The organism is Laspinema olomoucense D3b (assembly GCF_025370785.1).
Taxonomy (GTDB): domain Bacteria; phylum Cyanobacteriota; class Cyanobacteriia; order Cyanobacteriales; family Laspinemataceae; genus Laspinema; species Laspinema olomoucense.
This window is the reverse complement of record NZ_JAMXFA010000010.1, coordinates 1-57671: the sequence shown is the minus strand read 5'-3', so window position 1 is coordinate 57671 and position 57671 is coordinate 1. Positions and strand designations below refer to the sequence as shown.

The following is a 57671-nucleotide window of genomic DNA, read 5'->3' as shown; positions in this document are numbered from 1 at the left end:
GAATTGGGTTAATGACAACATCCGTTTGTAGCAGCCTCGCAATTTTGGTAACACAAGTTCTGCCTCGTCGCTGTAACATCCAAGGGCCAAATGTCCACCCACCTGGGCGTTTCCACCGTTGTTACCACCGGGGCTTGCATCCTAAACGCTAAAAACTTCCTATGGTTAAGTCAGGTCAATCCTCCTTTCGCCGTATCCTGCTGTCGCGGATTTTACTCCTAAGCGTCCCTGTTTTGCTGTTAGGAGAGTATGTGACCTATCGCAAGGCACGCTCTAGCCTGCTGGAAACCGCCCGTCAAAACCTCACCGAAAGCGCCGTTCGTAAAGGGGATAGCATTAATGCCTCCCTCGAATCCCTCCAGGCGAACCTACTCACCGCCAGCGAATCCGTCCTCCTCCACTCGGGTTCGGTGCAAGCTTCGCAAACTTATATCGAGCAACTCGCGCAACGATTCCCCAATAAGGTCCAATGCGTTCAACTGACGAATGTGCAAACCACAGAAATCGTCGCGAGTACCTGTGGGAATCAACCCCTGAGCGCTGAAATTTTGGAGATGTGGCAACAGCAAGGCAGTTTTGCTCCCGGAACTGGTTCCAAAGTGCATCTCAAAACCGTTTTATCAAAGACCCCATCCAGTTCGGCCCCACCCCTTTCCCCCGATGACCCCAGCTATTTCGATCAACTCCGATTGGTTTTGAGCGCCCCTGTGTATTTGGACGAGATCAACCCCTTGGCGGTGAACAATTCAGGGACTCCAGACTATGCCTTAACCATTCGCTCTACTTTAGGGCAACGGGCCAGCGATCGCCGCATTGAACCCGGTTCCCTCACCGGCTACACCGTCGTTATTGACCAAGATGGCACCATTCTGGAACATGGCAACGACCTGAGTCGCGTTGGACGGAACATTCAGGATGAAGTAGACGCCAAACGCCTACAAAGTATTGTTAGAAATGCCCTCCAAAACCGTCAGGACTTTTTCCATCTGTTTAATTTTGATCAAAAGGGAATGGAATTACTGTCGGGATATACCGCCATTCCCAGTCCCGTCTCCACGGGGGAAGAACGCAAGTGGGTAATCCTCGCCGTCACCCCCCTGGACAATGCCCTGGCTGGATTAAAGGATATTCAAAACGTTTTAGTCACCCTCATCTTAGGTTTATTAGCGGCTAACCTACTGGCGACCCTCTACTTAACTCGCGATTTGGCCCTACCGATCGAGAAATTGCAAGATTATGCGATGAACATTCAGTGCCGTGCTACTACGGAACGAGTTCCGCATAACTTGAGCATTCGTGAGTTTAACCGGCTGGCTGAAGCCCTCGACAGTATGGTTGAACGCTTGAAAGCTTGGGCCGAGGAGTTGGAAATGGCCTGGAAAGAAGCTAAAACGGCCAACCAACTGAAAAATGAGTTTTTGGCAACTATTTCTCATGAGTTGAGAACCCCTCTCAATGCGATTCTCGGCTGCATTCGCTTAGTTCGGGATGATTGTTGTGACAACCGGGATGAAGAAATTGAGTTTCTTCAACGGGCCGATGATGCGGCAATTCATTTACTGAATATTATTAATGATATTCTCGATATTTCTAAAATTGAAGCGGGTACTCTCTCTGTGGTCATGGAGCAGGTGGATGTGAAACGCCTGATTAAGGAGGCGATCGACTTGCAGCAATCCGCAATACAGCAGAAGGGTTTGCAGTTAGAATTCCCGGAAGAGTCTCAATCAATTATCGTCGAAGCCGACCCCGCTAAACTCAAACAAGCACTTCTCAATTTGATAGGGAATTCTATTAAATTTACGGACACCGGACGAATCATCATCTCAACTCGCATCGAAGGGTTAAACGAGGGTCAGTCGTTTAACAAAGCCGATAAGGGGAATGGTTCTATGCAGCCTCATTTGGTGATTTCTGTCCAAGATACGGGGATTGGTATTGCACCGGATCAGCAGCAGAAACTCTTTCAACCCTTTGTGATGGTGGATGGCTCAAGAACTCGCCCCAAAGGGGGTACAGGTTTAGGCTTGGCCATCTCCCGTAATTTAATCGAACTTATGGGTGGGATGATTCGCTTGAACAGTAAGGGCATCGGGCAGGGGACAACCGTTGAGGTTGTTTTGCCAGTCCTCAATTCCCGTCCCTCCATCCCCGTAGCGTTGGAGTCGAAAACCCCCAAAGAACAAAATTGCTAGATTGTTCTCACCCTCTTAAAGCTGAACAGGTAGTCCCCCTTGTTGGATCGAGTGACTTAAAGCGGTGAGAATCGTGATTAATTCCGTGGCGATCGCCCCGGAGGATGAGTCGATCGCCCCCGATTCCTGCGCTTGTCCATTGTGGCGGACCAATTCCAAAAAGCGATCGCAAACCCGCCCTAAAGGTTCAGCTTTTTCTAACCTCACCACTTCCCGGTTTTGATGGCTAGGAATCCAGCGATCGCCTTCTGGTTCTAAACAACCCTGTTGAATCACCAAAGGCGCATCCCCAGACATTTCATCAAAAATCAAGGTTCCTTGACTCCCCACCACCGCCAAGCGTCTCTGTTTATCTGGATTAAACCAGCACAAATGAATAAATGCCTGAAATCCACTCGGATAAGTCAGCGTTGCTGTTACTAAATCCGATAAACCTTTGGGAAACAGCTTCGAGTTACCTCCCTCACCGAGAGTCGGTTGCAACCACACTCGCCCAATCCCTTGGACTTGAATCGGATATTCTCCCAACCAAGTATTAAAAATAGCAATATCATGAATCGCCAAATCCCAGAGGGCATCCACATCTGGGCGGACCGGACCCAAATGGGTGCGTGTGGCATATCCGTACCGCAATTCCCCCAGTCGTCCCCCTTGCACCACTTCAGTTCCGGCAATCACTGCCGGATGAAACAAATAAGTATGATCCACCAGCATCTGAAGCTGGCGTTGTTGTGCCCGTTGATATAATTCCCGACACTCGGCGGGGTCAAGGGTGAGGGGTTTTTCCGCTAAGATGTGATAGTTCTGCTCCAGTGCATCACAGATTAAGGCATAATGAGTTGCCGCCGGAGTAGCGACAGCCACTGCTTCTAGTCCTGGTAACTGTTTGATATCCTGCCAATCCGTTGCCAGAATCACACTGTCATCTAAATTAAATTGCGATCGCGCCGAGTTCAATCGCTCTACATGAGGGTCCACCACTGCCAGCACTCGCGCCTGGGGATGGTTTAAAAAATTTCGGATCAAATGGACGCCCCAACGACCCGCCCCGAGAATTGCAATCCCAACTGGATTTGACATTTTTTGATATGAATAATTTAATTTGGACAACGAGAAATTACTGAGCTACATCCAATTCTCGCAGGGCCAAAAATGCCACCTTTGCTGCTGCTTGTTCCGCCGCTTTTTTACTGCGTCCGGTGCCATTGCCTTTGAGTTCTCCCAGTAGCCAGACTTCCGCCGTAAAGCGATCGGGATGGTAATGTTCCCGATGGGTTTCAAAGACCCGATATTCCGGTAAAATTTTATAGCGAACTTGGGTCAATTCTTGCAGTGCATCTTTATAGTTGTGACGGGCTGGATCTTTGCGAATTTCTTCCGATCGCTGTTTAAATTCCGGGTCTAACCAAGGACGAATTAAATCCAAATTGTGGGTACTTAAATACAGGGCGGCTAAAATGGCTTCAAAGGCATCAGCTAACCGAGATTCCTTGCCGGTGATGTCTCCAGCAGCACTCGCGGAAACCAGCAGGTAGCGCTCCAGTCCGTACCCTTCGGCGATTTCTGCTAAGGTGCGATCGCTCACCAACACTGACCGAATGGTTGCCAACTCCCCGACCTTTTCTTGGGGATAGAGTTCCATTAACAATTCAGCTGCAGCTAACCGCACGACCGCATCGCCGGTGAACTCTAACTGTTCATAGTTCGCTTCCCCGGAAACACTCGGATGAGTCAAGGCCAACTCTAACAACTCCCAACGGATGGAAATCCCGTCAGGAAGCCCTAATTTTTGTAGCAGTTTCTGTAACTCGCGTTGTCGTTGTGGATAAAGAAGAGTCATAAGAAAGTTTATTAATAAAAAATTAACCTTAAAATTGATGAAAATTGAGAATTTAACCCGAGGAATTTCAACTTTAAAATTTAAGCGGGTCAGGAAGCGAATTGAAAATTTACAATTAGCATAAAAATTGGAAAGGGAGAGAGTCAGACATAAGCCGGGTTCTGTTCCACTCATCACAATTGCCATGAATGGGGCAGTTATCTATCTGGGACCTCTGTTACCAGAAGCCTCTAGCGGTTCTTCCTAAGCGGAACGGGTAAAAGACCAACCCTTGTCCCTGTGACCTTGCTCCCAACCGGGGTTTACCGAGCCAGGGCCTCTCGACCCTGCTGGTGCGCTCTTACCACACCTTTGCACCCTTACCTGTGAGCGATCGCCCAAACGGACAATCCCTCCATCGGCGGTATCTTTCTGTGGCACTATCCTCACGGTCACCCGCACTGGGCGTTACCCAGCAAGTCTGGTCTTTCGGGAGTCCGGACTTTCCTCAGATTCGTGAGAATCCGCAACTGCCTGCGCCAACTCTCTACCCCTTCTGATTATAATCGATGGACTGCCACAATCTGACTCCGGTGAGCGGTCTGATTGATTTGGCTAACAGTGGCTTTACCCACCCTGGGGAATGGACAATGTAATGGGGGAGGCGATCGCCTCCGTTCCAGGGATTTCCTGCCTCAAAATTAGATTTTTCCCCGACGGAAACCGACCCCAAATCCACCGGAAAATGCTCCCTTAAAATTCCCGGCGTTGATTCCAAGGGATATTAACAACCCAGGGCAAAACTGAGGCTATAAAGCGACAATTGACCAGATAAAGGGGGAGATTTCCTAGATTATGTTCTCCCATGCCAAAGCGGAGAGCAAACTGAAGGGTGAACGTCAAAGAGGGAAGTTCCGCCTTGGGTGAAACTTGTTTTCTAGGGTCCGGTTTGAGGGAGGCGAGGTTCACCATGACGCGATCAGGTTTTAAGGGTCCGATTTCCCCCTCACGTTTTAAGGCCGATTCTGCCGTAAATTGTTCTTGGAGGGTTTTTCCCGGCGCAATCACGCTAAATACTTGAGGGGGTAACAAATCAAATGTCATACCCGGTGGGAGTCTAACCAGGCGTTGTTCGCGACCCTGAGCATCAATCAGCGCACTATAATCCCAATCGATATAAAGGGTTTGATTTGGAGATTGATTTTGCACACTCACTTCAATCACCCGAAACTGGTCTAAATCATATTGAGGTTCCAGAAAGAATTTGAATCGAACTCGGTTCTCTAAATTTTGGCTTTCTAGTTGATTTTGAAGAAAAGTTTCATCTAATTTAATGATAACTTTCTCCGCCAATAAAGAAGAAAAAGCACGTAATAAAACAGCACTCACGCAGATTAGATAAACTGCGATCACAATCCAATCCAGTCCAGTCATCAGGGGTTAGAGCAAAGGGAATGGGGCGTCGCCCATAGCATAGCCTATAGACCGCCTGCCGCCCCTAAAAAAGGGTTAAAAAGACTCTCGGGGTTCATAGTGGGGACAGGTTTCACAGGGGCCTTCGGGATTGAGGGCGCAACGCAGATAGGCCGATCGCGCATTGTAAAGACAAGTGACATCCCCAGTCACCTCCCCGACCCCTTCAACATAATGGCGATCGCCAGGAACCGGGGGGGGAGAGGGTATTCGCATAATAGGAATCTCTCGGGCCGCTTGCAAGCGAGTTCGCGCCCGATCTTCTGCTTTCCGCATCGCGAATACAGAGAGTAACGGAGGTGTTATCCCAACCAAAAAAATAATAAGTGTCTCTAACATGGCGGATGACTAAAACTGAACTCCTTAAAATCGGCAGGTTGAACTCAGGTAAACTGACCTCAACCCACCTCCACTGGGAAACCTGACTCAGGTTGCAGGAGAGTTGTTAGGCGGTGAGTTCCACAGCAGATTGAAAGAAATCCCGTTCGCATAACATCGCATAACGATAGGTGGAATGGGTTAGGGGAGTGGAGGCAGCATAGCGATCGAGCAGATGTTCTAACTGTCCCGACAATTGCTCAAACTCTTGAACAGTATAGGTCCGAATCCAGTCGGCATAGTCGTGATTTGGAATGCCATCCTTTCCTAATTGCTGTCCTAAAAAACTGTAAAGACGCATACAAGGAGCCATTGCCACCGCCGTTAACCCTACATCGTGACTCCAAGCGGTTGCGAGTAAAAAGTCAGTGTAACGACGAGTTGCCGGAGTCGCTTTGACTGCTAGAAAATCAATTCCCCAGGTTTTGGCATAGCCTTGATGCAAGCGCAGTTCTTCTAGCACGCCACTAGCTAGAGCATGGAAGACTTCAAAAGCTTGCCAGTCGGGAGTTTTGGCCGCAGCAATGCTATAAGCGCGGGCGAAGGATTCCAAGAAAAAGGCATCCTGTCCCACATAATGAGCAAATTGATGTCGCGGTAAGCTACCATTGCCAATGCCTTGCACAAAAGGATGTTGTAGGCACTCTTGGGCTAAGTCTTGATTCGCTTTCCACAATTCATGAGAGAGGGTCATATTTGGGAGAGTTTGATAGGTGTTGACTGAATTAAGGGTGATGAAGATGAACTTAAGAACGACTGAAGTCGCCAGGTTTAGCTTTCATTTTTCAGGTTTCATCGGTTATCTTGGACGCTGGGTGGTGGAAAAGTTTTTAAACCAACCGCGACGCCAAAAGAGCAAAATCATGAAGACTGCGATCGCAATCATCACCCCCCAAACCGCCGGATAACCCCAATACCAATTGAGTTCCGGCATATTCAAGGGTGAGCGGTCTGGATTAAAATTCATCCCATAAACCCCGGCAATAAAGGTCAAGGGAATAAAAATAGAGGAAATCACCGTCAGCAGTTTCATTACCTCATTCATCCGATTACTGATGGAAGAGAGGTAAACCTCCATCAACCCACCGGCGAGTTCCCGATAGGTTTCTACGATATCCAATACCTGCATCGTATGATCGTAACAGTCGCGTAAATAAATCCGGACTTCCTCAGAAATCAAGGGACTGCCGTCTCGAATCAGAGTATTGATGGCATTTCGCTGGGGCCAGATTGCCCGACGTAAGGTGAGTAACTCCCGTTTGATTTTATAGATTTTTTCGAGCGTGTGGTGTGTGGGGTTTGCCACCACCTCATCCTCCAAATCCTCGATGCGTTCCCCGTAAGCTTCCAGAACGGGAAAAAATCCATCGATAATGGCATCAAGGAGAGCATAGGCAAGATAATCGGCCTTTTGTTTGCGAATCGTGCCTTTATTGCTGCGAATGCGATCGCGAACGGGACCAAAACTATCATGTTCTGGCTCCTCCTGCACCGTGAGTAAGTAATCTTTACCCAAAACAAAACTAACTTGTTCCGTGATAAAACTTTCTTGCGCTGAATTATGGCGCTGTTCATTGAGCATCACCATCCGCGCAATAATTACTAAATGACCCTCGTAGTCTTCCACTTTGGGTCGCTGGGGGACATTCACGATATCTTCTAACAGCAGGGGATGCAAGTGAAAGACTTTACCCACTCGGTTTAAAATATCTTCACTCCCCAACCCCTGGACATCTAACCACGAAACTGACTCACTGTCTAAGTAGGGGATGCATTCTTCCGGGGTTGCCAGGAGTAGCCGAATGGCCTTTTTTTCGCAATAATCGATCGCAATAATCGTCGGAGTTACTGCACGCTCTCCAATAATCAGTGTTCCGGGCATACTACCGGGGTGATCATAGCAGTAATCCACGTATGACTCTTGGTTTCTCTCATTTTCCTCTTCCGGTTCGGAGAGGAAATTACCCATTGTCCATCCCGTTTCTGTCATCTCTCTTTTCCTGATCGCAGCTACCAATGCGATTCTAGGCAATTCGGCAGAAGTTTGTCTGTGATCCAGGGAATCGTTTAAAGTCCCGTCCATTATTGCCCTGGGTTCTGATCTGTAGCATAGCCTCTACTTATAACGAAGGGCGCTAACACCGGAGATCCATTTATATTGCACTGAAACCGCCGAATATATAGCCGTCCTAAATCAGTCTGCTCCTACAATTGACGGAGTGCAGGTATCTTGCTCTTTATTACAGCAAGGGAGCAAAATGCCCCCTCTGCGTTGAGGAAATTATCCCATTCCGGCGACACTCGCTATAGAGGCAGATATTAAGGTTTGGATTGCTCTAAGACTTCATCCTCCCTCAATAATTTTCGGGCGATCGCCCCCGTGGGAACTGAGGGTTCCTGCCAATCATTTCCCCCCGCTTGAAGCAACTTGACTTCCATCGGGAGATAAACTGTAAAAGTTGAACCTACCCCCAACTCACTCTCCACTAGAATATCTCCTCCCATCATCTGAGAAAACAACCGACTAATTGCCAAACCCAACCCTGTACCCCCGTATTCTCGCGTTGTAGAAGCATCTGCCTGCATAAATGCTTGAAACAAATGATTTAACTGTTCTGCACTCATTCCAATCCCTGTATCACAGATTTGAAAAACTACAAATAAATCATTTGAACTCGATTCTTGCTCTGGAGTGAAAACCAGAGGAATCGCACTCCGGACTTGTTTTTTGACGGCTATCTCTATCTTCCCCTTCTGGGTGAATTTAGCCGCATTACTGATTAAATTGAAGAGGATTTGTCGCATCTTCGTTAGGTCAGCATACATCGGACCTAGTTCTCCACTAAACTGCACCACTAATTGGTTAGCATTTTTCTCGATTAAGGGTTGAGCAGTATGGCAAATTTGGGTAAAAGCCTTGTCTAAGTCAAATGATTCTAAAAACAGTTGCATTTTGCCCGATTCAATCTTAGAGTAATCTAAGATATCCCCAATTAAAGCAAGCAAATGTTTCCCTGCGGTATTAATGGAGCGCAGGTCCTCCAGAAATTCCGAATCGTTAATGCCGATATCTCTGGCATCTTCTTGGAGTAGTTCACTATAGCCAATAATCGCATTAAGCGGGGTTCTCAGTTCGTGGCTCATATTAGCCAAAAAGGTGCTTTTGGCTCGATTAGCTGCTTCCGCTGCTGTTTTTGTTTCTAGTAATTGCGCTTCGACCTGCTTGCGTTCAGTAATATCCCGCGCCAAAATACAGTTATATTCTTTTCCATTAAATTCCAAATAATTAACCGTACTTTCTACCGGGAATCTTCTTCCTTCCTTGGTTTGATGGTAACATTCAAGAGTGAAAGAACCCTGCTGTTTAATTTCATCCCAGTAATCAGACCAAACATTTTTGGGCAAGTCCAAGTTAATATCATGAATTGTCATTAAAATTAACTCCTCTCGGGAATAGCCTAAAGACAAACAAGCGGCTTCATTGACATAAAAGAACTGGGCATTGGAGTTGACCCAGAACACTGAATCTCCAGCCCGATTCAGGGAAAACTGCGTAAAGGCCAAGATTTCCTCAATTTGTTGGCGGTGGGCTTTTTCCGCCTCTAAGGCGAGCACCGTGTGGTGTAACTGTAAGGCTTTCTGTTCCAGTTCATGCCGGAGTTGCGCTTCAGTCTGTTTAAGGTGAGTCAGATCTCGCACTATGACTAATAGTTCATTCTCACTGCTTGGGATAATTTGGATTTCATAAATTGAGGAGGAATAGGGATGATAATTTATTGAATTTAGAGGCGGAAATTGACTACAACACAGACTATCATTTCCGCTTAATTCTACTTCAAGAACTTGCTCGCTCAGAGTGGCGATCGCCCGTTCTAGGAACTCTCGGCATTGCTGAATTACTTCTAAAGGCCATATTTCCCACCACTTCTTACCGATATAGGTGCGATCGCTGAGATTCTCTATCCCTTCAGGCTGCAACTTCTGCCCGGGATTTCCCCCACTAGCCCACAGGGTAAAATTCTTAGGCGGTTGATAATCAAGACAAGTGCCATCTTTATGGATCCAAAAGATGGCATCGGGAATTGCCTTTAATAAAGCACAATTTCTGGTTTCGCTGGCAGACACCACCGCTTCAAGCTCCTCCCTATTCCCTGAGAATTGTTCAAACTTATTATCCCCATCTTTGATACAGAACTATTGTTCTCCTTGACAAAACCACCCAACAGCACCACGGCAAGGTGAGCCAATCCGTACCCCCACAGGGGCGTTTTCTACCTGTGGATTGCCTAGGGTCGGGATAATAATGACTATAGCGCCCCTAGTGTGTGATGAGCGCCTGCTGGAGATGGGGGAGATGGGGGAGATGGGGAAGCAGGGGAAGCAGAAATTCCCCCATCCTCTCTATCTCGATGGCGGTCCTCCCCATCCTCCCCATCTCGATGGCGGTCCTCCCCATCTCCCCCATCCTCCCCAATCCCCATCCCAGAGTCCAACTTTAGCCGCTAGGCTAGAGGCAACAAATTGTCCTATCTAGTAGGAGACAGAATCATGACTGATGAAGCTCAAGTGCCTAAAGAACGCGCCCTTGTGGAAGTAAGTCCCCAGACAAAAGCGCTTGTGGAAAAAGAAATGCCTGATGCTACCACCCAGGTGCAACAGGAAACGATGGCCCTTTTTGAAGCTATCAAACGCCGAGCCCAAGCAGAAATTCAAGGGGCCAGCAAATTTACTGCCGAAGCTTATCTGAGTGCGGTGCAACAAGCGCGGGAGGCGATTGAAAGCGATCGCCTCATGGATCCCGAACGGATTGCCTATACCATCAAACTGATGGAAATGGATGCCAAGCAAAACTGGGACAAGATCCTCCATGAAATGAGTGAACTGGGCGATCGCCTTGCTCAATCGGCTAAGGAAGCATGGGACTCTTTATTCAATCCCTCCGGCACTCCCCCCAATTCCTAGGCAACCTTCCGCCTAAACACCTACTTTTAGAGGGCGACCCATCGGTCCCCCTCTATTTTTTTAACTCTATCCCGAGAGAATCTGCCATCACGATCACCCGTTCGTGCTAGATTTTAAAAGTTTGCCTCTGTTATTTGTTTCAAAGACCCCAACTCAGCAATTCAACCCATTCAATCCCCGATTGCGATCGAGCATCGAACCCCTAGAACTGGGGCATTCTAGCCGTTCACTTGTCCACTCATTACGTCTGAAACTGTAAAGCGACCACCATGCGAACCTACTATTGCGGCCAACTCCGAAGCGAACATATTGGAGAAACTGTTACTCTGTGTGGATGGGTAGACCGCCGACGAGATCATGGTGGAGTCATTTTCTTGGATTTGCGAGATAGGAGTGGCGTCGTCCAAATCGTTTCTGACCCGCAGCGCACCCCCGACTCCTACAAAGATGCAGAAACCATCCGCAGTGAATATGTCCTCCGCATCACCGGACGGGTCAGCCAGCGTCCTAGCGATTCCCTCAATCCCAATTTACCCACGGGAGAGATAGAAGTCTACGTCGATCGCATTGAATTACTCAATGCAGTCCATAAACTGATGCCGTTCCAGGTTTCCAGTGGACAAACCGAAGTAGTCCGGGAGGAGTTACGCCTTAAATATCGCTATCTGGATCTCCGTCGGGAACGGATGTCCCGCAATCTACAACTGCGTCATCAAGTGGTTAAAGCCATGCGCCGCTTCCTAGAAGATGAATATGGCTTTATGGAAATTGAAACCCCGATGCTCACCCGTTCTACCCCAGAAGGTGCAAGGGATTATCTCGTCCCCTCCCGGGTTAATCCCGGTGAATGGTATGCTTTGCCGCAGTCGCCGCAGTTATTCAAACAATTGTTAATGGTTTCGGGCTTAGATCGCTACTATCAAATTGCCCGATGCTTCCGCGATGAAGATTTGCGGGCCGATCGCCAGCCGGAATTTACTCAGCTTGACATGGAAATGAGTTTCATGTCCCAAGAAGAAATTCTGGAACTCAATGAATCTTTAGTTTGCCATATCTTTAAAACAGTTAAAGGTATTGAACTCCCCCGTCCTTTCCCCCGTTTAACCTACGCCGAAGCGATGTCACGATACGGGACCGATCGCCCAGATACCCGCTATGGCATGGAATTGGTGGACGTGTCGGATTTAATGAAAGAGTCCGGCTTTAAGGTCTTTTCCGGGGCAATTGCTGCCGGTGGGATTGTCAAGGTGTTGCCGATTCCCGGTGGCAATAGTGCCATTTCTAATGTCCGCATCAAACCCGGTGGGGATTTATTTAAAGAAGCCGCAGAAGCCGGTGCCAAAGGGTTGGCTTATATCCGGGTTAAAGATAACGGCGAAATCGATACAATTGGGGCAATTAAAGATAATTTAAGCGCCGAACATAAGCAAGAATTGCTTTCACGAACTGGTGCACAATCGGGGGATTTACTGTTGTTTGGGGCTGGAGATACAGCGACGGTGAATAAAACCCTCGATCGCCTCCGCCAATCTGTCGCTCGTCTGTTGGGTGCGATCGATGAAACCAAGCTCAATCTGCTCTGGGTCACCGATTTTCCGATGTTTGAGTGGAATGCCGATGAGAAGCGGTTAGAGGCGATTCATCACCCCTTTACCGCTCCTAATCCGGAAGATATCGACGACCTCAAAAATGCTCGCGCTCAAGCTTATGACTTGGTTTACAACGGGTTGGAAATCGGCGGCGGGAGTCTGCGGATTTATCAGCGTGAGGTTCAGGAACGGGTGTTTGAGGCGATCGGGTTATCCACGGAAGAGGCTTATAATAAGTTTGGCTTTTTATTGGAAGCCTTTGAGTATGGCACTCCTCCCCACGGCGGTATTGCTTATGGTTTAGACCGCTTGGTGATGTTGTTAGCCTCAGAGGAGTCCATTCGAGATGTGATTGCCTTCCCGAAAACCCAGCAAGCTCGATGTTTGTTAACGGGTGCTCCAGCTACCATTGATGGAATTCAGTTGAAAGAATTACACGTGGCTTCTACGGTTAAGCCTAAACAGGCTTAGGGATTGGTTGAATATCAGGTCATGGGTAATCCAGTATTTGGGTGAATTATCCATGACTTGCTATTCTTAAGACTGCACTGAATTGTTATTATTTTCTCATCCGAGAAAAACAGCTCGAAAGCCCACTATCATTTTTATGAGTAACAAACCGATGAGTTCTGACATCAAGTTTGAAGTTGTTCGTCCCACCGGCATTTTAGACGGGACCCAGGCCAATGTATTTCGCCGTGAAGTGCGCGATCGCCTGGACAAACAAGCCAATATTGTCCTAGTGAATCTCCAGGATGTCACGTTTATTGATAGTTCCGGTCTCGGTGCTTTAGTCTCCGCCCTGAAAATGGTGCGAACCGCCGGTGCAAAGATGGTCATTTGTTCAATTAATGATCAGGTCAGAATGTTATTTGAACTAACTAGCATGGACCGGGTATTTAAAGTTTATCCCAATGAAGAAACCTTTGAAAATGAAGTGAACTCCAATATCTAATTTAGGATAAAATCTACCCAGGAGGCTAGGAGTTATTCCAAAAACTCTACCTGGAGTAAGGAAAAGTCGTCATCAAAGGTCGGGTTGAGATTTAAACTCCGAATGCGAGCCAATAACCCATCAATATCCCGGCCATTTTTTTGCCAATAATAAGTGAGCAAATTGCTAAAGGCATCCAAACCCCAAAGGGTACCATCAGGCTGATTTATTTCATAAACGCCATCACTAAAAACGTATAAGGTACTAGGGGTGTCAATGTGACAGACATTTTGGGTGTATTGGGCTTCGGGAAACATTCCGATGGGTAAGCCTTGGGTTTTGAGCGGTTGTAGGGTAGGCGCCATTCCGGGCGTTCCAGATAATAATAAGGCAGGAGGATGTCCCGCACTGGAATACAAGAGGGTATCTTGGGTGCGGTTATAGACGCCATACCAAATGGTAAAGTATTTATCTTGTTGTAAGTCCATTTGAAAGTATTTGTTTAATTCGGTTAAAACCGAAGCCGGTTGGGTAAAATCAAAGCCAACCTGGGAGTGGGACCGTAACAAATTTAAGACAGAAACCGAGGGGAGAGTCGCTGCTAAACCATGACCCGCAACATCAAGCAGGTAAATGACTAAGTTTTCTGAATCGAGCCAATAGTAGTCAAAGCAATCGCCACCGAGTTGACGCGAGGGAATAAAGCGATTAGCGATCGCCACGGGTTGACTCAGGGGATCAGGTAAGAGCGATCGCACATAATCCGCTGCTTCCGCCAGTTCCGCTTCTAAGGCTCGCTTTGAGTTTCGCAAATCTTGGGTAAGCTGATAAATCCTCAATCCCGCTCTAACTCGGGCATTTAACTCATTTATTTCGATCGGTTTAGACAGAAATTCATCCGCACCCGTATCCAGTCCGACGATCCGATCTTCCGTTGCCCCCCGAGAGGTTAACAGAATAAAATAGGTGTTGGATAATTCTGAATGCGCTTTGATCTGACGGCAAACTTCCAACCCATCCATCACCGGCATCATCCAGTCACAAATGATTAATGCAGGCCCTAATCGATAAGCCTGTTCCATTCCTTCTTGACCATTGCTGGCAACGGCAACCTGATACCCCTGTTTTTGCAAGGATCTCGTTAACACTACGCGAATGGTCGGATCGTCATCAATCACAAGAATGTGGGTCATGGACTAGGAAATTGCGACAATTAGCTTTACACAGAATAGCACTCACGAAAAAGACCCCCAACCCTCGTTGGTTCCTGATGTCGGGGAACCCTTCAAGGCAACGATGCCGCCTCTGGTCACCGTTTCCTGATGTCGGGAACCCCTTTCACGGAACTGTGATGCTTTTGAGGGGGTTGGAGAGTCTGTTTCACGGAATGCAACAGGGTTCTACTCTAGCCCCAATTGCCCACGAAAACCCGTAATAATCCGAGTTCCATCTTTGAGAATGTGGATTTCCATCTGGTCACTGGCCCAGGTAATTTTATCCTTAAAGGCTTCATTGAAGATGTGAATCCGTTGATTGCGGGAAGAAACTGGGGATTCTGGGGAATGAATCGCCAAGGATTCTACATAAGGACCATCAATCAGGATGTCGAGTTGGTCTAATAAGGCACCCGCACCCACCGGGGCCCCGGGCGATCGCAATTCCGCTAAGGTAAACCCGGTAAAGGACATCAGATTTAATCCCGCTGCCTTGATTTTTTTCCCCAGTTCGGCTAGTGCCTGGGCCTGCCAAAAGGGTTCACCACCGGAAAACGTCACCCCTTGATTCCGGGGATTGCTCAAAATTTTATCAGCCAGTTCATCAATGGCGATTAACTGATTGACTTCAAAGGGCCAGGATTCGGGATTAAAACAACCGGGACACTCTCTAAGACAGCCCTGGACCCACACTACGGCGCGGGTTCCGGGTCCATTCACTTCTGATTCATCCACGTAACCCATTAGATTAAGGTAGCCATCAGGAATGTCTGGGAGGGTGGATGATGCGCTGTTGATTGAATCGATCATAGGTTGACCTCTCCTCTAATAGAGGGTTTGAACTCACCGGGTTAAGGGTAAGAGTCCAATATTCTTATATCGATTATCTGCTATCTTCTGGAGACTCACCAATATTTAAAGGTGATTCTCCGATGAAGGCGATCGCCATAAACCATCTGAACACCTATTTTCCGGCATTGTTGAGCTCGTTTCTACTTAAGTTAAAGGAACAGTTCCCTTATAAAGGGGAGTCTAAATCTTCTAGGCTGTAGCTAAATCTTCTAAAACCCGTTGGTCATGACCTTTAGCCAGTTCCAGAACTCCACTCAGATCTAGGAAAGACCAACCTATCTGTGCCTTTAGGCTAGAGATTAGGGGTAGATGGTCTAGTCGAGCCGGGAATAAAACACTATCATGGTTGTAAAGAAAATTCCCACTTCTCTAGCTACAGGCCCCGATTTGAAACCCAAGGGAGGCTTTTTTCCTTCTAGTCTGAATAAAAACCCCCAGAAAATACCTCGCTTCACAGTATTTTCCCGGAGTTAGTGGCTCAAAAGCATAGCTAAAAGAGTTAGTCAACCGCAAAATCTCGGAGATTCCGGACAGTTCTTTCAATCTTTAAAAACAGCAACCCAAGTATTTTGTTTAGATAAAGAATTCCCTTACCCCCTAGACGGGAGAGAAAGTCAAGGTAATAATGATAGACATAAGCACAAGAGACATTAGATAAAGACAACGTTATCTCTTGAACAACCGCTGCTAACTTAACTCTAAACTGTAAGGTGTCAAACCATGATTACTAATTTAACTTTTACCAACCGTCTCAGCAAAACTGCTCTAATTTCTCTCGGTCTAGCTGCTGCCTCCCTTGCCTTTGCTCCTGGACAAGCCAAAGCGGACTCTATTACCTTCGACGCTTCTCCAAAGACTGGAGATCCAGCTAAGGTCAACGTCACCCTCGACGATACGAGCAATCCGGGCAGCATTACCGTTACGGTCAACGTAGTGCCCGAAGCTAATACTGGAAATATCGGCGATATTAACGGGGTTTACTTCAACCTTCCCGATGGTGTCGGTCCTGTGACCGTGGGTGGCGTATCTGGTGGGCCAGTCAACCTTGGTAGCAGCGATTTAAATGGAAACGCTGGCAATCTGGGTGATGGTGTGAATATGCAGGGAGGCGGCGGAGACACTTCCTTCGATGTCGGCATCCGAATTGGCTTCTCTGGGGGTGCCAGCTATCAAGGAACCCCGGACGACTTCCGAACCACGACCTTTACAGTCTCCGCAGCAGGACTATCCCTGAATTCCTTTACCTCTCAGAGTTTCGGCATCCGCCTCAAGAGTGTTGGCCCAGAGGGAGGCACTCGCGACGGCAGCAGCAAAGTAGCACAAACTAGCCCATCCACCGTTACTGTAACTCCCCCTCCAGTAACTCCGGAAACTCCAGTCGCTCAGAATCCAGTAACTCCGGAAACTCCGGTAACTCCGGTAACTCCAGAAACTCCGGTAACTCCGGAAACTCCAGTAACTCCGGAAACTCCAGTAACTCCGGAAACTCCAGTAACTCCGGAAACTCCAGTAACTCCAGTAACTCCGGAAACTCCAGTAACTCCGGAAACTCCGGATGGCACTGACCCTGTTGAAGTTCCTGAACCCATGACGATTGGTGGTTTGTTGATGGGTGCCGGTGGTTTGTTGGCTGCACGTCGCCGCAAAATGAGCCAAAAGGGTTAATCTAACCGGCGATCGCGACAAGAGCAAGTTTCAGGAAGCCTTGTCCGATTAATGGAGAGCTAATTCATCAGTTCGGTCAGTTCCTTTAAATGGGGACTGACCGAATTTTTTGGCGAAAAATTAAGCGATAAGTCAGACAGTCTTGAATTCTGGGGAAGTCTGCACCCGCAAACCGAGGGAATAGAGGAAGAAAAAGATAAACTGATTACCGGCTTATCCCAGGGCTTCTGATACGCTACTCAAAGGCTGAAGGTTCAGCTTTAACCCAAGTTAACCGTAAGTGGATTATGTACGAGAAACTGACTCCCCCGACGACTGGCGATCGCGTGACGTTTAAAAATGGTGAACCCATTGTTCCCGATAACCCGATTATCCCCTTCATTCGCGGCGATGGGACGGGGGTTGATATTTGGCCCGCCTCCCAAAAAGCGATCGATGCTGCGGTGGAAGCAGCTTACGGGGGCAAACGTAAAATTAGCTGGTTTAAAATCTACGCCGGTGATGAAGCCTGTGAAGAGTACGGCACTTATCAATATTTGCCCGAGGATACCAACAAGGCGATCGCAGAATATGGCATCGCTATCAAAGGCCCCTTAACCACCCCCATCGGTGGCGGGATTCGTTCCCTGAATGTGGCCCTGCGCCAAATTCATGACCTCTATGCCTGTGTCCGACCCTGCAAATATTATCCCGGAACCCCCTCCCCTCACAAACATCCCGAACAATTGGACGTGATTGTTTATCGGGAAAATACCGAAGATATTTATCTGGGAATCGAGTGGCGTGCAGGTACGGAAATCTGCGAAAAATTAATTGATATTCTCAATACTCAATTAATTCCCCAAACCCCAGAACATGGGAAAAAACAAATTCGCATGGATTCCGGCATCGGCATCAAACCCATTAGCAAAACCAACTCCCAGCGTTTGGTTCGTCGTGCCATTAAACACGCTTTACGCTTGCCCAAAGCCAAGCAGATGGTGACTTTGGTCCATAAGGGCAATATTATGAAGTACACCGAAGGGGCGTTCCGGGACTGGGGTTACGAACTAGCAACCACGGAGTTTCGCAATGAGTGCGTCACGGAACGGGAATCTTGGATTTTGAGCAATAAAGAGAAAAATCCTGATTTGAGTATTGAAGAGAATGCGCGTCAGATTGACCCGGGTTATGATGCCCTGACGGAGGAAAAACGGGCGGTGGTTTGCGCGGAAGTCCAGCAGGTGCTAGATACCATTTGGGAGACTCACGGCGATCGCAAATGGAAAGAAAAAATTATGGTCAATGACCGCATTGCCGATAGTATCTTCCAGCAAATCCAAACTCGCCCCGATGAGTATTCCATTCTGGCGACGATGAATTTAAACGGAGACTATCTCTCCGATGCCGCAGCGGCGATCGTGGGTGGATTAGGCATGGGACCCGGGGCCAATATTGGTGACCAATGTGCTATTTTTGAAGCCACCCACGGCACAGCGCCGAAACACGCCGGTCTCGATCGCATTAATCCCGGTTCCGTCATCCTCTCTGGCGTCATGATGTTGGAATATATGGGATGGCAAGAAGCCGCTGATTTGATTAAAAAAGGCATTGGAGGAGCTATTTCTAACCGTGAGGTGACTTACGATTTGGCTCGCTTAATGGAACCCCCGGTAGAAAAACCCCTCAAATGTTCCGAGTTTGCCGACGCGATTATTAAACACTTCGACGATTAAACCTCAAACCAACCTCTAAAAATCCCCCCTGATTTTCAGGGGGGAATCTCTTCTGACGAAGCCAGAAATTTTTGAGTTAAAGCTGGTGACAGGAGTTGAACCCGCGACCCACGCATTACAAGTGCGTTGCTCTACCAACTGAGCTACACCAGCATGAGTTTTAACTTTACCAAAGCTTGGGGCAGTTTTGCAACCCCTCTACCGGACTTTTTTAGAAGGAATCAGACCCTTGGGTTATAATCCCCATATCTCTCCACGGACTCCGGTACATGAGGAGAACAGCAACGATGCCCCACCCCCGGCTCTATTTGACAGTGGCTGAGTCTGTAATCCCTTCTTTGCCTTCTGTGTTCTAGCACCTGTTCGTGGATTTGAGTAGTCCTGAACGTTCTACACATAACATGAGCAAAATGCAAATTCCTTTACCCTGGCAATACGATGAGTTCCAGCAAGTCGGCAAAGACTATGGCATTCCCACGGAAGTTGAGATGTATGATTCCAGTCATGCGGATTTCCGAGATATTGAGCAAGAAAGCAATGCCGTCCTTGATTTACTCGCCCTCAACATAAACGATGTAGTCATTGATTTTGGGGCGGGGACCGGCACCTTTGCGATTCAAGCTGCCATTCGTGGGCTTAAGGTTTATGCGGTAGATGTTTCCCCGACAATGCTGGAATATGCCAAAACCAAAGCCGCTCAAGCGGGAGTCTCAAATATTATTACCTTTTGTCATGGGGGATTTCTGTCCTACGAACATCCCGAAAACTCGGTAGATGCGATTACCACAACTTTTGCATTCCACCACCTGCCGGATTTCTGGAAAGGCATCGCCTTAGGGCGGATGAATCGGATGCTCAAACCGGGGGGTCAGTTTTATATTCACGATGTGATTATCAGTGAGCATCATTCCCTGGACAATATCGCGGCTTTTATTGAAAAACAGGCAGCAGCCGGGGGCGATTTTCTGCGGGAAGATGCGCAAGGACATTTCCGGGATGAATTTTCGACTTATGACTGGATTTTTGAGGGTTTGTTGTCTCGGAATGGATTTAGCATCACCAGTCAGCGGATCGAGGATGGCGTGATGGCTACCTATTTATGCACGAAGACTCTCAACCCGATGTAAGGGAAAAAAACCCAAGGGTGGATTAAATCTCATTACAAAGAAAGAGGTCAGCAGCCAATCGGAGTGGATACAGTAAGGGTATCGAGTCAGTACAGGAGCAATCCGGTCCCATGAATCAGCCTATCATTACTCTATTCATATTTGGCCTGTTACTCATCGCTGTCCTTTCTCCCTTTGGCGCATTATCGGCTTTGATGCTGCTGGTTTTAGGGACGGGCTTACTCTCCACCCTCTGGAGTCTGTTTCAGGCATTTTTGCGGGAACCCTCTGAGGATTCGGGTTCTTCGGGGAAGTAAGCGGTTTTTAAGCGGGGGTGGTGTTTTGTAATTGCTGATAAGCCAGTTGAGCCCGAGCACGCACCACTAACTCTTCATCGGATTTTGCCCGATCGCTCAACTGGGTCAAAAGTTGACGCAACCACATGGGCGAATTAGATACCGCTGCCGTGGCGAGTCCTTGCATTCCCACGATCGCCCCATAGCGCACTACCCATTCTGGATCTTGCAGCACTTCCAAAAGGGTCTGATACACCTTCTCTTGGGCCGTCGCCCTTTCCTCGGGGTCCATGTTTTCCCAGAGGATATTCCCCAAACCGCTTGCTGCTGCACGACGCACGCTCAGAGCAAAATCATGGGCGGCGGTGTCTAAGAGTAACTCTAATCCCCGGGGGTCGCCAATTTTGGCTAAAGCGCGTAGCGCCCAGGCTCTGGCCCCATAATTGAACCCATCCAGTTGTTGCAACAGGGGGACAACGGCGACTTCCCCGAGGGCAATCAGTCCCTCGACTCCCGCAACGGCGGCACCGGGGTTATTGAAACCTAGGGCTTCGATTAAGGTGGGAATGGCTTCGGGCGATCGCGCTTGGGCTAATTTCCATAAGGCTTTGGTTAAACCTTCTGCGGAGTCTGCCTCTTCAACGGCTTTAATCAGTGGGGTGAGTCCGGCGTTTTCAGTCATGAGAACGGCTTGAGCGCTGTTGTATGAATGGGATTTAATTTTAATCGAGACTAATGCATCCGGAGATTATAAGGAATCCGGTCGTGATAGGTCTATAAAAACCCGCACCCTGTTCGCGTAGCGTTCCGTAAGGAAAGGGTCTGGCTCTACGGACGTAGACGCGCTAGCGGCTTCCCGAAGGGTAGCCTGCCTCCGCAGGCTACAACAGAAAATCCATTTTTAACAACCCGCTTTGGTATTACCAGTCTGTTTTCTCTATAGCCCGCCTGCGCGGGCTTTGTTCGTGGAGCCAGACCCTTCAGGGTGTAGGTTTTTACTCTATAGCCCGCCTGCGCGGGCTTTGTTCGTGGAGCCAGACCCTTCAGGGTGTAGGTTTTTACAGACCTTATCAAAAGTCTGTCTATAGCCCGCGCAGGCGGGCTTTGTCCATGTAGCCCCACCCTTCAGGGTGTAGGTTTTTACAGACCTACAACAGACTATCCATCAGATTCATCACTTCAATTAAATCTGGGGATAAATCCGGGGCGGCATCAGGATGATTCAGGGTCAGATGATGCTCAATGAGTCCTTTAAGAGCAATCAATTTGATGCTATTTTCCGCCAAGGTTTGAGAAATTGCTTTAGCGGCGGGTAAATAGGCGATCGCCCCCAAATCCAACAGGGCCGATCGCCGCAGTTGCAAATCTTTTCCCTGCAAAGCTTGGATTAAGCGTTCTGCATACCCCCCTTCCCCAGTCAGTTGATACATCGCCCGGGCGGCAGAATATTGCACCCGAGGAAAAGAATGCTCCAGAAAGGGTTGAATCAGGGGAATTGCTTCTGTGGCTTGCAGGGTTCCCAACGCTTCTAAAATCGTATCGTAGGGTTGGGTGAGGTGGGGTTTTCCCGTCACCTGGACCGCTGCGGTGAGGCCCCCGGCAAGTAATTCCATCAGGGCCGGAATGGCGCTGCGATCGCCGAGTCGTTCCAAACTCTCGGCTGCGGCTTCCCGGACATAATAATCGGAGCAGTTTAAGCACTCAATCAGGGCAGGAACGGCGCGATCGTCCCCAACTTTGCCCAAGGCGCGGGCAGCATTGCGGCGCAGGGGATATCCACCCGCCTCGGTTTTATCCCCCTCTTCGGATAACAAATCCAGCAAAGCATCGATCGCCGCTGGTTCGCGAACCCCAAATCGGCCAATCCACCAAGCGGCGTAGTAACGCAAGCTCAAGTCTTCGTGGCGCAAATTGGCGATCGCCACCTCTACAGTTAAAGTCTCACCGTCCCCTGCTGGAGGGGCCGGTGAGCCTGATTCAAGATTGTCCCACATGAGTTAAAAACTGGATTGGGCTAACAGATTAGAGATTCTAACCTATTCCCCTTCTCCTTCATGAGTCTCTTGCTCACCGTGAACGTTCAAGGGGTGAATGCTGACAATTTTTCCACCCAGACGGGTAATCCGCTGCATTTCTTCGTTCATGCGGTTGTAGGGAACAGTCATAAACACACTGCCACTCTTGCGGATCGAGTAGTTGCTCTGATCGCTTTCGTCGGTTTGACGCAATCCGGTCACTTCATAGCGAAAAAAACGATTGCCTGCGCTGGTATTGGATTGATTAAAGCCTGCAACTTGACCTAACATTTGATTTGACTAGCTCCTTTAGTGTAGATTAACTGGGTGGATTAACCCACAGGCGATCGCCTTCAAGCTTATGCCAGATTTAATCTGGAATATTTCACCCGTGCCCTGGGAAATATTTCGGAGGGATTAATCCGGTAGCGCTCATGGCAGTTGCCGTCCTGTGGGCTGTCTGAGACGTTATCCTAAATTAGGCAGTCGTGATGCTGGCGATTTTTCCGCCTTGCTTCACGATTTGCTGAATTTTCGTAGATAAGCTCTCGAAAGGAACGATGAAGGTTTGGCAACTGCGACGGACGCCGGTTTGCCGCAGTCCCGTGACTTCGATGCGAAACACTTCGCCATCTTTTCCGAACCCAACAAACGCGCCACCGAGGCAGGTTGCGGGAGAGGAATCGACCGAAGAACGGTAGGACCAGCCATCAGAACCACCGGAGGGAGCAACAATCGTATTGGTTTGATTTTTGCCCAGTTCGCGAATCAAGCGCGATTTGGTGCCTTCGAGTTGCGCGCGATCGCTGTTGGCATAACCGCGATAGAGGCGGAACATCCGGTTAAACCCAACGGTTTTTTGACCATTTTGGGTCGCAAATCCACGATAGTAGGGTACGATATTGTCCCCAAAGTTGCTCTCATATTCCGGGGAATCGATGTAAGAATCAATTTCTGCATCAAAGCCGTGGGTTTCGTACAGATCCAGGTGGTAAATCACCTCGGATTCATCATAAGGAGCGCGTCCCAGCAGATGTTTATAATTAAGTTCAATGACGCGGGTTTGGAAATTGGGGTAAAGAAACTTTTCTTTGTAAAGTTCCGATTTAGCAACAGCGCGGACGAAATCCCGCACGCTCATTTTGCCATTTTTTAACAGCGATTCCGCACTGTTAAGGCGCTGGGATTTCATCACGTAATCGTTCCCGAGGACCTGGCGGTAAACGCTGCGAATCACTGCTTCAATATCTTGTTCACTGCTATTTTGACGCAGTTCTACCCGGCCTGTATCTTCATAGGGTGTCGTTCCCAAACGGGATGCTGCTGTTGTAATTGCCATCTAAACACTCTCCCAAAAAAAGTTTTTACTGTTGTGATTTTAGATGTGCTTTTCTTGCTTACCATCCAAAATCTGGATACCGCGATCGGTAATTACGGGGTTTTTCTGCTTCAACAAATACAAAGATGCCCGGACAGGTAAACAGAGACTAGCCTGCTGCCAGCACCCGCCTACCTCCCCGGACATCTTACCTTTTACCGTTCTAAGCAATCAGACCGATGCCAGAAGAATGCATCAATTAGCTCAGAGCATTGATTGCGTAGTCGATGTAGGTGTTAGCTTCAACAGCAGCTTGTCCGCTGAGGCCATGATTGCCTTTGATGTACTTGAGGGCTTCAACGTACCAGCTGGGGGACAAATCAAAGGTGCTGTTGATTTCATCCAAACCAGCAATCAGGTACTCATCCATCGGGCCGGTGCCACCTGCAACTAAGCAGTAGGTGACCATGCGGAGGTAGTAGCTGATATCACGAGAGCACTTTTGCTTGCCGGTTTCGGTGGAAGCGTAGTTCGGTCCCTGCATGGTTTGGGTGTAGGGGAACTTGTTGTAGACAGCTTGTGCAGCACCTTCGGTCAAGCGTTGTGCGTTGGTGGTTAAAGCACGAGCAGCTTCCATGCTGGCTTGAGCGCGTTTGAAGCGACCATCAACAGCTTGCAGTTCGGAGTTGCCCAGGAAACGGCCTTGAGCGTCAGCAGAAGAAATTGCTTCAGTAATTGGGGTTTTCATCGTTGCAGTATCTCCCTAGGGTTGTACTAATTTTTCGTTCTTTGGTTTTGGTGTTTTAAGGACTTGGCTCAATTAAGGGCTAGATCCTTAAAAAGAAAAGATAGTGTGGGTTTTTAGTCGGAATATTTAGACTAGGAAACCGCAGAAGCTGCGCGATCGAAGTAGCCAGCGATTTCAGACATCAAAGCGCTGCAATCACCAGGAGTGATACCTGCGGGATCGTTGGCAATGCGGACAGCGGCATCTTTCATTTTTTGAACGCCAGTGGCAACGGAACCACCGGGAACACCCAGGGCTTGGTAGGTTTCACGAAGACCATTCAAGCAGCGATCGTCTAACACGCTGGCATCACCGGCGATGACTGCGTAGGTGACGTAGCGCAGGATGATTTCCATGTCGCGTAAGCAAGCTGCCATACGACGGTTGGTGTAAGCATTTCCACCGGGTTGGATCAGCTGGGGTTGCTCCGAAAACAGAGAACGAGCGGCTTCAGAAACGATTTGAGAAGCGTTGCTGGTGATCCGGTTGACGGTATCCAAGCGCTTGTTACCTTCTTTGACCATGTTGGTCAGAGCATCTAATTGGGCGGTGCTCAGGAATTCGCCACGTGCGTCTGCTTGCGAAACAACTTTTGCAAATGCGTCTAGCATGTACTCAATCTCCTTTATTTATTGGCTTGCTTTGGGCTTCAATCAAGTTTAGTTGACCCCGCTCAAGCTAAAAAGCTTGTTAGGTTCCGACTAACCCCAGCTACAACACTACAACAATTTCGTTTGTTTCTGTTAAAGCTGGACTCGAAGTTTGTGTCTGGCCCCTACTGGGGCTTCGTCACCCGCTTTCGAGAAATCTTAGAAAATACTACCAGAAGTATGAGAAACTTGAAAACCTTTTTTAATCAATACTCAGGTTAACTTTTTTCGTTTCTCAACCCCTTCAGGTTACCTTTATACACTGCCTTTGTCCCCAAGATCATTACGAAATGTTAAGTTTTTTTATTTTTGTCCAAATTGAGCAAATATACTTAACCATTTAAGCAGTCTGAGTCTCTCAAATACTGGGAAATTCCGGGGGTATCGTGAGTCAGGGTAACATCCTAAAAGCTTTCCCTGCAAGGGTTTAGGGAATTACCAGCAGCAGTCGCACCCGGGTCCCAAAAAGCAGCCCTTCAGATTCTAAGGAACATCTATGCCAATAGATAGATGCGCGAAATAAAACTTGACTCTTGCCAAGCTGGATAGGATTGATCTGACCTTCTCTAGGTAGAGGAGCCACTAAACAGGTGGGGCCGAGGAAGTCGGTACAGGATGAGATAAATGGGGACTTACGGGGTTGCTTGACAAATATCTGCCCTTGCTATGCAACAAATCTGTTACAGGAAGGCGGTTTCTGGTCCCGGGACTCTAACACTGTACCGGCGTCCTAAAAGGTCGTTACAGCGCCCCTCTGCTGCCGCAATCAAATCAGGGAACTCCGGAATAGATGGATCCATAAAGAGTTAAGGGAGAGGGGTGAGGGGTCATCATTGATGAATTCAGGGTGAATGGAGAACAAATCCCCTTCAAGGAAAGTCATGAATTGAAACCCGGTAATCGGTCTTAATCTCGGTTATTAAGGTTTTAGAAGTCATCACTTACAAGTCTGCGATCGCCCCTGGAAATTCCGCTCTTCTGATAAAAGCTTTTAAGTTTAGAAAAGTTAGGGAGGGTTAACTTGCCTTGGACATTTTTTTAAGGAAAAAAGTTGCCAATTTCAGAAATTTTAAACAAAACTTTAAAGCTGATATTACTTTTGTAAAATAAAAATAATTTTAACATAAATATAAAAATTTTTCCCGATAGTATCTATCTATTTGGAATACCTAAAAGAGTCGTTAGTTGAGGTGATTCTAAATTACACCTAGCGCCAACTTCTGTAAGAGGCAGTAGTTACCCCATAAAGGTTTAACAAGAGCCTTACAAACTTTGCAAAGTAAGACTTTAATTAATTTATGAGGTTTAAGTATAATTCAAAAAAATCCTTTCTCTAACATTTGAAAACTTCTTGAATAATAGCTTTCAATTGGGGAGTCACTCTTAATAAAACTTACAGCGAATAAGCCCTAGGTTTTTAAGTTTTGGGATATATTTTGGATGGTTGGGAATTGGCTGACGGATTTTAGTTAATTAATTTTTGAGGTTTTGAGATGGCCGATAAATAAAGTGGGTTTTATGAAGTGATACAAAATTGGGTACTCGGAGGGCGTCAAAAACCCGCAATGCTGCATAGTGTGGCTATACAAACCCGCTTGTTAGCCCGGGGAGTTGGGGCTATAGACTGTGCTCCAAAGAAGGCTCACGGAAAAACCCGGTCTTTGACAGGCGGATTGGGTAGGAAAAAGCCCGAAATAAAATCAAAAAATAGCTGGAATTAATTTAATCTGAAACCCCCTACAAAGGTACTGAAATAATGAAACGAGAAAAAGAGCTGGCCAAATTGCGAGAAATTACGGAGAATACGATAGAAGATGTGGTGGGAAAAATGTGGGAACTAGGGAAAAGCTTTCCAGATATTGCGCAGTATTTAATTTTGAGCGAAGCGGAAGTGGAAGAGGCTTTTATCCGATATCGGCATCGATTTGAAAGGGGCGATCGCACTTGGGGGAAATGCAGACAACTTGACCTAGATCCGCAGAAGTACCGAGGAAATATTGAACCGGGAACGGCTACTCTGGAGGAGTTTGTGCAAACTGAACATGAGGGCAGAATTTAGTGACAATTTAGCCCAAAGGAGTGCGATCGCCACCTGGTTTTGCTCCTACAGAAAAAAATGGAATTCAGGGCCATATCCAGGCAATTGGCACCCTCCAAGCTAGGAATCGGATCCAAAGCACAGGACAACAAGTCCTGGGGAACCCTAAAACTGGGGCCAGGAGTAGGCTTGGGAGAAAAGGTAGTCAACTTCTGGGCACAGAGTGGCAGACAGTTCAAAGGTGGGTGTGCCAGGAAACCGGCAACAGTCATAAAAATTTAAAACGAATAATTTTGATACCGGATAATTGCTAATCTTTAATGGAGGTGTAAGAACTGGCTTTGACGGATGACCTTTCCCAGAAGCCAACCGGGTTAACCCATCAGCAAACAACAACAGGTCAAAAAATCAAGCAACCTTGATGGGTTCCGCTACTACTGCAGCTAGAGGGTCAAGTAACCGAGGAAATTGCCAATAAGTTGGCAAGACCCTACAGTTAGGAATGATAACTGCAAGTTATAGTGTTGTTGAGACGTGCAGTCAGAATATAGGGTAATGTAGCTTCTGTGAGTTATTGCCTGAATCCCAAATGTCCCCATCCTAATGACCCAGCCAATGCGAACCAGGTCAAATGCGTTCACTGTGGCTGTGATATACTCCTGCAAGGACGGTATCGGATTATCAAACCCCTTGGCGGTGGAGGCTTTGGTAAAACCTTTGAAGTGGATGACCAAGGTACCATCAAGGTCCTGAAAGTATTGCTTCAAAACCATGAAAAGGCGGTAGAGCTTTTTCAACAGGAAGCCGATGTGTTGAAACGGATCAACCACCCAGGGATTCCCAAAGTTGAGCCAGATGCGTACTTTTCGATCACGCCTCCGGGGGAAACCGAACCGATCCATTGCTTAATGATGGAAAAAATCAGTGGGTTGAATCTACGGGATTGGATGAAAAAACGGGGAAATCGGCCCGTAACCCAAAGCCAAGCCATTGATTGGTTAAAACAAATGGTGGAGATTCTCGATCGCGTCCACCAACAAAACTTTTTCCACCGGGATATCAAGCCCCTCAACATCATGATTCGCTTGAATGGACAAGTGGTGTTGATTGATTTTGGCGCGGCAAGGGAAGTGACGAATACCTACTTTGCGAAAGTGGGGCAGGGTCAAAACATTACTGGCATTGTCTCTCCGGGCTATACGCCACCGGAACAAGCTAATGGGAAGGCGGTACCGCAATCGGATTTTTATGCTTTAGGGCGGACCCTAGTCTTTTTACTAACGGCGAAACCGCCGACTGCCTTCTCGGAAAATCCTCGGACGGGAAAACTCGTCTGGCGCAATAGTGCACCGCAGATTTCCAAAGCTTTTGGGGATGTGATTGATTACTTAATGGCCCCTTTTCCGGGAAAGCGGCCTCAAAATGCTCAGGCTATCTTGCAATGTTTGGCAGAGATTGACTTGACGCCGCCTAATGGTGAAGTTGGGGATGCCAATACCGGAATTGGCACTTCGGGGACTCGGGGAAATTACAATACAGGTTCCAATTTCAACTCGAAATCAAGCTCTACAGAATCGAAAAGGCTGCGATCGCAATATAAACCCGTTTACCCCCCGAAAAATAGCAGCAAAAGCCGATTTTTGAAAACAGGGAGCAAAAAACCCTGGATTTCTGCGATCGCCATCTTATTAGTCCTGTTGGCAACCTCTCAAGTCTATGGCTATTGGCGATATGGATTATTTCCCGCCAATCCTGTCGGACTCCTGGTGAATATCCCCAGCAGTCTATTTTTAAGAAGAAGTATCCGGGAAGTGGGTCAAGTTCAGTCCATCGCCATGAGTCAGGTTCCCGGCGCTGCTAGTCAATCCCAAGGGGGAACCCTTGCCAGCGGAAGTTTTGGCACGATCCGCATCTGGAATCTCAACAGTGGTGACTTACTGCACACCATTGCGGCTCATAAAGACTGGGTAAGGACCCTAGCCGTGAGTCCCAATGGTCAAACCCTCGCCAGTGGTTCCGCTGACAAGACGATTCGATTATGGAATATGAATAATGGGTCCCGAATGCTGACCATCGCTGGACCCGGGGCACATTGGGGTCCCGTGAATACCCTGGCTTTTACTCCCGATGGTCAGCGGTTAGTCAGTGGATCGGATGATAATACGATTAAGATTTGGGATATTAGAAGCGGGACTCGCCTGCGCACGATTCAGGCAGGATCTGCTGTGAATGCGATCGCCATGACTCCCGATGGCCGCCGAATTATTAGTGCTGCTAATGACAATACTGTAAAAATTTGGGATGTCGCAAGCGGCGGGAGATTGTTGACTCTGCGAGGTCATGCTCACCCGGTTCTTTCTCTGGCCATTAGTCCTGATGGTAACACCCTCGTCAGTGGCAGTCGCGATAATACGATTGTGGTTTGGAATCTCAAAACTGGAGAAAGACGCTATCAGCTTAGGGGAGATTCCAGTTGGGTGAGATCCGTGGCGATCGGTCCCGATGGCAACATTTTGGCAAGTAGTGGTGGCACGATCGAAATTTGGAATTTAGCTACCGGAGACCGGCGATATCAGCTTACAGGGCATTCTAGTTATGTCAGTGGAATTGCAATCACCCCCGATGGTAAAACACTCTTGAGTGGTTCTCCTGATGAAACAATTAAAATTTGGCGTGTGCCCTCGGTGAATAAACCTTAAAAGTTCACTCCTCTCCTGGCATCCCTAACCGGAGTTTTCCTCATCCTTATCTTTATCTGCGCTCACCTACCGCTATGAAAGTAAAAAGTATAGAAGGCTTGCATCTGATTTTTCAACTCAAAGGATCGGTCATTCCCTCCATTTTACCCGCAGTTTTAGGAAGCGGATTATTTGGCCTAATTGTCTCTTTTTTATATCGCTGGGGTTATCCCGTTTCTTGGCCCGGTTTAGAGGGATTGGTTCCCACGATTGTCTTAGGTTTATTATTAGTCTTTAGAACAAATACAGCTTATGAGCGCTTTTGGGAAGGACGAAAAGCCTGGGGAAACCTAGTTAACTCGGTTCGCAACTTATCTCGGCAAATTTTGGTGGCAATTACCGACAATCGTCCAGAAGATGCCACCGAAAAAGCCCATCATTTGAGGTTGTTAGTTGCCTTTGCCGTGGCCACCAAATTACACTTGCGAGACGAACCCATCAATGAGGAATTAAAAGGTTTAATTTCTGGAGAACAGTATGAAAAGCTCAAAAGTATGAATCATCCTCCTCTGGAAATCGCTTTCTGGCTAGGAGATTATCTCCAAAGACAATATCGTCTTAATAAACTCAATATTTATCAACTCACCACCATGCTCAAGCTATTAGATACAATGGTGGATACCTTGGGTTCATCGGAACGCATTTTAAAAACACCGATACCTGTGGCTTATGCTATCCATTTGAAACAGCTTCTAATGCTCTACTGTCTGGCGCTGCCGTTTCAAATTGTCAGCCATTTAGATTTATGGACCGGACCCGTTGCTGCTTTAATTAGCTTTACTTTATTTGGCATAGAAAAAATCGGCATTCAAATCGAAAATCCGTTTGGACATGATTCTAATGATTTGCCCCTTGATACCATTTGTGCTAATATGCGGGTCAATATAGAAGATTTAATTTCTCTCTATCCCCGGACTCAACCTCTGGAAAAGTTATCCATTTCTCCAGACCATTATCCAGTGCAATAAGACTATTTAAATTAGGTTAAATAAAACAATAATTCCTATTTTTTTATCTAATAAAAAAATAGGAATTATTGTTTCTATTACTGGATTTTTAAAGAGGTAAAAATAATTAGCTCACTGTCGCCGGAGGGATACCTCACTTCAGCGAGTAGGGGCAGTTGATGAATTGCCCCTATAGATTGGGTGACCTGCCAATGAGGGGAGAAGATATTGCCCTCAAATAGCAATTAAACGAGCCGGAAAAGGAACGGATAGCGATATATCAAAGTTGGGTTGGAAAGAACCTTCACAATAGCTATAATCGGCAAAATCCAACTGGCTACTCCTAAAATCAACAGTAGGGGAAACCCAATCAGTACAAAAGTCAAGAGACCAAAGAGGATGGCATAGAGATAAAGATTGAGATGAAAATTGAGAGATTCTCGGGCATTTCCTTTAACCACCGGGTCCTCGGAAAGAAACAAAATTGCGATCGGCAATCCGACGGAAAGAACTGTAGCACTGAAAAAAATGGCTCCGTGAGACAAAACCGATAATAACTTCCGTTTATCTGAATCGTACATCAAAATTCCTCCAATGTTGCCGATCGCCTTCTTTTCAAGTTATAACACGCGGAAAATAAAAGGATACTGAAAGGGCTGGTCGGGATTTCCGAACACCTTCAGCAACGCAAACACCGTCAATCCCCAATGGAGAACAAACCCGGCTGGGGCGAGAATAAATCCCAACAAGCCAAAGGTCAGAAAACTTAGGGCCAAAATCACCGAACCCCAAGCCCAGACATTCAAATGAAAATTGATAGATTCTTTGGCATTATCTTTCACTACGGGGTCATCAGATACAAATAAAACTGCCAGAGGGATACCAATAGACACTAAGGTTGTACTGAAAAAAATTGACCCATGAGACAGTAGGGATAAAAGCTTCCGTTTGTCTGCATCGTACATGACTTTAACTCCTGTGATGATTAAACTTCTGAGAAAAATCGCTAGGTATGTTATGCGATCGCCACCCATCTAGGATGAGTTTGCCTTTTAATCTATCTTAATTTTGCGACAGCCAGATTGATCCGGGGGGAAGATTCCCCCCTGATTCGATTGATGATGTCCACACTCCTAAAGACAGTTGACAAACTGGGCAACCCATTGCCTCTGATTCCCCTCGACCCCGGGAAAACTATCCAGTGCCAAAAACTCCCGGACCCTGGGACCCAGCGCTATCCCCCATAGAACCGGGGTGGGAATGATTTAGACTGGCTATAGCGCATTTAAGAATCGAGACTGAACAATCCCCACCTTCTCGATTCTGACTGTCTAGTTCTCGTTGAACCTCTTGGTTCATCTACCAATTGCGAATCGATGGCTATGGAACACTCGGATCTCCAAACAGGGTTGGCTGCACTCAAAAAAAAGAATTATGATTTGGCGATCGCCATTTTAGAAAAGGTGTGCGGACAAGAACTCCATCAACCCACCGTTGATCGGGCTACGATGGGGTTAGTGATGGCCTACAAAGGGAACCGCGCTCACTCTAAGGCGATCGCCTTATGTCAAACCTTGACCGAATCGGACAGTCCCAAGGTCAAAGACTGGGCAGTGCGGACCCTGGCTCAGTTGAATCAATCTTCTCCCCAAGGGCGATCTTCTCCCTCAAACCCTGGCTCTCAACCCCAACCCCCGAAAACGCTCAATCCTCCAGGCAGTCCGCCCTCCCCCCTCCGAGGAGACCCCACCGGCTTTGTGCCATTAGACCCATCATCTTCAGCAGCTACTCAACCCTCCCCCCTCAAGAACCCAAGCTCCCAGGGCATCATTTCCCCCCTCTCCCTAGGAAATCCCACGGGATTTGTCCCCCTAGAACCGGCTCAAGCTAAACCTGCACCCCGGTCCCCGGTCAACCCGCCACCCCTGCCGCCACCGATGCCCCCCAGACCCCCGGGCGGGACAACCCCTGGGGGACGAGTCACTCCGTTAACTCCACCCTCATCGCTACCGGCACCGCCTAAGCCCTCCAGACCCCCGGTTTCCCGGCGGGATTCTCCACCCGTGCTCCCCTTAGAAGCCAACAGCGATGGGGTAGATTATTTAACCCCGGCAACCACCCAGGCTGATTCACCCTCAGCAATGGCACCAGAGGACGGACAACCCACTCCCACTCCTCGGGAATCAACGGTTCCAACTCCACAACCTCGGCAATGGCGTCAGGCAGGACGGGCGCAAAACTGGCGAAAACTCAAACCCGTCAAACCCACCTATCTATTCTTTGCCCAAATTGGCAGTGCGATCGCCCTGTTTGGGTTACTGTGGATTTTCATGAATTGGGGAATGGCAGCAGCTAACGACCTGTTCTATCGGCTTCCCCTCTTAGAACCGCTGCAAAGTTTTTATCGTGACCAAACTTGGACCTTGTTGGGCATCCTCGTCCTGTTGCTGGTTGCTTCTCCCTGGTTGCTGGATTTACTGCTGCGCTTCGCTTACGGCATGGAAAAACTCCCCCCACAGAAACTCGGTATCTATAGTCCAGAAGCGCGCAAATTGCTATCCCGCTTTAGCTTGGAACGCAAGCAACCGCCCCTGGTCCTCGGGGTCATTCCTACCGATGCACCGATCGCCATGACCTATGGTTTTGCCCCTCGGTTTGCCCGAATTGTTGTCAGCCAAGGGTTATTAGAGCAATTAGAGGACGATGAAATTGCCGCAATTTATGCCGGTGAGTTAGGACATTTAGAAAATGGGGATTTTCCCTTGATCTCTTTGGCCCTGTTACTCTCTCAACTCCCCTATCTGGTCTATTGGCAGGTGTCCAAGGATGGGGATAAGTGGTTGAACTCTCAGGAGTGGTTCTCTAAGGGGATATTAGGGATGGCTGGGGTAATTTCAGCAGTCGCCTACGGGTTTTACTGGGTGCTGCGTTGGCCGGTTTTATTCCTGTCGCGTTTGCGCTTTTATTACAGCGATCGCGCTTGTGCCTCTTTAACCGGCAATCCCAATGCCCTGACCCGCGCTTTACTGAAAATGGCAATCGGGATTGCCCAGGATGTGGAGAAACAGGGTCACACCAGTTTTGTTCTGGAAGGATTCGATTTACTCTCCCCAGTCGGCTATATGCAGGGGATGACCTTGGGAAGTTGTTCTAGCTATGATTCTTGGGAAAATCTCCTCCAGTGGGACCGCCACAATGCCTACAAAAAATGGCTGACGGTCCCGGAATCTCATCCGCCTTTGGGCGATCGCCTCACCCTGTTGGATTTATATGCGCGGTTTTGGAAGCTGGATGCTGAGTTGGATTTTGCCAGGGATAGCGCAGTGGCCCCGGCGAGTCCTCCCCGTGGGATGCTCAAACGCCTGTTATTACAAGGAGCACCTTATTTTGGCCTTCCCCTGGGGTTACTTGCGGGGTTAATGTTGTGGGCATTGGGCGCAGTTGCCGTGAACCTGGGATTTGGGGCTCTGGAGTGGGTATGGGGCGATCGCGCCATTCTCCAGGGTGCTTTATTAATAGGAGTAAGTTTGGGTATTGTTTTGCGAATCAATTCCTTTTTCCCAGACATTACCTCTAAAAATATCCGCACCAACCCCACTTTGCCCGAACTCCTCACGGATTCCGATGCCATCCCCCTGGATAGTTTGCCCATTGGTTTGGAAGGACAACTCCTCGGACGCAGGGGAATCAGCAATTGGCTGGGGCAAGATTTAATTTTGCAATCCCCCACTGGATTAGTGAAGTTGCACGCCGCCTCTAATCTGGGGGTTTTTGGGTATCTGTGGCTCTTGTCTAAGCGTCCTAGCGATTTCGTGGGACAAGGAATTTTGGCGATCGGCTGGTTCCGTCGCGGTGCGACTCCCTGGATTGACCTGGACCGCTTCACCACGGCTGATCGTAAAACTCACTCCAATGGTCATCCCATTTGGTCTACGATTTTGGCAGCAGTGGCGGCACTTTTAGGCATTTACTGGATGTCTAAGGGGGGGACCTAGGACCAACTTCAAGCCCCGTCTCAGAATCGGTCCGGAATTTGTTACAATTCTTAATGAAAGCTCTAGCTCCGGGGGCCAATCTGGAAAAAAATACTCGTTTTACCCTTGCTTAAGGTCCGAATGTGCGTCAAAGTTAACTCCTTCTAACCCAGGGAGACCGCAGCAAGTCTAACAAATGCGCGGCTTTTCCCTCAAGATTGAGAAAAAGTTGAAACCGCCAACAAAATGGGCGGTTCATGGGGAAAATATTCCATAGTGATCAGCTTCAGGTAAAATTTATAGTCGGGAAAGGAAAAAATTTTGAGCCAACTACTAGCTCACCTGCATAAGCTGTGATATTTTAAAGAGTGGCTCGATTGAGGCCAAAAAAAGTAATGGGATGGGAGATAATCACCCATTTCTGTTAGAGTGAGTAAGAGAGTGCCCATATTGAGAAACGCATCAACTTTACACTTGAGCCGTTTGAAGTTTACATAGGTGGTATTAAGGAGAACGGTAGTATGCTCGTCGGTGCTTTGGAAGCCCCGGATAGAGGATATGTTTCCTACAGCAGATTTTTATCAAAAGCAGAAGAAAGGAATCCTGAAAGATCCAATGCCCTCCCTAAAATTTCACCAAATTGTCACAAGCGTTCGAGGCAATGTGTTGGCGCGTATTTTTTTCGATAGGGTAGGCCTAGGGTTGGGTGAGCAACAGTGAACCGATTGATAAAAGCCAAGCCGTTCCTTTTACCCTTGTGCGATATAAGGGTAATGAAAGGACAGGAAAGCTCTCGCTTTAAGTCGTTAACGACGAAGGCAGGAACTAACTGATCGAGTCAACAAAGAAAGTTTTGTATTTAATTGATTTTCCAAAAGATAGGAGGTATCTCGAATGTCGATTCGTCTTTATATAGGTAATCTGCCAAAAGAAGTCGATCGCAAAGAATTGCAAGACGTCTTTGCTGAAGCTGGTGATTCTGTGACGACTAAAGTCATTACCGATCGCAAGACGGGCAAGTGTCGCGGATTCGGATTCGTTACCGTGAAAAATGACGAGCAAGCCGACGAATTTATCGAAAAGTTCAACGGTTATATGTTCCAAGATACCCCTTTGAAGATTGAAAAGGCATTGCCTCGCAAGAAGGGGAAAGGTGATGAGGAACAAGAAGGCGCACCCACCTCACAGACGGGTGAGGCAACGGAAACAACCAGCACACCCACACCCACACCTGCTGCAAGTAAGGTGGCTAAACCCACTACCGGAGGCGGTGGAGGTGGTGCTCGCGGCAACAAGTCGAAACGCGCAACGGGCAGCAGCAACAGCAGCAGCAGTGGCAGCCAAGACTCGGAGTCAGTACAACCGGATCCTCGTTGGGCTGGGGAGCTAGAAAAGCTCAAGCAGATGTTGGCAGCTCAAGCCAGCAACTCCTAATTCAAGGGAATTTCCCGCTAAATCTGCATCAAGGTGACGGGTTAGAGGGGGAAAAAATCCGATGGATTGTTTTTCGGCAGAATATTTCCGCGATCGCACCTTCTGCGATCGCGGTTCTTTTTTCGGTTTGTAGAAGTCATCCACGGGAATTGGACCCCCACAATTCCAAAGGGGTTTTTACCCTGTATAATCCTGAGCATCCATAAAAAAAGAAGCGATCGCTGCTTCCCTAAGAGGCTTTAGACCTCATTAAATCCCATCGCTCAAATTGCTGTTGCTGGAGTTGCGCCTCCGGACGAGCTAAACCAAATCCCTGTCCAAAATCTATCCCCAACTCCTGACAAAATTGGATATCCTGAATGGTTTCTAAGCCTTCAGCTAAAACCAGAATTCCCTCAGAGTGAGCCGACTCTAGCACACTTTTGATTAAAGTTTGTTTGAGGGTAAACTGGCTACAACCGTGAATCAAACGTCGGTCTAATTTCACGATATCAGGTCGGAGTTCCATTGCATAGTGGTCCACTGAGACACAGCCACACAGATCATCAACAGCAATTCCAAATCCCCAGGCACGCATTCGTTCGATAAGCTGCGGGAGTTTTTCGCTTTGTGCCAAAACTTCCACTTCAGTTAATTCAAAAACGATTTGTTCCGGGCGTAATCCTAAATCCAGAACTTGTTGTAAATTCTGTTCCATTGAGTCCGGATTTTGAATGAGGGCATTAGGTAAAAGGTTAACAAAAAACTGGCGATCGCTCTTAAACTCCCCAATGGATTCGATACAAGTAGTCCGCGCCAGTTCATCAAATTCCTTGGATAAATCCGTGGCGATCGCCGCCTCAATTAACATTCCGCCACTGTAGCACTGTCCGCGATCGCCCAGGGCGCGAGCAAGACATTCATAAGCGGTAATCTGACCCGATTTTAGGCAAAAAATGGGTTGATATTTAAAAAATATCCCTTGTTGGAGCAGCAGTCGCAAAAACCACGCATATTTGATGGAATTGGTTACTGAAATCAGCGGCTGTGCTTTCAGAAATTCCAACAGTAGATGGGTTGAGTCTAAGGATATTTGGGTGACACAGAACCGCGAGGCGCTTTGCGCCATCTCTCCAAGCTGATTGCTCAATTGCCAGAATATCTCCTTGAGTTGGCTCTTGGTCACGATGCGATAAAACAGGAGGGGCACTGCGGGAACGGGCTGAAATCCCAGGTTCGCCAGACAGGTTCCCGTAGCCGCGTCATTGGGCTGAATCAGCAGTTTGGGCAGATCGCTTAAGAGAGTCATAGAGCACATAGTTTTTAAATCTTTAATATTTGTTAAGAAATAGAAATTTCTTGTAATCTATGATAAAGCCTATCCGCTGGAAAAGCTTGTAATTTCAATCTGGGTCGGACTGTAGGCTAATCCCTAAAACATCGGCTCAGGCGGGGGAAAACAAGCGATCGCGCCGAAAGAACCACAGAGAATTGAGTGCAAATAGCAGAAAAAATCTTTAGTCACGGTTTTCTTGATAAGACCGGATTTCCTGGCTTTTGTCATCTTCCTCAAGAGGTAAATGAACACCCACTCAGCTATGCCTCGTTCGTTACCACAATCGAGGCAGTTCCGAAAGCACAGTCAATTTTTCTTGGCAAAATGTAGCCATAAAAAATGGAAGTTTGGCTTGCTTAGGCCAAACTTCCATTTTTGCGCTCAATTGATGGCGGGGTTGCGATCTCCTCTGGATGCGATCGCCGAAAATCTCTATCTAAACCAGGTTTCCTTACAGAACTTGCGCCCTCAGCCATGCTAAAGGCAAAGAGATCATCTTGCGATAACGGGGGACGACCGCGCGCTGACGAAATACATCGTATTCGTTGCGCTCGATCGCATCGAGAATTTGGCTGTAAAGCATCGTCGCGGACCAGACGGGCCACCGCGCATCGGGATTCAGGGCTAAAATGCCCTTTTCTGCCTTGACATAGAACTTGCGGGCGCGTTGAATTTGAAAGCGCATCAGTTGCTGCCATCGCTCATCGACGACCCCATTTAAGAGGTCCTCTTCCGTGTAGTCAAACAAAGCCAGTTCATCCAGAGGCAGATAAATCCGACCTCGACGCGCATCTTCCCCCACATCCCGCAGGATATTGGTGAGTTGATTGGCAATGCCGAGGGCGACTGCCTCCTGTGATGGGTCCGAAGGTTCCTCAGTCTCCCAAGGAGAAGACCGGACCACGGGCGCAATTCCCATCACCGGCAAGGACATCAAGCCCACGGTACCGGCTACGCGGTAGCAGTACAGCTCCAGGTCCTCAAAGGTTTGATAGCGACTGCGGTACAGATCCATGCGCTGGCCGGAAATCATATCCCGAAAGGGCTGAATATCCAGGGAAAAGCGTTCCACGGTATCGACCATCGCCACATCAGTATCTTCGATCGCCTCTCCAGCAAAGATCGATTCGAGGTAACCCTCCCACAGATCTAAGGTTTCTGGGGTGGTAAACCTTGCTCCAGGTCCGTCCACCAATTCATCTGTGCGACGGCACCAAGCGTATATCGCCCAAATAGCCCGCCGTTTCGCTTCTGGCATCAGCAGCGTACCCAGGTAAAAGGTGCGGGCATATTTCGCTGTGATTTGGCGACAGAGCTCATAAGCGTCGTCTAAGGAAGCCAGCGTTTTCATGCGTGGTTGTTCGGACAGTTGCAGCATTGGTTGCAAGCAAGGAGCGTCTTTAGATGCCAGAATTCTGGGTTGGGAATTCAGGGATTTTGAGTTGTAGGCCACTACTAATATCTAAATTCTAAAATTATTAATTCTGGGACTGACGGCTCGCAATGGCCTGCGCTGTCAGCTTACCAGAAAGTACGGCTCCTTCCATACTGGCAAGATAACGTTGCATGGTGTAATCGCCCGTCAGATAGAAATTGGGGATCGGTGTGATTTGGGAGGGACGGTAATTTTGGCGTCCGGGAGTTGCTTTGTACACCGACCTCGGCGTCTTGACGACGTGATATTTTATTAATTTAGCCGGTTTGTTACCACAAAAGCGATCGGGAAAGAGATTTTCCAGTTCTTTCAGGGTGGCGGTGACAATTTCGTCATCAGATTTGGAAATCCAGTCCTTCGCCGGTGCGAGGACTAATTCCAGCATGGAGCGATCGGGATTGGCATATTCCCGACAGGTGTTGCTCATGTCCGCATAGACGCTCAGTAAGGGCGATCGCGAAAACAGCAAGTGATCGATATCCGTGAGTTTACAGTCAAACCACAGATGCACGTTAATCACCGGCACCCCTTCTAACTCCTTGAGTTGCTGGAAATATTCCAACTCCCACCAAGATTTGGGTAACATCACTTTTAGAGGGTCCACGGGCATTGCCGAGACGTAAATATCTGCGGTCAAGATTTCATCAGGTTTTCCCTCGATGCCTCGGACCTCAAATCCCCGGACTGCACCTTGTTCGTCGAGCAAAAACTCTTTAATTGGTGCGTTTAACCGGACCTCACCCCCGCGATCGGTAATGTGGTCCACAATGGGTTGACAGAGCCGTTCTGTCGGGGATCCATCTAAAAACGCCATTTTTGAGCCGTTTTTCTCTTGCAAAAACCGATTCAGTGCTGTCAGCAGGATGGTTGCGGAAATTTCCTCGGGGTTGATGAAGTTGAGCGCCTTGGACATGGCGATGAAGACTTCTTTTTCGACCCTATGTGGAATCTTTTTCAGTTTCAGCCATTCAGAGAAAGAATATTTATCCATCTCTTCGACATATTTCTGCCCTTGCACCATTGCTGGGATCAGGCCGATGCCAAACTGAATTTTCTCCGGCCAGGTTAGCATATCGTTATTTCCCAAGATTGCCATCACCCCATTGAGAGGGGCGGGCAGGTCCGGGAAATCAAACCGGGAGTAGGTTCCTGGGGCCTCCGGCTGGTTAAAGATCATGGTATGTTCTTTCCACTGCAGCCGGTCTTCGATGCCTAATTCTCCAAACAGTTGCAACATATTGGGATAGGCACCAAAAAAAATGTGCAGCCCAGTTTCGTACCAGTCCCCGTCTGCATCTTTCCATGCTGCTACTTTCCCCCCAAGGACGTCCCGGCGTTCCAGGACTATGGGGGTATGACCCATGTCAGTCAGATATTTCGCGCAGGAAAGTCCTGCTAAACCCGCTCCTGCGATCGCCACGCGCATTGGTTAATAATCCCCTCGTTGAGATTCTTTAAGATAGTGTTAAGTTTTTTGAGTTGCCTCTCATTATACCTTTGCAAACTGTTACATTTTCTTTTTTCACGGCCTTTTTGCAAAATAAAGTTGGGCCATCCCCTAGGCGATCGCCCATCGCACCCTCTAATCCCCTCGGACAACGGGGATAACTTCTTGTTAATTGAGTATCAACACTCGTTTTCCCAGAGAGCAACCCCGGTTTTTATCCATTAAAATTACAGCTTGACAATTCTACTTTGTTAAAATGTTATTTAATATGGCCTCGGGAGCTCCTCCTTGCCGAGTAAGAGCTCGACAGCTAAGGCTACACCTAAATCTCGCGCTACATCCGCACTGTTGCCGAATTTTTGCCTGGGGAACCGCTGAAATCCTGAGTGAGCTCTCGTTGACGGCCCTACAATCAATGATATAATCGGCGATTGATTCTGTTTACTGGTGTCATGAGCCGGAAATGTGACCCCATAAAGGCGAAGGGGTCCAGACAACTCGGGTTTAAGGAGTCTAGGCATTTTCCACGCCCGATTCTATAAACCCCTTAGAACAGTAGTCTTGACTCAGTGTTCAACAGAATTTGGCGATCGCACTGAGCTTGGCCCGTGCGATGATAGAGATCCTTTGGGTTTTGACAAACCATAATGTAGGGAAGCGATCGCAAATGGACACAGAGTTGCTCATGCCAGTTCTAACCGCTCGATTCCCACCCCAACGGTCTAGTCACCCTCTAGTCCTGTTGTCAAACGGAATCCTATCAGAACCAAGGCTGAGCCAGTACCTGCAGCCTCCCAAATAGGGATGCTCTTCCTAGAGCAAATTCCATCGGAGATCACAAGTTCACGAAGTGGTGCATCCTCTCAATAGACCCGTCAGGTTTGGATAGATCAGAGCAATAGAAAGGAGTAGCGATCGGGACAATCTCATGACAGACCATTTATGACCCTAGAGAATAACCATTATTATCAATTTGTTAAGTTTTATGGGTTTACTCTTAATAATTCACTCACCTTGCCAACAGAATCTTGGCATTAAAAGAACGATGAATTATACGCCAAACCTTTAGAACCAGAAATTACGGAGGGAGCGATGAGTATAATTCTAATTGTGGATGATAGCGGTACGGTACGCGAAATGGTATCGGACATTCTGAAAAAAAGCGGCTTGGAAGTGATTGAAGCATCCGACGGATTAGAAGCCAAAGAACAAATTCAGGCTAAGCCTCCGGATTTAGTCGTCACCGATATTGTGATGCCTAAAATGAACGGTTATGAACTCTGTCGGTGGTTAAAAAACGACCCGAAAGCCCAGAATATTCCGGTTATCATGTGTACGAGCAAAAGTCAAGAGTTTGATCGATATTGGGGCATGAAACAAGGAGCGGATGCCTACATCACGAAACCATTTCGCCCCGCCGAACTGATTCAAACTATTAAACAACTTCTGCGCTGATCCGACCCTGGGGTGGCATCAGACTCGGGAGTAGCGGTTAACTCACCGATGCCCTCGCCTGTTCGAGGGCAGGTTCCTATTGTGGGCGCGGCTTCATACCCGGAAAGGGAGTGGGGCCTTAAACGAATAAACCAGCCTATGCGGGGGCGAGTATATATAAGATAGACTGGCATCGCGATCGCCCCTAGAGCTTTTGATAAATACAATGTAGCTACTGGTATAGATACCAGGGCCGAAGCACTGAACCCAGGGAGCCAGGAAACTGGGATGTGAGCAGGAAACGAGGGACCTATCTGTCAGCTAGGGCGTCGGTACAGGATTTAATAAGTGGGACCCGAAACTAGATTTCACGGCCCGGATTTATGACTCTCCTTGCAGCAATTGTGTCAAAACATCGGGTTTCTAACCTTTAGGGTACTGATGCTTTAGGGTTTAAGGGGCGGCGCGATCGCGGTTCGATGGTGTGCGGATCAACTTGATACTGTGCTGCTGCGGCAGACATCGGCAGTTCCAACAATTCTGGATTTCCCAGTAGTCTCGGGACCGAAGGAGAAATCGGTGCTATCCCTAACACCCGGATAATCTCTGTAGCAACCGCTTCAGCTAACAGGGGGGGAACAGAATTCCCGATTTGGCGGAATCCGTGCCATTTGGTGACATGGAAGCGAAACCAATCGGGGTAAGAATGCAGACGCGCCGCCTCCCGAACGGTAATACAACGGGGTTCAAAGGGATGAATGGGACGAGGGGAAGTATAAGCACCGCGATTACTGGGGGTTCCTGCTCTTAATGTATTACATAATCCCTGGGGATTTAGCTTGTGGAAGCGGCTGATGGGTTCGGATTTGCCCGGAGGGGTGGCTTTGAAGCGGTCGATCGCGCGTTGGGTGTGCTGGGTGCGATGGTTTCCGGTGAGAATGCTGCGATCGCCCTCCCGGGGATAGGCGTAATTGTGAGAAGGTGCAGAGAGTGCCTGCATCTGAATTCCATAAGCACTTGCGGGTGGGTATTTGTAGGAAATCCAATCGCGATCGAGCAATTCCGCATACTGTTCTACCCTTGGCAAATCTCGAATCGCCTCCAAAACCGTTGGCGTTGCAGGCAGATCCGATAAATTGCGTAACTTTTTGCATCCCGGAGGATTGGTAATGGGGGTGGGATAGTTCGGTAAAGACAATCCCTCGCGACATCCGATTAAAAAGAGCCGTTCGCGATTTTGGGGAACACCATAATAAGCCGAGTTAAGCACTTGATAGGGAGTCAGAACCTGATAACCGCAGTGGTGAAATTTATCGATAATTTCTTCTAAAAGCTGCTTATGGGGACCGATGGTTAATCCCCGAACATTTTCCATTACAAAATACTTCGGTTGGAGTTCAGTCACGATGCGGATGAAGTGAAACACCAGGGAATTGCGCGGGTCATCTAAAGCGCGTTTACCCATCAGGGAAAAGCCTTGACAGGGGGGACCTCCAAAAAGCACATCAATCTCGCGGCTGCCGATTTCCGACTGGGTTCTAATCTCTTTCCCAGTTACCTCTACCACACTTCTGCACAAGACTTTCCATTTTGGAAAATTATATTCATGGGTGGCACAATGGATCGGGTCGATTTCTACTGCTGCAAGCACGTCAAAACCCGCCTGTTCAAAACCCAGGGTCATCCCGCCTGCACCGGCAAATAAATCTACAGCGATCGGTCTAATTTGGGGATTCATAAATGCGACGGGTCCTGCATAAGTATGGGGAAATGAGGTCCTATTCTACCATGATTTTGAGCTAATTTTATGCGGCTTGTAAACCTAAAATAGACTCGCCTCGCGCTTCTTTGTCCGGGAGTTCTCCGTTCAATTGCCACAAGTTTTCTAAAATATCATCGGTAGGTTGAAAGTCATAGTTTTGCATCACACATTTATTTATTTTGGCATGGAGTTTAGATAATTTGCTGGTGGGTTCAGCAAAAAATTCTTATCCAGTTGAATGATTTTTAAAAGCATTTACCCGCTTTAGGTGATAACGGTATGAAGTTTGCAGACAGAAGTTGATATCGTTTAAACCCGGGGGTTTCTGGCTTTTTCGAGCAAAATACCCGGTGCAGGAGTGCGATCGCCCTCAGATTTGATACCATAAACTTACAACAAAGCAGCATCAGGGTCCAAGGTGGGATAAATCGTTGTCGTGATTTTTTCCCGGGAGTCGGTGAGTTGGGAATAGCGGAGGGTTTCCACTTGCTTAATTCCCCCCGGTAATTGTTCTACTTTAAAGTCTACGCTGAATTCTTCCAAGGGTTGAGTGGAACAGAGTTCTGCAATAATTGCTTCATGCAGCAGGGTGAAGCGGAAACAGAGGGGAACGGATAAGGTATTTTGAAATCGAAAGTCTTTGTATCCATAAACTACTGTAGCATCGGAACCCAATGGGGCGAAACGGGTTTCTTCGGTGTAGATATCTTGGGAATGGGGATGGCGTTCTAGGGCATTTAAACCGGCTTTGAGGATTAAAACATACAGGAGTCCGGGGAGTTGACATAAACCGCCACCAAACTCGTATTTTAGTTGATTGTTGACGATCGCCCGACTTTCTAGGTATCCCTTTTGTTGGCTGGGTTCTCCGACTAAATGCCAAAATGAAAAGATTTGACCCGGGTGGATGGGGACATTTTCAATGCAGGCGATCGCTGTGGCTAAATTATGCTTTTTATTTTCTAAATAACTGTTATTAGGGATAATTTGTTTAACAATTATTTGACATTCAAATAATTCTAGCATCCCGGGTGAGAGTCGGGGGTTTTTTACAAACTTTCCCAGGTTACCAGTGATTAAATCAACTATGTATCGTTGAGTAAGTTTTCCCTTTCGCTTGGAAGAAGGCGGAATAACTTGTTTGACTCTGGTGAGAAGATGCGCCCGGTTAAATTTGGAAAGTGGTTTGAATAAATTGGCCTTCATTGTTTTACCGTATAGTAAAGAATGCGGGAACAGATTGTCTTAAAATTATCTTTGTTGGGAAAAATAGACTCCCTTTCGAGAAGGGTGAAAGTTCCCCCTAAGACACCGTTACCGTAAGGGCTAAAAACCGGGTTTTTCACCTAACCTCTGCAATTTAATCCCAAATCTGGGCCAAAAACCCAATTTTTTGTCCCTATCGGTCTCTCATCCTGCCTATATCCCTGCTTGAAAAAATAGGACCCTGAAAAAATGCTGGAAATATAGCTAACCGAGGCATGGAAAAATTCCCCTAAAAATGAGGGGGACTGGTTTGATGGACGGGAGTCAATTGGTTTTTTGGATTATAACTCAGGGTGAGGCGATCGCCTCTACTTATTGTGTTAATGAAGGGGCAGTTTTTATCTATAAAAAGGAAAATTGTTAGAGAGGGAGTCTTGTAGGAATTGCCTAATTCTACAAAGGAGTGGGAGCATCTTGCTCCCTACCGCTGCAAAAAAGCGATCGCCGCCTTTGAAAACTGGGACAAAAAAGAGGCGATGCCGAGATTAGGGAAATCGCGACGCCGCCGCATTTTCTGGGATATGCTACTAGATAGGTCTGGGTTCTAAACGCTTCAAAGCTTAATCAAGATTCCCACAATCGAGAAATAGACTAACAAGTTTTGAGGTCCGGACTGTTGCATTCCCATCGCTTCACCAAGGTAACGCGGACCCGGGGGGTAGAATCGCGACGGAGAATTTTGATTTTTGCCCTGAGTTCTAATTCACTCAGTACACATTTGACTTGAGTTAACGTCAATCCAGACAATTTAGCCAACTCTTGGGGGGCGATCGCATCTTGTTGCTTCAGGGCTTCAAGTACCGCCCGAATATGTTCGGGCCGGGGTTCTAGGCGAAAATATCCAAACGACGACATTTTCCAACTCCTGGGAATAATGCGTTAACGTCGATTCGTGGCTTACCTTCCTCCAGCTATCCGTCCTGAATGAACCCGAAACGGGTCATAAACCGTACCATTTGTACAGCAGCCAGGAAAAACACCGGGAAGCGGTAAGTCTCGCCCCTCACACCATCAATGCTTTTGCTTGCCAGCCAACCCCCTCCACCGAGGCGATCGGCAATACTCCTCAATCTCTAGTTTAGCCTCCGAAAACCCACTCAAGACCAAAAGTCAACTCCCACAAGCCAGAAAAAGCCGATATTCTGGGGAGTCATTACAGCATCAGCAGGACTTAGGCATTTTTGGAGGACCAACCCTAAATGTAGAGGCGATTCCCGAATCGCCTCTACATTTAGGGATTCTTGTTACAGATTGCGTAAGTCCTGATGGGGTTTTCCCAGCCACCCTGTAGGAGAGTTGCCCGGACTGAGGCTAAAACCCCTACAGTGCTGAGGCAAGATAGAATAAAGTCATAAAAGCAATATCCTGAGTATTGCAACTTAGGGTTAACTGTTATATCGCCACTATTCGTGGCGATCGCTTCTTGTAAAAAGTTCCAACTAGCCAACCAACCCAAAAACAGTTTAATTGTTAATCCAAGCAGTAAAACACGAGAGGTGGAGACAACAGCATGGGCAAAGTAGTCGGCATTGACCTGGGGACAACCAACTCAGTGGTCGCAGTAATGGAGGGAGGCAAGCCGGTGGTGATTGCCAATGCAGAAGGAACGCGGACAACTCCCTCCGTGGTCGGTTTTAGCAAAGAAGGGGAACTGCTAGTGGGGCAAATGGCCCGACGGCAAGCAGTGCTCAATCCCCAAAATACCTTTTATGCCATCAAGCGGTTTATGGGCCGTCGCTATGCGGAACTTTCCCAGGACTCCAAGCGAGTTCCCTACACGATCCGACGCGATGAAGAGGACAACATCAAAATCAAATGTCCTCGCCTCAAAAAAGACTTCTCCGCCGAAGAAGTCTCGGCGATGATTTTGCGGAAACTGGTGGATGAAGCCAGCCGCTATCTAGGAGAACCCGTAACCGGCGCAGTGATTACCGTTCCGGCTTATTTTAACGATGCCCAAAGACAAGCCACCCGCAATGCTGGACGGATTGCCGGGATAGACGTCAAGCGGATCATCAATGAACCGACAGCCGCCTCATTAGCCTATGGCTTTGATCAGCTAGATTATAAAACCATTCTCGTCTTTGACTTAGGGGGAGGAACCTTTGACGTTTCTATCCTAGAAGTGGGGGATGGAGTGTTTGAGGTGAAGTCTACCGCTGGGGATACGCAGCTTGGGGGCAATGATTTCGATAAGAAAATTGTAGACTGGCTGGCGGAGCAATTCCTAACGGCAGAAGATGTAGATTTGCGACGCGATCGCCAAAGTTTGCAGCGGTTGATTGAAGCAGCGGAAAAAGCCAAAATTGAACTCTCGGGCGTGCAAGTCACCGACGTCAACCTGCCCTTTATCACCGCCACAGCAGAAGGACCCAAACACCTCGAAACCAAACTCACGCGATCGCAATTTGAAGCCCTCTGCGGCGACCTCATTCGACGACTTCGCATTCCCCTCAAGCGGGCATTCACCGACGCAGGAATGACCCCCGCCCAAATCGATGAAGTTGTCCTAGTCGGCGGTTCCACCCGCATTCCCCTGGTCAAAGAACTGGTCCGCAGCTTAATCGATCGCGAACCCAATCAAAACGTCAACCCCGATGAAGTCGTCGCCGTAGGTGCCGCCATCCAAGCTGGAATTCTCGCCGGAGAAATCCGCGACGTCCTGCTATTAGACGTTACTCCCCTTTCCGTGGGACTCGAAACCATCGGCGGAGTCATGAAAAAATTAATTCCCCGCAACACCACCATTCCCGTGCGGCGTTCTGATATCTTTTCTACATCGGAGAATAATCAAACCGTTGTAGAAATTCATATCGTCCAAGGGGAACGGGAAATGGTTGCCGATAATAAATCCCTAGGACGATTTAAATTGACCGGAATTCCTCCGGCACCTCGGGGAGTTCCCCAAATTCAAGTATCCTTTGATGTGGATGCCAATGGAATTTTGCAGGTGACTGCCTTAGACCGCATGACCGGGCGTGAGCAGAGTGTGGTGATTCAGGGGGCATCTACCCTCAGCGAATCGGAAGTGGTGCGGATGATTCAAGAGGCCGATGAATATGCCCAAGTCGATCGCGAACGCCGGGAACGAGTCGAAAAACGCAACCGAGTCGAAGCCTTAGCTTATCAAGCGGAACGTCAACTCAGAGAGGCGACTTTGGATTATGGAATCCAATTTGTGGCCCCCCATCGCGGACGGATTGAAACCGCCATCCGAGATCTGCGCCAGAGTTTAGAACGGGGAGACGAACGGGGAATTGACTTAGCCCAGTCTGACCTTCAAGATGCAGTCTATGAACTGAACCGGGAAATTTATCGGCGCACTCAAGAGACGGAAGAGGAAGAGAGTATTTTTGGCTCAATCCGCCGTGCTTTTACCGAAGATCGATCGGAACGAGACTCGGTGAAAGATGATTTCTTCGAGACTGCTTATCGGCAACCGCGAGAAATCTATCCCGGAGACAGTCGCGGACCCCAATCCCGTGACCTTTATTCCGGAGACAGTCGCGGACCCCAATCCCGAGAAATCTATCCCGCAGACAGTCGCGGACCCAAATCCCGAGAAATCTATCCCGCAGACAATCGCGGATCCCAACCGCGAGACTTTTATCCCGGGGACAGTCGCGGACCCCGACGCCGGGGACGGTCCTCGGTCTCCGGGACAAGTAGCCCAAACCGTTACAATAATCCCTACCAGGATGAAGATTGGGATGATGATGATGAAGAGTGGTTGTAAAATCAAGCGTGCGCGAACGATTTTGGATTGCGATCGCGCTTTGGTGAGGGTGAGGGCGGTTCGGTAGGGTCCCCTCGCGCCGTGGCAGCGGCAACCCAACCGCAGTCCCCCCCATAACTCCAAGGTCGTCCGTCCATCTAATTGATAACAATCCAAAATCTAACGTCTAAAATCGCGGATATGCAGAACTGGCGCAATTATTACGAAATTCTCGGCTTGACGAAAGAATCCTCTACGGAGTCGATTAAAAAAGCCTACCGGCGACTGGCAAGGCAGTATCACCCCGACCTGAATCCGGGCAATAAAGCCGCCGAGGAAAAATTTAAGGACCTCTCGGAAGCGTATGAGGTCCTCTCGGACCCGAACAAGCGGGCGCAATACGACGAATTTAGTCGGTTTTTGGGCAAGAAAGGATTTAAAGGGCGCACAGCGGTGCGGCCCCCAACCTGGAACAGTCGCAGCAATCCGTTTGCGGCAGGGTCGTCCCAGGAACCTCGCAGTTCGAGCAATTTCTCGGAATATGCCAATTTTGACAGCTTTGTCGATGAACTCCTGGGCCGTCGGGAAACCCGGACCGCTGGGGTGGGGGTAGGGACGACCACCACGGCCAGCGATCGCGATGCCTTTCAACCGCGCACGACCAAAACCGCCTACACTATTCCGGCCCGTCCTAACCCCCGGGATGTGGAAGCGCGTCTAACATTACCCCTGGAAAAAGCCTATACCGGGGGTCGGGAACGGATTCGCCTGGAAGATGGGCGATCGCTGGAAGTCACGATGCCCACGGGAATGGTCACGGGTCAGCGGATTCGCCTACGCGGTCAAGGCATGAATGGGGGGGATTTGTATTTAAAAATCACTGTTGCCCCCCACGGGTTTTTTAAGGTTGAAGGTGCAGATATCTACTGTGTTCTGCCCATTTCCCCCTGTGAGGCGGTCCTCGGTGGGGCAGTGGAAGTACCGACCTTGGATGGGTTGGTGAAAATGACTCTCCCCCCAGGAGTGGGACCGGGTAAACGGTTGCGCCTTGCTAATAAGGGCTATCCCACCGGCGATGGCAAGCGGGGTGACCAACTCGTAGAAATTGTCATTGCCGTACCCAAACAGGTGACGGACCAGGAACGAGAACTCTACGAAAAATTGCGTCAGATTGAAACGTTTAAGCCGCGTCAGGATTTGCTTCTCTAGGGATAAGACTGGGTGAGGGCGCAGGCATTTCCTTCAGTTGCCTCCGCCCAAAAGAGTAGCCTTAAATACAATATGAAACGGCCATAGTTTTTTATAGCATTGCCGTGAGATGATTTCCCTCCACTCTCTACAATCCGTTGGGGAAATAGGATAAGCTAATGGGAAGAAAATGTTCAAACCCCTAACTTTTGGGGTTTGAAAATTGCCAAAGTCTACAATCTCCCGATCTATAGGGGCTAAGAACAGGCAGAAGAGGCACATATCTGGCTCAGTTGTAAGGGCCAAAGGGCTATCAGCTCTTGCGTTCCTCAACTATCCATCGCTGACTTGGGACTATATTGAATAAACATGAGAGCGTGATGCGATCGCGATTGTCACCTTACATTGCTGCTGTCTGTTCGGCTGGCCTGGTTGTAGCCGGAGTTTGGGCCCTGGCTAAGTCGGAAATCGAACGCAACCGTCAGCAAAATCGCGCCGACGTCTTGCTTCAACTCAGTACGAAGCGAGCTAAACTCGAACGGGCCTTGAACTCCCGACTGTTTATTACTCGGGGTCTGGTTGCCTACGTTTCTAACCATCCGAACGTTACCCCTCAACAATTTCAGCGCCTTGCTGAAGTCATGGTCTCTGAGCAAACGGGGATTCTGAATATTCAGTTGGCTAAAGATAATATTATCAGTCATCTTTATCCGTTCGAGGGTCATGAACGCGCCCTGGGTCTCCATCTCCTGGAACATCCAGTCACTCAGAAAATTGTCCAGCACACTATCCAAAGTAAAACTACCGTCGTTGCCGGTCCGACGCCGTTAGTTCAGGGGGGTAAGGCATTCGTTAGTCGCACTCCCATTTTTCTATATTCCCCCGATAGTCCCGGTGAGGGTGCTTACTGGGGTCTGGTGGCGATCATCATTGACCCGGAGGTGATCTTCACCGATGCCAAACTCCTCCCAGTCAATAAGCCGATCGCCACTCCTACAGGACGCCAACCCGCCCGCGCTCCATCTGGCTTTAATACTCCCATTCCCGTGGAGTACGCCATTCGCGGACAAGATGGCTTAGGGTCCGAAGGGGCAGTATTTTTCGGGGATCCAGACCTGTTTAATCGTAACCCGATTCTCCTAGATGTTTCCTTACCTAGCGGGTCCTGGCAAATGGCCGCCGTTCCCTTGGGCGGATGGCCCGTAAGTAGACCCATTGGCTGGTTGTACTCTCTCGGCGGCTTTTTAGCCTTTTCCTGTGGATTATCGACCTTTATCTGGGTCAGAAAACCTTGGGAAATGCAGTTAGCAGTGGAACGGGCCACCTCGGCCCTCCAGAAGAGTCAGGAACGGTATGCGATCGCCGTTGCCGGGGCCAATGATGGCATCTGGGACTGGGATTTGAAGGCCCAAGAAATCTATTTTTCCCCCCGGTGGAAGTCGGCGATCGGTTGTCATCCCCACGAACTCGGGTCTAACCCCGATGAATGGTTCAGTCGCATTCACCCCGATGATTTGGAACGAGTCGAAGGCGATATCCACGCCCACTTAAAAGGACGTAGCCCTCACTTACAAACGGAATATCGCATCTTGCATAAAAATGGGTCTTACCTGTGGATGCTGGTTCGGGGGATGGCGGTTCGGGATGCTTCGGGCAATCCCTATCGGTTTGCCGGGTCTCAAACTGATATTACCGATCGCCGACGGGCGCAAGAAGCTTTGCGTGTCTCTCAGGAAAAGTTTTCCAAAGCCTTTCGCGCTTCTCCTGATGCGATCGCCATTACTACTCTGGCGGAAGGGCGTTATATTGAGGTCAATGATCGCTTTTTAGAAATGTCCGGCTTTGAGTGGGCTGAAGTCATCGGCAACAACTCGACTGAGCTGAATGTTTGGGTCTATGAAGCCGAAAAAAGCGCCTGTATTGACGAATTACAAACCTCGGGTCGAGTCAGCGATCGCGAAATCCACTTTAAAATGAAGTCCGGGGAAATCCGAGTCGGCTTATTCTGTGCCGAATCCATCGTCTTAGAGGGCGTTCCCTGTGTGGTCTCCATTACCCGAGATATCACCGAACGCAAACAGTATGAACAAAAATTATACCATACAACCTCGGAACTGCAAGCCATTTTTAAAGCCCTTCCGGATTTATACTTTAAACTAGATACCAATGCCACAATTTTAGATTATCAAGGTGGCAAAGTATCCGACCTTTACCGGCATCCGGAACAATTCCTAGGCTGTAAAATTCATGAAGTTCTCCCCTCCACTGTCAGTCAAACCTTTACACAAGCTCTGCAGGAAGTTAAAGAAAATCGCGATTTAGTTTATCGAGAATATGCTTTACGAATAAACGATCGCATCAAATACTTTGAAGCGCGACTTCTCCCTTTGCTGGAAAACCAAATTATCGTCATTATTCGAGACATTACCAGTCGCAAACAAGCAGAAATCATGCTCTACCAGGCCAAAGAAGCTGCCGAAGCTGCCAACCAAGCCAAAAGTATGTTTTTGGCGAACATGAGCCATGAACTGCGGACTCCTCTGAATGCGATCGTGGGCTATAGTGAAATTCTCGAAGAAGAAGCCGAAGACATTGGCGTCCCCGATTTTATTCCTGACCTGAAAAAGATTCAGTTTGCAGGAAAGCATCTCTTGAGCCTAATTAATGATATTCTTGACCTTTCCAAAATTGAAGCGGGTAAAATGGATATTTACCTCGAAACCTTCGAGGTTGCCCAAGTGATCGATGCCGCAGTGGTGACCATTCACCCCTTAGTTCAGAAAAACGGCAATCACCTCCAGGTTAATGCTCCCCCCCATCTGGGCCAAATGTATTCGGATGTAAATAAAGTTCAGCAAGTGCTGTTAAACTTATTAAGCAACGCCGCTAAATTTACGGAAAATGGGACAATTACCTTAGAAGTGAGACTGATTCCCGACCGGATATTTCCCCCCAATCCTCCCCCGGACTGGATTGAATTTCGGGTGAGTGATACCGGAATTGGTATGACACCGGACCAGATGGAGCAGATTTTTAATGCCTTTACTCAGGCTGACCCCAGTACCACCCGCAAGTATGGGGGAACTGGCTTGGGACTGGCGATCGGGCAGCGATTCTGTGAAATGATGGGAGGGGCGATCTCGGTTTCTAGCGAAATCGGGTCGGGCTCAACCTTTACAGTCCGTCTACCTTACCGCTTTCAGTTTCCCGCTAACCTAATGGAATAACACAACCACCCAAAACCGCTGACGAGTTCAGGCATTGTTGTGAAAAGTATCCAGTTGAAGGAGGGGAAGGATGATAGGGGTTAAAACCGAGCTCGGGTTAAGAAAAGAAAGTAGGCATATAGCACTTCCCCTTGCCACAACTGGCAAGGGACAGTCTCAAGTGACCCGACTCATCCTCCATCCGGTTGTCAAAGACCTCCTTTCCTCTTTAGCCCGTGCAGGCAGGCTTTTTTCCCATAGCCCCACCCGATCGGGTGCGGCTGTTTCTACTGTAAAACTCCTAGGTTGCAACCCGGTCCCCCTAGGGTTCCGATTCAGCCCAGTTGTTCCCGTGTCAGTATAGGGAGGACTGCGATCGTGCTTTATCCAGAACAAGACCAACTGACCCTGGATTCAACCTTAGCTGATTTACCTTCCCATGATTTTCAAGTCCCCGCCTCTACCCTGGGACAGGTTGTCAGCCATGCATTTCAAACTCACCCGGAGTTACCCGGGGTGATGATTATTTCCGATGAACAACCCCCAGGCATCATTTCCCGCCGGAAATTTTTTGAATGGCTTAGTCGTCCCTACGGATTAGAAATTTATCTCAAACGCCCCATGTCCGTCCTGTGGAACACGATCCAAACGGTGGAAATCAAATCGGGCATCTATTCCCCGCCCCTGCATCTCCCGGCATCCTGTAAAATCCACAAAGCGGTTGATATTGCCCTGGCCCGGGACCCCCACCAAGCTTATGAACCGATCGCCCTGGTCCTCCCCGATGGACAAGTGCGATTTTTAGACTTACATATCCTCTTAGTCGCTCACTCTCGGCTATTCCAACTGGCAAACCAAACGATAGAAGAGAAAAAAGATGCGGCGATCGCTGCCAACCGCGCTAAAAGTCAATTTTTAGCGAATATGAGTCATGAACTGCGGACCCCGCTCAATGCCATCCTCGGTTACAGTGAAATGTTACAAGAAGATGCCGAAGATATGGGCCAACAAGACTTGAGCTTGGATCTGCAAAAAATTCACGGTGCCGGAAAGCATTTACTCGGGATTATTAACGATATCCTCGACCTGTCTAAGATTGAAGCGGGTCGCATGGAACTGTACTTAGAACCCTTCGACATTGAACCTACCCTCCAAGAAGTGGTCAGCACCATTGAACCCCTAATCGAAAAAAATGGCAATGCGATCGCTGTTCGGTTTGCGCCGGAACTTGGCTCAATGTGGGCTGACTTAACCAAAGTTAGACAAAATTTATTTAACCTCCTCTCCAATGCCGCCAAATTTACAGAAAATGGCACTATTTCCCTGGAAGTCACCCGCATCCCCAACCCTCAACCCCAAGATTCTGCCGATGCGGTCCTCTGTGCAGTGCTCGCACAACCGACAGATACGGGCTATTTAACGCCAGGAGTTCCTCACTCTGAATCCGATTGGATTTGCTTTAAAATCAAGGATACAGGAATTGGGATGACACCGGAGCAAATCAATCGGTTATTTGAGGCATTTACTCAAGCGGATGCCTCCACTACCCGGAAGTATGGCGGGACGGGCCTGGGATTGGCGATCGCCAAGCGGTTTTGTGAGATGATGGGGGGTGATATTACGGTCACCAGTCGGGAGGGAGAAGGGTCTACTTTTACGATGCTCCTGCCCGCACAAGTTAAAACCCTCCCCAACCTAGAACAGGATTGCTCCTCCACGGCAGACTTAGATGCACTCCCAGAGACGGCAAAAATGGTTTTGGTGATTGATGATGACCCTACGGTTCATGAGCTGATGCAGCGGTTTTTGAGGAAAGAAGGCTGGGGGGTGGCAGTCGCCTCCACAGGCGATCGGGGATTAGAACTGGCGAAGGAACTGCACCCGGATGCCATTACCCTCGATGTGATGATGCCTCATCAAGATGGCTGGTCCGTTCTGTGCGCCCTGAAAGCTGACCCAGAACTTGCCGATATCCCTACCATTGTCCTGACGATGATGGATAATAAGCCGATGGGGATGGCTCTAGGTGCTTCAGATTACATGACTAAACCCATCGATCGCCATCGATTGATCGCACTTCTGCATAAATATCAGCAACGCCAAGAAGAATCCTCTCCAGAAACAGGTCCCGTGGAATCCATTCTGATTGTGGAAGATGATCCGGCGACTCGGGAACTCCTCAAGCGCGTCTTGGAGAACCACGGCTGGAAAACTCTTGTAGCAGAGAATGGTCGTCGAGGTTTAGAGGCGATCGCCGCTCATCCCCCGGATTTGATTTTACTGGATTTGATGATGCCAGAAATGGATGGATTTGAATTTTTAAATGCTTTAAAACAATATCCCCTGTGGCGATCGATTCCCGTCGTAGTCATGACGGCAAAAGATATTACTCCCCAAGAGTATTTGCAACTCAAAGGCTCAGTCCAAACCATTCTCCAAAAACAAGGGTTAAGTTTTGATCGTCTTTGCACCGAAATTCGCACCATGATCGCTGAAGCTTGTCAGCACCAAAAAGTTGGATGATACCTCTTTCCGTTACTCTAGGGGCAGGAAAATCAGACCTACACCTCAGCCGAGAAGAAAAAGAGCTAAACAAGCCCGATTTTTTGAAAAAATTTATCGCTCTAATTCCCAAATAACTGAACCCCAATCCAGTTGGAAAAATCGTTTTTATAGATGTCTGGATTAGGTGCAAAATTATGGCAAAAACCTTTTTTTTGGTTGCTGAATAGGGGTGGAATTAGTTCTCGTGGGCCAACTTAGAATAAACTCGGTTGAATAATAGTTTCATCGAGTCTTTTTTGCGCCATTTCCTGGTATTTTTTGACCAATTCACAACCGATAAATTTTCTTTCATGCTTGAGTGCTACCACGCCCGTTGTCCCGGACCCGGTAAATGGATCTAGTACAATATCGCCTTTTTGAGTGGAGGCCAATAGGCAAATTTCGACTAAGGGTTCTGGATAGACTGCAAAATGGGTATCTCTGAATTTCCCTAGGGGAATTTCCCAAACGGTTCTCTTGTTTCTGCCTTTCGGGTGAAACGCTTGATCCCATCGGCTATCATGGAGGTTCTGATTTCCTGAGTTTTTACCATTTTCTGGGGTGCTATTTCGTTTGCCAAAGTGATTCCTTCCACCTTTCATTTTTGAGTGTTCGGAAAAAGTAACATGAGGTTCCCGGATGGCATCAGCATCGTAATAGTAGTCACTGGTTTTAGAAAAGAGAAAGATGTATTCATGTTCGGTGGTCGGTCGATTTTTAACCGATGAAGGCATGGCATTGGGCTTTTTCCAAATGATATCGCTGCGGAGAATCCATCCGCTATCTTTTAATGCAAATGCGACCCGCCAAGGAACGCCTATGAGTTCTTTGTTTCTGTAGGTGTCGCCTAAGTTGACCCAGAGTAATCCATTCTCTTTCAATTTAGGCTTTAATCGGGTAAAGCAAGTGACTAGGTTTTCAATATAATCATCGAGGGTCTGTTCTCTGCCAATTTCATCGGGACAATCTTCTTCTCCCGTATAGTTTCTATGGCCGAAATAGGGAGGGCTAGTAATGATTACTTGAATGCAGTTCTCGGGAATGATTGGAGAGGCAGTGCGGACGTCTCCGTGAATGACTGTGTTGATTATGGAGGTAAGATTATCCATGATTTAAAATTTTTTGAATATATTTGTTGAACTCAATTTGAGTGCTATCATCAAAGCCTAGAAAATTGTTAGGATTCATATTAAAATGAAAAACTCTGTCAATCTGAGCATTAATATTGCCTAATTCAGAAACCGACCAATTCTGTGCTATAATGACCGCGATGATATGATAGCGGCTATCATCGGCTTTTAGCTTACTTACGGCAGCCATTATATCTCGGGTGAATAGATGTGCATGGCCGCCCCCTTCCGTTTCTCTCGTTTTAATGGGCAACAAGATTGTTTCTGTTGAGTTGCCCTCTAAAGGGGTCAGGACAGCAGAAACATCGACGGTATGGTTACCAATTTTAATCTGTTTATCTGCTATAGCAATTTGCTGGTACTTGCCATAGTTGCCATAGATTGCAAAATAGTTTTGGAAGGCTGTAATTAAGGCGGTTCTGACACTCGCCTCTAGGTGATGACCTTTGATGCTTCGCCGTGAACCTTCTAGGCGATCAATGACCACTTCTCGGACTGTCAGCCAATCAAAACTGCGGACGAATGATCTATATTCCAGTATTAATTCAACCAGTGTATCGGTTTCTGCACCTCTTTTATCCAGAATTTCTAGCTTTCTCATGCGAGCAATTAGAGGGGCTAGTCTTTGCTGAGGAGCATCTCTAATCATCCAGGCAAAAAAGTAGAAACAGGCTTTGGGGTGTGGGTAAACTCTTCCAATTCCATCAAAGAGCAAAGGGCGTTTTTCTTCAGATTCTAGATAGCAAGCATAAATAATAGATTCGATTTGCGCTCTATGGGCTGACATCAAAATTGCATTTAATTCTTGATGGGAGCTTGTTATTCTCTTGGCAGTCTTTTCGACCCAATCATAAAAGGGTTTAGCTTGATCAGCCAGTTTGGATAGTTCGATTAAGCGGTAGTGGGTAATATCTACTTGATGAACTATAATTTTATTCATACTAAGTTTTGCTGATTTTATTTGGCTGATTAGGCCATCATTATTACTAGAGTGGCATTAACCCATTAAAAATGGCGGGGTTTGCAAATTTCAGAGTTTTACAAGAACTATATTAGGGTTTGCTGAAAAAGTTATAAAAAGCAGGGGGGGTAAATGAACAAGAGGCCCCTATTCCTGCACCAATAAACAG

Annotated in this window: 45 protein-coding genes, 1 tRNA gene and 1 other RNA gene; 20 read left to right on the top strand and 27 right to left on the bottom strand. The window is 48.0% G+C overall.

Features of this window, described 5'->3' with window-relative positions:
- The first annotated feature begins 161 nt into the window (after positions 1-161).
- Entirely contained in the window at positions 162-2195 is a 2034-nt protein-coding gene (locus NG792_RS09515) for a sensor histidine kinase (protein WP_261235299.1), read from the top strand.
- A gap of 15 nt (positions 2196-2210) precedes the next feature.
- Here NG792_RS09515 and NG792_RS09510 read toward each other — a convergent pair whose 3' ends face one another.
- The 8 genes from NG792_RS09510 to NG792_RS09475 form a co-directional block, all read right to left on the bottom strand.
- Positions 2211-3275: a Gfo/Idh/MocA family protein gene (locus NG792_RS09510; RefSeq protein WP_261235298.1), complete on the bottom strand. Its 1065-nt coding sequence runs from the start codon at positions 3273-3275 to the stop codon at positions 2211-2213.
- A 37-nt stretch (positions 3276-3312) separates the two neighbouring features.
- Positions 3313-4035 carry a ribonuclease III gene (gene rnc, locus NG792_RS09505; protein ID WP_261235297.1) on the bottom strand — a complete coding sequence of 241 codons (723 nt, stop codon included), beginning with the start codon at positions 4033-4035 and terminating at the stop codon, positions 3313-3315.
- Positions 4036-4170: 135 nt separating this feature from the next.
- Positions 4171-4561, bottom strand: an RNA gene (gene rnpB / locus NG792_RS09500) — RNase P RNA component class A.
- A 206-nt stretch (positions 4562-4767) separates the two neighbouring features.
- A complete protein-coding gene (locus NG792_RS09495) occupies positions 4768-5448 on the bottom strand; it encodes a hypothetical protein (RefSeq protein ID WP_261235296.1) in 681 nt (226 codons plus the stop codon).
- A gap of 75 nt (positions 5449-5523) precedes the next feature.
- Entirely contained in the window at positions 5524-5826 is a 303-nt protein-coding gene (locus tag NG792_RS09490) for a DUF6464 family protein (RefSeq protein ID WP_261196793.1), read from the bottom strand.
- 106 nt (positions 5827-5932) lie between these two features.
- Entirely contained in the window at positions 5933-6559 is a 627-nt protein-coding gene (locus NG792_RS09485) for a TenA family protein (protein WP_261196792.1), read from the bottom strand.
- Positions 6560-6664: 105 nt separating this feature from the next.
- On the bottom strand, positions 6665-7855 hold the full coding sequence (gene corA, locus NG792_RS09480) for a magnesium/cobalt transporter CorA (RefSeq protein WP_261235295.1): 1191 nt from the start codon (positions 7853-7855) through the stop codon (positions 6665-6667).
- A 329-nt stretch (positions 7856-8184) separates the two neighbouring features.
- On the bottom strand, positions 8185-9993 hold the full coding sequence (locus NG792_RS09475) for a PAS domain-containing sensor histidine kinase (protein WP_261235294.1): 1809 nt from the start codon (positions 9991-9993) through the stop codon (positions 8185-8187).
- A gap of 175 nt (positions 9994-10168) precedes the next feature.
- On the opposite strand from NG792_RS09475, the gene NG792_RS09470 reads away from it, so the two are divergent.
- From NG792_RS09470 to NG792_RS09455, 4 genes are all read left to right on the top strand, one after another.
- Positions 10169-10399: a hypothetical protein gene (locus tag NG792_RS09470; protein ID WP_261196789.1), complete on the top strand. Its 231-nt coding sequence runs from the start codon at positions 10169-10171 to the stop codon at positions 10397-10399.
- A 14-nt stretch (positions 10400-10413) separates the two neighbouring features.
- Complete coding sequence (locus NG792_RS09465) at positions 10414-10827, top strand: hypothetical protein (RefSeq protein WP_261196788.1); 414 nt, start codon at positions 10414-10416, stop codon at positions 10825-10827.
- A 269-nt stretch (positions 10828-11096) separates the two neighbouring features.
- Positions 11097-12887: an aspartate--tRNA ligase gene (aspS, locus tag NG792_RS09460; protein WP_261196787.1), complete on the top strand. Its 1791-nt coding sequence runs from the start codon at positions 11097-11099 to the stop codon at positions 12885-12887.
- Between the two features lie 151 nt (positions 12888-13038).
- Complete coding sequence (locus tag NG792_RS09455; protein WP_261196785.1) at positions 13039-13371, top strand: STAS domain-containing protein; 333 nt, start codon at positions 13039-13041, stop codon at positions 13369-13371.
- 32 nt (positions 13372-13403) lie between these two features.
- On the opposite strand, the gene NG792_RS09450 is transcribed toward NG792_RS09455, so the two are convergent.
- Positions 13404-14543, bottom strand: coding sequence for a PP2C family protein-serine/threonine phosphatase (locus NG792_RS09450; RefSeq protein ID WP_261196783.1), 1140 nt, complete (start codon positions 14541-14543; stop codon positions 13404-13406).
- A 207-nt stretch (positions 14544-14750) separates the two neighbouring features.
- Positions 14751-15374: a 4Fe-4S single cluster domain-containing protein gene (locus NG792_RS09445; RefSeq protein ID WP_261196782.1), complete on the bottom strand. Its 624-nt coding sequence runs from the start codon at positions 15372-15374 to the stop codon at positions 14751-14753.
- A 762-nt stretch (positions 15375-16136) separates the two neighbouring features.
- Here NG792_RS09445 and NG792_RS09440 point away from each other — a divergent pair.
- Together NG792_RS09440 and NG792_RS09435 are read left to right on the top strand one after the other, a co-directional pair.
- A complete protein-coding gene (locus NG792_RS09440; RefSeq protein ID WP_261235293.1) occupies positions 16137-17081 on the top strand; it encodes a PEP-CTERM sorting domain-containing protein in 945 nt (314 codons plus the stop codon).
- Positions 17082-17368: 287 nt separating this feature from the next.
- Positions 17369-18796, top strand: coding sequence for an NADP-dependent isocitrate dehydrogenase (locus NG792_RS09435; RefSeq protein ID WP_261235291.1), 1428 nt, complete (start codon positions 17369-17371; stop codon positions 18794-18796).
- A gap of 80 nt (positions 18797-18876) precedes the next feature.
- On the opposite strand, the gene NG792_RS09430 is transcribed toward NG792_RS09435, so the two are convergent.
- Positions 18877-18949 (bottom strand) — tRNA-Thr (locus tag NG792_RS09430).
- A gap of 248 nt (positions 18950-19197) precedes the next feature.
- Here NG792_RS09430 and NG792_RS09425 point away from each other — a divergent pair.
- Both NG792_RS09425 and NG792_RS09420 read left to right on the top strand, forming a co-directional pair.
- Complete coding sequence (locus tag NG792_RS09425) at positions 19198-19923, top strand: class I SAM-dependent methyltransferase (RefSeq protein ID WP_261235288.1); 726 nt, start codon at positions 19198-19200, stop codon at positions 19921-19923.
- A 110-nt stretch (positions 19924-20033) separates the two neighbouring features.
- A complete protein-coding gene (locus NG792_RS09420; protein ID WP_261196775.1) occupies positions 20034-20219 on the top strand; it encodes a hypothetical protein in 186 nt (61 codons plus the stop codon).
- Between the two features lie 7 nt (positions 20220-20226).
- Here the strand turns inward: NG792_RS09420 and cpcF are convergent, their stop codons facing one another.
- From cpcF to cpcB, 6 genes are all read right to left on the bottom strand, one after another.
- A complete protein-coding gene (cpcF, locus tag NG792_RS09415; RefSeq protein WP_261196774.1) occupies positions 20227-20880 on the bottom strand; it encodes a C-phycocyanin alpha-cysteine-84 phycocyanobilin lyase subunit CpcF in 654 nt (217 codons plus the stop codon).
- 466 nt (positions 20881-21346) lie between these two features.
- Positions 21347-22192 carry a C-phycocyanin alpha-cysteine-84 phycocyanobilin lyase subunit CpcE gene (gene cpcE, locus NG792_RS09410; RefSeq protein ID WP_261235287.1) on the bottom strand — a complete coding sequence of 282 codons (846 nt, stop codon included), beginning with the start codon at positions 22190-22192 and terminating at the stop codon, positions 21347-21349.
- A gap of 42 nt (positions 22193-22234) precedes the next feature.
- Positions 22235-22504, bottom strand: coding sequence for a rod-capping linker protein CpcD (gene cpcD, locus NG792_RS09405; RefSeq protein WP_261196772.1), 270 nt, complete (start codon positions 22502-22504; stop codon positions 22235-22237).
- Positions 22505-22691: 187 nt separating this feature from the next.
- On the bottom strand, positions 22692-23552 hold the full coding sequence (locus NG792_RS09400; protein ID WP_261196771.1) for a phycobilisome linker polypeptide: 861 nt from the start codon (positions 23550-23552) through the stop codon (positions 22692-22694).
- A 238-nt stretch (positions 23553-23790) separates the two neighbouring features.
- Complete coding sequence (cpcA, locus tag NG792_RS09395; RefSeq protein WP_261196770.1) at positions 23791-24279, bottom strand: C-phycocyanin subunit alpha; 489 nt, start codon at positions 24277-24279, stop codon at positions 23791-23793.
- A gap of 131 nt (positions 24280-24410) precedes the next feature.
- Positions 24411-24929 (bottom strand): C-phycocyanin subunit beta, encoded by a 519-nt coding sequence (gene cpcB, locus NG792_RS09390; protein WP_261196769.1) that lies wholly within the window; start codon positions 24927-24929, stop codon positions 24411-24413.
- Between the two features lie 1795 nt (positions 24930-26724).
- On the opposite strand from cpcB, the gene NG792_RS09385 reads away from it, so the two are divergent.
- From NG792_RS09385 to NG792_RS09375, 3 genes are all read left to right on the top strand, one after another.
- Positions 26725-27027, top strand: coding sequence for a hypothetical protein (locus NG792_RS09385; protein WP_261235286.1), 303 nt, complete (start codon positions 26725-26727; stop codon positions 27025-27027).
- Positions 27028-27572: 545 nt separating this feature from the next.
- A complete protein-coding gene (locus NG792_RS09380; protein ID WP_261196767.1) occupies positions 27573-29705 on the top strand; it encodes a protein kinase domain-containing protein in 2133 nt (710 codons plus the stop codon).
- Positions 29706-29779: 74 nt separating this feature from the next.
- Entirely contained in the window at positions 29780-30712 is a 933-nt protein-coding gene (locus NG792_RS09375) for a bestrophin family protein (RefSeq protein WP_261235285.1), read from the top strand.
- A gap of 224 nt (positions 30713-30936) precedes the next feature.
- Here NG792_RS09375 and NG792_RS09370 read toward each other — a convergent pair whose 3' ends face one another.
- Positions 30937-31272 (bottom strand): DUF4870 domain-containing protein, encoded by a 336-nt coding sequence (locus tag NG792_RS09370; protein WP_261235284.1) that lies wholly within the window; start codon positions 31270-31272, stop codon positions 30937-30939.
- Positions 31273-31311: 39 nt separating this feature from the next.
- Entirely contained in the window at positions 31312-31656 is a 345-nt protein-coding gene (locus tag NG792_RS09365) for a DUF4870 domain-containing protein (RefSeq protein ID WP_261196762.1), read from the bottom strand.
- A 411-nt stretch (positions 31657-32067) separates the two neighbouring features.
- Between NG792_RS09365 and NG792_RS09360 the strand changes: the two genes are divergently transcribed.
- Together NG792_RS09360 and NG792_RS09355 are read left to right on the top strand one after the other, a co-directional pair.
- Positions 32068-34686 (top strand): M48 family metalloprotease, encoded by a 2619-nt coding sequence (locus NG792_RS09360; RefSeq protein WP_261235283.1) that lies wholly within the window; start codon positions 32068-32070, stop codon positions 34684-34686.
- Between the two features lie 873 nt (positions 34687-35559).
- The gene (locus NG792_RS09355) at positions 35560-36099 is read left to right on the top strand and encodes an RNA recognition motif domain-containing protein (RefSeq protein ID WP_261235282.1); all 540 of its coding nucleotides are present in this window, start codon (positions 35560-35562) and stop codon (positions 36097-36099) included.
- A gap of 229 nt (positions 36100-36328) precedes the next feature.
- On the opposite strand, the gene NG792_RS09350 is transcribed toward NG792_RS09355, so the two are convergent.
- The 3 genes from NG792_RS09350 to pds all read right to left on the bottom strand — a co-directional run bounded on the left by NG792_RS09350 (position 36329) and on the right by pds (position 40275).
- Positions 36329-37396 (bottom strand): EAL domain-containing protein, encoded by a 1068-nt coding sequence (locus NG792_RS09350; protein ID WP_261235281.1) that lies wholly within the window; start codon positions 37394-37396, stop codon positions 36329-36331.
- A 469-nt stretch (positions 37397-37865) separates the two neighbouring features.
- Positions 37866-38792, bottom strand: coding sequence for a 15-cis-phytoene synthase CrtB (crtB, locus tag NG792_RS09345; RefSeq protein WP_261235280.1), 927 nt, complete (start codon positions 38790-38792; stop codon positions 37866-37868).
- 100 nt (positions 38793-38892) lie between these two features.
- Complete coding sequence (gene pds / locus NG792_RS09340) at positions 38893-40275, bottom strand: 15-cis-phytoene desaturase (RefSeq protein ID WP_261235279.1); 1383 nt, start codon at positions 40273-40275, stop codon at positions 38893-38895.
- 1113 nt (positions 40276-41388) lie between these two features.
- Between pds and NG792_RS09335 the strand changes: the two genes are divergently transcribed.
- Entirely contained in the window at positions 41389-41751 is a 363-nt protein-coding gene (locus NG792_RS09335; RefSeq protein ID WP_261196754.1) for a response regulator transcription factor, read from the top strand.
- 409 nt (positions 41752-42160) lie between these two features.
- On the opposite strand, the gene NG792_RS09330 is transcribed toward NG792_RS09335, so the two are convergent.
- Both NG792_RS09330 and NG792_RS09325 read right to left on the bottom strand, forming a co-directional pair.
- Positions 42161-43468 (bottom strand): DNA cytosine methyltransferase, encoded by a 1308-nt coding sequence (locus NG792_RS09330; protein WP_261196753.1) that lies wholly within the window; start codon positions 43466-43468, stop codon positions 42161-42163.
- A gap of 414 nt (positions 43469-43882) precedes the next feature.
- Complete coding sequence (locus NG792_RS09325) at positions 43883-44518, bottom strand: VanW family protein (RefSeq protein ID WP_261235278.1); 636 nt, start codon at positions 44516-44518, stop codon at positions 43883-43885.
- Between the two features lie 623 nt (positions 44519-45141).
- Here NG792_RS09325 and NG792_RS09320 point away from each other — a divergent pair.
- Complete coding sequence (locus NG792_RS09320; RefSeq protein ID WP_261235277.1) at positions 45142-45306, top strand: hypothetical protein; 165 nt, start codon at positions 45142-45144, stop codon at positions 45304-45306.
- Between the two features lie 43 nt (positions 45307-45349).
- Here NG792_RS09320 and NG792_RS09315 read toward each other — a convergent pair whose 3' ends face one another.
- Positions 45350-45613, bottom strand: a complete 264-nt coding sequence (locus tag NG792_RS09315) for a hypothetical protein (protein ID WP_261235276.1) — start codon at positions 45611-45613, stop codon at positions 45350-45352.
- Between the two features lie 655 nt (positions 45614-46268).
- Here NG792_RS09315 and dnaK point away from each other — a divergent pair.
- The 4 genes from dnaK (at position 46269) to NG792_RS09295 (ending at position 55390) form a co-directional block, all read left to right on the top strand.
- Complete coding sequence (gene dnaK / locus NG792_RS09310; RefSeq protein WP_261235275.1) at positions 46269-48494, top strand: molecular chaperone DnaK; 2226 nt, start codon at positions 46269-46271, stop codon at positions 48492-48494.
- Between the two features lie 180 nt (positions 48495-48674).
- Positions 48675-49682, top strand: coding sequence for a J domain-containing protein (locus tag NG792_RS09305; RefSeq protein ID WP_261196745.1), 1008 nt, complete (start codon positions 48675-48677; stop codon positions 49680-49682).
- Positions 49683-50020: 338 nt separating this feature from the next.
- Positions 50021-52888: a sensor histidine kinase gene (locus NG792_RS09300; RefSeq protein ID WP_261235274.1), complete on the top strand. Its 2868-nt coding sequence runs from the start codon at positions 50021-50023 to the stop codon at positions 52886-52888.
- Between the two features lie 357 nt (positions 52889-53245).
- On the top strand, positions 53246-55390 hold the full coding sequence (locus NG792_RS09295) for a response regulator (RefSeq protein WP_261235273.1): 2145 nt from the start codon (positions 53246-53248) through the stop codon (positions 55388-55390).
- A gap of 236 nt (positions 55391-55626) precedes the next feature.
- Here NG792_RS09295 and NG792_RS09290 read toward each other — a convergent pair whose 3' ends face one another.
- Both NG792_RS09290 and NG792_RS09285 read right to left on the bottom strand, forming a co-directional pair.
- Positions 55627-56520: a DNA-methyltransferase gene (locus NG792_RS09290; protein ID WP_261235272.1), complete on the bottom strand. Its 894-nt coding sequence runs from the start codon at positions 56518-56520 to the stop codon at positions 55627-55629.
- A complete protein-coding gene (locus NG792_RS09285; RefSeq protein WP_261235271.1) occupies positions 56513-57481 on the bottom strand; it encodes a hypothetical protein in 969 nt (322 codons plus the stop codon). Before NG792_RS09285 ends, NG792_RS09290 begins: the two co-directional genes overlap by 8 nt.
- Positions 57482-57671: the final 190 nt, after the last annotated feature.

Excerpts from the sequence above, each read along its gene's own strand:
- corA (WP_261235295.1), bottom strand. The coding sequence starts at position 7,855 with ATGACAGAAACGGGATGGACAATGGGTAATTTCCTCTCCGAACCGGAA.
- cpcE (WP_261235287.1), bottom strand. The coding sequence starts at position 22,192 with ATGTGGGACAATCTTGAATCAGGCTCACCGGCCCCTCCAGCAGGGGAC.
- NG792_RS09440 (WP_261235293.1), top strand. The coding sequence starts at position 16,137 with ATGATTACTAATTTAACTTTTACCAACCGTCTCAGCAAAACTGCTCTA.
- NG792_RS09360 (WP_261235283.1), top strand. The coding sequence starts at position 32,068 with ATGGCTATGGAACACTCGGATCTCCAAACAGGGTTGGCTGCACTCAAA.
- NG792_RS09515 (WP_261235299.1), top strand. The coding sequence starts at position 162 with ATGGTTAAGTCAGGTCAATCCTCCTTTCGCCGTATCCTGCTGTCGCGG.
- NG792_RS09510 (WP_261235298.1), bottom strand. The coding sequence starts at position 3,275 with ATGTCAAATCCAGTTGGGATTGCAATTCTCGGGGCGGGTCGTTGGGGC.
- NG792_RS09435 (WP_261235291.1), top strand. The coding sequence starts at position 17,369 with ATGTACGAGAAACTGACTCCCCCGACGACTGGCGATCGCGTGACGTTT.
- NG792_RS09315 (WP_261235276.1), bottom strand. The coding sequence starts at position 45,613 with ATGTCGTCGTTTGGATATTTTCGCCTAGAACCCCGGCCCGAACATATT.
- NG792_RS09285 (WP_261235271.1), bottom strand. The coding sequence starts at position 57,481 with ATGAATAAAATTATAGTTCATCAAGTAGATATTACCCACTACCGCTTA.
- NG792_RS09470 (WP_261196789.1), top strand. The coding sequence starts at position 10,169 with ATGACTATAGCGCCCCTAGTGTGTGATGAGCGCCTGCTGGAGATGGGG.
- NG792_RS09455 (WP_261196785.1), top strand. The coding sequence starts at position 13,039 with ATGAGTTCTGACATCAAGTTTGAAGTTGTTCGTCCCACCGGCATTTTA.
- pds (WP_261235279.1), bottom strand. The coding sequence starts at position 40,275 with ATGCGCGTGGCGATCGCAGGAGCGGGTTTAGCAGGACTTTCCTGCGCG.
- NG792_RS09400 (WP_261196771.1), bottom strand. The coding sequence starts at position 23,552 with ATGGCAATTACAACAGCAGCATCCCGTTTGGGAACGACACCCTATGAA.
- NG792_RS09365 (WP_261196762.1), bottom strand. The coding sequence starts at position 31,656 with ATGTACGATGCAGACAAACGGAAGCTTTTATCCCTACTGTCTCATGGG.
- NG792_RS09420 (WP_261196775.1), top strand. The coding sequence starts at position 20,034 with ATGAATCAGCCTATCATTACTCTATTCATATTTGGCCTGTTACTCATC.
- NG792_RS09495 (WP_261235296.1), bottom strand. The coding sequence starts at position 5,448 with ATGACTGGACTGGATTGGATTGTGATCGCAGTTTATCTAATCTGCGTG.
- NG792_RS09450 (WP_261196783.1), bottom strand. The coding sequence starts at position 14,543 with ATGACCCACATTCTTGTGATTGATGACGATCCGACCATTCGCGTAGTG.
- NG792_RS09370 (WP_261235284.1), bottom strand. The coding sequence starts at position 31,272 with ATGTACGATTCAGATAAACGGAAGTTATTATCGGTTTTGTCTCACGGA.
- NG792_RS09490 (WP_261196793.1), bottom strand. The coding sequence starts at position 5,826 with ATGTTAGAGACACTTATTATTTTTTTGGTTGGGATAACACCTCCGTTA.
- NG792_RS09375 (WP_261235285.1), top strand. The coding sequence starts at position 29,780 with ATGAAAGTAAAAAGTATAGAAGGCTTGCATCTGATTTTTCAACTCAAA.
- NG792_RS09305 (WP_261196745.1), top strand. The coding sequence starts at position 48,675 with ATGCAGAACTGGCGCAATTATTACGAAATTCTCGGCTTGACGAAAGAA.
- NG792_RS09335 (WP_261196754.1), top strand. The coding sequence starts at position 41,389 with ATGAGTATAATTCTAATTGTGGATGATAGCGGTACGGTACGCGAAATG.
- NG792_RS09385 (WP_261235286.1), top strand. The coding sequence starts at position 26,725 with ATGAAACGAGAAAAAGAGCTGGCCAAATTGCGAGAAATTACGGAGAAT.
- NG792_RS09290 (WP_261235272.1), bottom strand. The coding sequence starts at position 56,520 with ATGGATAATCTTACCTCCATAATCAACACAGTCATTCACGGAGACGTC.
- NG792_RS09485 (WP_261196792.1), bottom strand. The coding sequence starts at position 6,559 with ATGACCCTCTCTCATGAATTGTGGAAAGCGAATCAAGACTTAGCCCAA.
- NG792_RS09350 (WP_261235281.1), bottom strand. The coding sequence starts at position 37,396 with ATGTGCTCTATGACTCTCTTAAGCGATCTGCCCAAACTGCTGATTCAG.
- NG792_RS09445 (WP_261196782.1), bottom strand. The coding sequence starts at position 15,374 with ATGATCGATTCAATCAACAGCGCATCATCCACCCTCCCAGACATTCCT.
- rnc (WP_261235297.1), bottom strand. The coding sequence starts at position 4,035 with ATGACTCTTCTTTATCCACAACGACAACGCGAGTTACAGAAACTGCTA.
- cpcB (WP_261196769.1), bottom strand. The coding sequence starts at position 24,929 with ATGCTAGACGCATTTGCAAAAGTTGTTTCGCAAGCAGACGCACGTGGC.
- crtB (WP_261235280.1), bottom strand. The coding sequence starts at position 38,792 with ATGCTGCAACTGTCCGAACAACCACGCATGAAAACGCTGGCTTCCTTA.
- cpcA (WP_261196770.1), bottom strand. The coding sequence starts at position 24,279 with ATGAAAACCCCAATTACTGAAGCAATTTCTTCTGCTGACGCTCAAGGC.
- NG792_RS09325 (WP_261235278.1), bottom strand. The coding sequence starts at position 44,518 with ATGCTAGAATTATTTGAATGTCAAATAATTGTTAAACAAATTATCCCT.
- NG792_RS09465 (WP_261196788.1), top strand. The coding sequence starts at position 10,414 with ATGACTGATGAAGCTCAAGTGCCTAAAGAACGCGCCCTTGTGGAAGTA.
- NG792_RS09425 (WP_261235288.1), top strand. The coding sequence starts at position 19,198 with ATGAGCAAAATGCAAATTCCTTTACCCTGGCAATACGATGAGTTCCAG.
- dnaK (WP_261235275.1), top strand. The coding sequence starts at position 46,269 with ATGGGCAAAGTAGTCGGCATTGACCTGGGGACAACCAACTCAGTGGTC.
- NG792_RS09355 (WP_261235282.1), top strand. The coding sequence starts at position 35,560 with ATGTCGATTCGTCTTTATATAGGTAATCTGCCAAAAGAAGTCGATCGC.
- cpcF (WP_261196774.1), bottom strand. The coding sequence starts at position 20,880 with ATGACTGAAAACGCCGGACTCACCCCACTGATTAAAGCCGTTGAAGAG.
- NG792_RS09330 (WP_261196753.1), bottom strand. The coding sequence starts at position 43,468 with ATGAATCCCCAAATTAGACCGATCGCTGTAGATTTATTTGCCGGTGCA.
- aspS (WP_261196787.1), top strand. The coding sequence starts at position 11,097 with ATGCGAACCTACTATTGCGGCCAACTCCGAAGCGAACATATTGGAGAA.
- cpcD (WP_261196772.1), bottom strand. The coding sequence starts at position 22,504 with ATGTTAGGTCAAGTTGCAGGCTTTAATCAATCCAATACCAGCGCAGGC.